General features: G+C 41.0%; 52 protein-coding genes and 1 tRNA gene (1 of these 53 cut by a window edge). 39 read left to right on the forward strand and 14 right to left on the reverse strand.

Annotated features, from left to right (window positions below; translation table 11 throughout):
* The 9 genes from QWY93_RS01180 to QWY93_RS01220 form a co-directional block, all read right to left on the reverse strand.
* Positions 1 to 104 carry the start of a transposase gene (locus QWY93_RS01180; protein ID WP_290246189.1) on the reverse strand. 1,249 nt of this gene lie to the left of the window's left edge, so only the first 104 of its 1,353 coding nucleotides appear in the window; its start codon is at positions 102 to 104; its stop codon lies beyond the left edge, outside the window.
* A gap of 196 nt (positions 105 to 300) precedes the next feature.
* Entirely contained in the window at positions 301 to 852 is a 552-nt protein-coding gene (locus tag QWY93_RS01185) for a porin family protein (protein WP_290246370.1), read from the reverse strand.
* Positions 853 to 912: 60 nt separating this feature from the next.
* The gene (locus tag QWY93_RS01190) at positions 913 to 1,524 is read right to left on the reverse strand and encodes a porin family protein (RefSeq protein WP_290246371.1); all 612 of its coding nucleotides are present in this window, start codon (positions 1,522 to 1,524) and stop codon (positions 913 to 915) included.
* A gap of 113 nt (positions 1,525 to 1,637) precedes the next feature.
* Complete coding sequence (locus QWY93_RS01195; protein ID WP_290246372.1) at positions 1,638 to 2,708, reverse strand: alanine racemase; 1,071 nt, start codon at positions 2,706 to 2,708, stop codon at positions 1,638 to 1,640.
* 1 nt (position 2,709) lies between these two features.
* On the reverse strand, positions 2,710 to 3,150 hold the full coding sequence (locus QWY93_RS01200; protein WP_290246373.1) for a GNAT family N-acetyltransferase: 441 nt from the start codon (positions 3,148 to 3,150) through the stop codon (positions 2,710 to 2,712).
* Positions 3,151 to 3,173: 23 nt separating this feature from the next.
* Positions 3,174 to 4,598: a sodium:solute symporter family protein gene (locus tag QWY93_RS01205; RefSeq protein WP_290246374.1), complete on the reverse strand. Its 1,425-nt coding sequence runs from the start codon at positions 4,596 to 4,598 to the stop codon at positions 3,174 to 3,176.
* A 439-nt stretch (positions 4,599 to 5,037) separates the two neighbouring features.
* A complete protein-coding gene (locus tag QWY93_RS01210; protein ID WP_290246375.1) occupies positions 5,038 to 5,787 on the reverse strand; it encodes a succinate dehydrogenase/fumarate reductase iron-sulfur subunit in 750 nt (249 codons plus the stop codon).
* A gap of 30 nt (positions 5,788 to 5,817) precedes the next feature.
* Positions 5,818 to 7,752, reverse strand: coding sequence for a fumarate reductase/succinate dehydrogenase flavoprotein subunit (locus QWY93_RS01215; RefSeq protein WP_290246376.1), 1,935 nt, complete (start codon positions 7,750 to 7,752; stop codon positions 5,818 to 5,820).
* 12 nt (positions 7,753 to 7,764) lie between these two features.
* Entirely contained in the window at positions 7,765 to 8,451 is a 687-nt protein-coding gene (locus tag QWY93_RS01220; protein WP_290246377.1) for a succinate dehydrogenase cytochrome b subunit, read from the reverse strand.
* Between the two features lie 371 nt (positions 8,452 to 8,822).
* Here QWY93_RS01220 and QWY93_RS01225 point away from each other — a divergent pair, with 371 nt between their 5' ends.
* From QWY93_RS01225 to QWY93_RS01325, 22 genes are all read left to right on the forward strand, one after another.
* Positions 8,823 to 11,606: a T9SS type B sorting domain-containing protein gene (locus QWY93_RS01225; protein ID WP_290246378.1), complete on the forward strand. Its 2,784-nt coding sequence runs from the start codon at positions 8,823 to 8,825 to the stop codon at positions 11,604 to 11,606.
* A complete protein-coding gene (locus QWY93_RS01230; RefSeq protein WP_290246379.1) occupies positions 11,606 to 12,028 on the forward strand; it encodes a thiol-disulfide oxidoreductase DCC family protein in 423 nt (140 codons plus the stop codon). The genes QWY93_RS01225 and QWY93_RS01230 overlap by 1 nt, the downstream gene beginning before the upstream one ends.
* A gap of 376 nt (positions 12,029 to 12,404) precedes the next feature.
* Positions 12,405 to 13,280, forward strand: a complete 876-nt coding sequence (fabD, locus tag QWY93_RS01235) for an ACP S-malonyltransferase (protein WP_290246380.1) — start codon at positions 12,405 to 12,407, stop codon at positions 13,278 to 13,280.
* Between the two features lie 684 nt (positions 13,281 to 13,964).
* The gene (gene bioA, locus QWY93_RS01240; protein ID WP_290246381.1) at positions 13,965 to 15,263 is read left to right on the forward strand and encodes an adenosylmethionine--8-amino-7-oxononanoate transaminase; all 1,299 of its coding nucleotides are present in this window, start codon (positions 13,965 to 13,967) and stop codon (positions 15,261 to 15,263) included.
* Positions 15,264 to 15,862: 599 nt separating this feature from the next.
* A complete protein-coding gene (locus QWY93_RS01245) occupies positions 15,863 to 16,198 on the forward strand; it encodes a HopJ type III effector protein (protein WP_290246382.1) in 336 nt (111 codons plus the stop codon).
* Between the two features lie 705 nt (positions 16,199 to 16,903).
* Positions 16,904 to 17,713, forward strand: a complete 810-nt coding sequence (locus tag QWY93_RS01250) for a tyrosine-type recombinase/integrase (RefSeq protein ID WP_290246383.1) — start codon at positions 16,904 to 16,906, stop codon at positions 17,711 to 17,713.
* On the forward strand, positions 17,713 to 18,885 hold the full coding sequence (locus QWY93_RS01255) for an IS91 family transposase (RefSeq protein WP_290248799.1): 1,173 nt from the start codon (positions 17,713 to 17,715) through the stop codon (positions 18,883 to 18,885). The genes QWY93_RS01250 and QWY93_RS01255 overlap by 1 nt, the downstream gene beginning before the upstream one ends.
* 1,144 nt (positions 18,886 to 20,029) lie before the next feature.
* A complete protein-coding gene (locus QWY93_RS01260; protein WP_290246384.1) occupies positions 20,030 to 20,839 on the forward strand; it encodes a tyrosine-type recombinase/integrase in 810 nt (269 codons plus the stop codon).
* Positions 20,839 to 22,011 (forward strand): IS91 family transposase, encoded by a 1,173-nt coding sequence (locus QWY93_RS01265; RefSeq protein ID WP_290248799.1) that lies wholly within the window; start codon positions 20,839 to 20,841, stop codon positions 22,009 to 22,011. Before QWY93_RS01260 ends, QWY93_RS01265 begins: the two co-directional genes overlap by 1 nt.
* 251 nt (positions 22,012 to 22,262) lie before the next feature.
* Entirely contained in the window at positions 22,263 to 23,801 is a 1,539-nt protein-coding gene (istA, locus tag QWY93_RS01270) for an IS21 family transposase (protein WP_290246278.1), read from the forward strand.
* A gap of 50 nt (positions 23,802 to 23,851) precedes the next feature.
* Positions 23,852 to 24,589, forward strand: coding sequence for an IS21-like element helper ATPase IstB (istB, locus tag QWY93_RS01275; protein WP_290246277.1), 738 nt, complete (start codon positions 23,852 to 23,854; stop codon positions 24,587 to 24,589).
* Between the two features lie 260 nt (positions 24,590 to 24,849).
* The gene (gene istA / locus QWY93_RS01280) at positions 24,850 to 26,376 is read left to right on the forward strand and encodes an IS21 family transposase (RefSeq protein WP_290248800.1); all 1,527 of its coding nucleotides are present in this window, start codon (positions 24,850 to 24,852) and stop codon (positions 26,374 to 26,376) included.
* Positions 26,377 to 26,387: 11 nt separating this feature from the next.
* Positions 26,388 to 27,125: an IS21-like element helper ATPase IstB gene (gene istB, locus QWY93_RS01285; RefSeq protein WP_290246385.1), complete on the forward strand. Its 738-nt coding sequence runs from the start codon at positions 26,388 to 26,390 to the stop codon at positions 27,123 to 27,125.
* A gap of 232 nt (positions 27,126 to 27,357) precedes the next feature.
* Positions 27,358 to 27,894, forward strand: coding sequence for a hypothetical protein (locus QWY93_RS01290; protein WP_290246386.1), 537 nt, complete (start codon positions 27,358 to 27,360; stop codon positions 27,892 to 27,894).
* Between the two features lie 166 nt (positions 27,895 to 28,060).
* Entirely contained in the window at positions 28,061 to 29,032 is a 972-nt protein-coding gene (locus tag QWY93_RS01295; protein ID WP_290246387.1) for a DUF8743 domain-containing protein, read from the forward strand.
* Positions 29,033 to 29,193: 161 nt separating this feature from the next.
* A complete protein-coding gene (locus QWY93_RS01300) occupies positions 29,194 to 29,580 on the forward strand; it encodes a VOC family protein (protein ID WP_290246388.1) in 387 nt (128 codons plus the stop codon).
* A 151-nt stretch (positions 29,581 to 29,731) separates the two neighbouring features.
* Positions 29,732 to 30,187, forward strand: coding sequence for a YybH family protein (locus tag QWY93_RS01305; protein WP_290246389.1), 456 nt, complete (start codon positions 29,732 to 29,734; stop codon positions 30,185 to 30,187).
* A gap of 1,361 nt (positions 30,188 to 31,548) precedes the next feature.
* A complete protein-coding gene (locus QWY93_RS01310; RefSeq protein WP_290246390.1) occupies positions 31,549 to 32,364 on the forward strand; it encodes an SDR family NAD(P)-dependent oxidoreductase in 816 nt (271 codons plus the stop codon).
* A 42-nt stretch (positions 32,365 to 32,406) separates the two neighbouring features.
* The gene (locus QWY93_RS01315; protein WP_290246391.1) at positions 32,407 to 33,306 is read left to right on the forward strand and encodes a helix-turn-helix domain-containing protein; all 900 of its coding nucleotides are present in this window, start codon (positions 32,407 to 32,409) and stop codon (positions 33,304 to 33,306) included.
* 4 nt (positions 33,307 to 33,310) lie between these two features.
* The gene (locus QWY93_RS01320; RefSeq protein WP_290246392.1) at positions 33,311 to 34,042 is read left to right on the forward strand and encodes an SDR family oxidoreductase; all 732 of its coding nucleotides are present in this window, start codon (positions 33,311 to 33,313) and stop codon (positions 34,040 to 34,042) included.
* Between the two features lie 147 nt (positions 34,043 to 34,189).
* On the forward strand, positions 34,190 to 34,321 hold the full coding sequence (locus QWY93_RS19635) for a TetR/AcrR family transcriptional regulator (RefSeq protein ID WP_353959606.1): 132 nt from the start codon (positions 34,190 to 34,192) through the stop codon (positions 34,319 to 34,321).
* Between the two features lie 136 nt (positions 34,322 to 34,457).
* A complete protein-coding gene (locus tag QWY93_RS01325) occupies positions 34,458 to 34,793 on the forward strand; it encodes a hypothetical protein (protein ID WP_290246393.1) in 336 nt (111 codons plus the stop codon).
* 29 nt (positions 34,794 to 34,822) lie between these two features.
* Here QWY93_RS01325 and QWY93_RS01330 read toward each other — a convergent pair whose 3' ends face one another.
* Entirely contained in the window at positions 34,823 to 35,656 is an 834-nt protein-coding gene (locus QWY93_RS01330; RefSeq protein WP_290246394.1) for a helix-turn-helix domain-containing protein, read from the reverse strand.
* A 60-nt stretch (positions 35,657 to 35,716) separates the two neighbouring features.
* On the opposite strand from QWY93_RS01330, the gene QWY93_RS01335 reads away from it, so the two are divergent.
* The 13 genes from QWY93_RS01335 (at position 35,717) to QWY93_RS01395 (ending at position 47,623) form a co-directional block, all read left to right on the forward strand.
* The gene (locus tag QWY93_RS01335) at positions 35,717 to 36,331 is read left to right on the forward strand and encodes a sugar O-acetyltransferase (RefSeq protein WP_353959607.1); all 615 of its coding nucleotides are present in this window, start codon (positions 35,717 to 35,719) and stop codon (positions 36,329 to 36,331) included.
* A gap of 10 nt (positions 36,332 to 36,341) precedes the next feature.
* Entirely contained in the window at positions 36,342 to 37,106 is a 765-nt protein-coding gene (locus QWY93_RS01340) for an alpha/beta hydrolase (RefSeq protein WP_290246395.1), read from the forward strand.
* A 1,948-nt stretch (positions 37,107 to 39,054) separates the two neighbouring features.
* Complete coding sequence (locus QWY93_RS01345) at positions 39,055 to 39,924, forward strand: AraC family transcriptional regulator (RefSeq protein ID WP_290246396.1); 870 nt, start codon at positions 39,055 to 39,057, stop codon at positions 39,922 to 39,924.
* A gap of 92 nt (positions 39,925 to 40,016) precedes the next feature.
* Positions 40,017 to 41,051 (forward strand): peroxiredoxin-like family protein, encoded by a 1,035-nt coding sequence (locus QWY93_RS01350; RefSeq protein WP_290246397.1) that lies wholly within the window; start codon positions 40,017 to 40,019, stop codon positions 41,049 to 41,051.
* Positions 41,052 to 41,807: 756 nt separating this feature from the next.
* Positions 41,808 to 42,209 carry a cupin domain-containing protein gene (locus QWY93_RS01355; protein WP_290246398.1) on the forward strand — a complete coding sequence of 134 codons (402 nt, stop codon included), beginning with the start codon at positions 41,808 to 41,810 and terminating at the stop codon, positions 42,207 to 42,209.
* Positions 42,210 to 42,367: 158 nt separating this feature from the next.
* On the forward strand, positions 42,368 to 42,829 hold the full coding sequence (locus QWY93_RS01360) for an SRPBCC family protein (RefSeq protein ID WP_290246399.1): 462 nt from the start codon (positions 42,368 to 42,370) through the stop codon (positions 42,827 to 42,829).
* A gap of 7 nt (positions 42,830 to 42,836) precedes the next feature.
* Positions 42,837 to 43,115 (forward strand): DUF3175 domain-containing protein, encoded by a 279-nt coding sequence (locus QWY93_RS01365; RefSeq protein ID WP_290246400.1) that lies wholly within the window; start codon positions 42,837 to 42,839, stop codon positions 43,113 to 43,115.
* Between the two features lie 299 nt (positions 43,116 to 43,414).
* Entirely contained in the window at positions 43,415 to 43,591 is a 177-nt protein-coding gene (locus tag QWY93_RS01370; protein ID WP_290246401.1) for a hypothetical protein, read from the forward strand.
* Positions 43,592 to 43,593: 2 nt separating this feature from the next.
* Positions 43,594 to 43,866: a cupin domain-containing protein gene (locus tag QWY93_RS01375; RefSeq protein ID WP_290246402.1), complete on the forward strand. Its 273-nt coding sequence runs from the start codon at positions 43,594 to 43,596 to the stop codon at positions 43,864 to 43,866.
* A gap of 130 nt (positions 43,867 to 43,996) precedes the next feature.
* Entirely contained in the window at positions 43,997 to 44,500 is a 504-nt protein-coding gene (locus QWY93_RS01380) for a cupin domain-containing protein (RefSeq protein WP_290246403.1), read from the forward strand.
* A gap of 82 nt (positions 44,501 to 44,582) precedes the next feature.
* Positions 44,583 to 45,017, forward strand: a complete 435-nt coding sequence (locus QWY93_RS01385; protein WP_290246404.1) for an RrF2 family transcriptional regulator — start codon at positions 44,583 to 44,585, stop codon at positions 45,015 to 45,017.
* 56 nt (positions 45,018 to 45,073) lie between these two features.
* The gene (gene hmpA / locus QWY93_RS01390; protein WP_290246405.1) at positions 45,074 to 46,285 is read left to right on the forward strand and encodes an NO-inducible flavohemoprotein; all 1,212 of its coding nucleotides are present in this window, start codon (positions 45,074 to 45,076) and stop codon (positions 46,283 to 46,285) included.
* Between the two features lie 234 nt (positions 46,286 to 46,519).
* Positions 46,520 to 47,623, forward strand: a complete 1,104-nt coding sequence (locus QWY93_RS01395) for a lipid II:glycine glycyltransferase FemX (protein ID WP_290246406.1) — start codon at positions 46,520 to 46,522, stop codon at positions 47,621 to 47,623.
* Between the two features lie 380 nt (positions 47,624 to 48,003).
* Here the strand turns inward: QWY93_RS01395 and QWY93_RS01400 are convergent.
* From QWY93_RS01400 to folK, 3 genes are all read right to left on the reverse strand, one after another.
* Positions 48,004 to 48,127, reverse strand: a tRNA-Asp gene (locus QWY93_RS01400).
* A 1,130-nt stretch (positions 48,128 to 49,257) separates the two neighbouring features.
* Positions 49,258 to 50,649, reverse strand: a complete 1,392-nt coding sequence (locus QWY93_RS01405; protein WP_290246407.1) for an MATE family efflux transporter — start codon at positions 50,647 to 50,649, stop codon at positions 49,258 to 49,260.
* Between the two features lie 91 nt (positions 50,650 to 50,740).
* Positions 50,741 to 51,235, reverse strand: a complete 495-nt coding sequence (gene folK / locus QWY93_RS01410; protein WP_290246408.1) for a 2-amino-4-hydroxy-6-hydroxymethyldihydropteridine diphosphokinase — start codon at positions 51,233 to 51,235, stop codon at positions 50,741 to 50,743.
* A gap of 80 nt (positions 51,236 to 51,315) precedes the next feature.
* Between folK and sppA the strand changes: the two genes are divergently transcribed.
* Positions 51,316 to 53,073 (forward strand): signal peptide peptidase SppA, encoded by a 1,758-nt coding sequence (gene sppA / locus QWY93_RS01415; RefSeq protein WP_290246409.1) that lies wholly within the window; start codon positions 51,316 to 51,318, stop codon positions 53,071 to 53,073.
* Positions 53,074 to 53,258: 185 nt separating this feature from the next.
* Here the strand turns inward: sppA and QWY93_RS01420 are convergent, their stop codons facing one another.
* Positions 53,259 to 53,462 carry a hypothetical protein gene (locus QWY93_RS01420; protein WP_290246410.1) on the reverse strand — a complete coding sequence of 68 codons (204 nt, stop codon included), beginning with the start codon at positions 53,460 to 53,462 and terminating at the stop codon, positions 53,259 to 53,261.
* Positions 53,463 to 53,746: 284 nt separating this feature from the next.
* On the opposite strand from QWY93_RS01420, the gene serA reads away from it, so the two are divergent.
* From serA to QWY93_RS01435, 3 genes are all read left to right on the forward strand, one after another.
* Positions 53,747 to 55,636: a phosphoglycerate dehydrogenase gene (gene serA / locus QWY93_RS01425; protein WP_290246411.1), complete on the forward strand. Its 1,890-nt coding sequence runs from the start codon at positions 53,747 to 53,749 to the stop codon at positions 55,634 to 55,636.
* 752 nt (positions 55,637 to 56,388) lie between these two features.
* Positions 56,389 to 56,694, forward strand: a complete 306-nt coding sequence (locus tag QWY93_RS01430; protein WP_290246413.1) for a hypothetical protein — start codon at positions 56,389 to 56,391, stop codon at positions 56,692 to 56,694.
* A gap of 40 nt (positions 56,695 to 56,734) precedes the next feature.
* The gene (locus tag QWY93_RS01435) at positions 56,735 to 57,658 is read left to right on the forward strand and encodes a universal stress protein (RefSeq protein ID WP_290246414.1); all 924 of its coding nucleotides are present in this window, start codon (positions 56,735 to 56,737) and stop codon (positions 57,656 to 57,658) included.
* The last annotated feature ends 13 nt before the right edge of the window (positions 57,659 to 57,671 follow it).

Consider the following 57,671-nt stretch of genomic DNA (forward strand, 5'->3'; position numbering starts at 1 on the left):
AGGCTGTCATGGATCTGGCCAAGCAAGGAATTCTTGAAAAAGTGATACTTTGGAGAGTATCCGTCAAAGTCTTTGAAAATAGGGAGCTGTATGGTATCTTTCATAGTATTTTTGTCTGCAAACAAAAAATACGAAAAAGAAAACCCCGGAAAAAGCCCTTTTGGACGATTTTCGGGGTTTTTGAGTTATTTTTTCGCAACCCTGTTTATTAAGAGTCAGTGATTTAGCTAATTAACAAGAAGCCCTCATTAGTTGTAAAATCACTCTACGGGTAGATATTTCCCTTTCAACTGAAATTTCCTAAAAGCTCTTACCAAGAGAAACTTTGATTACACTATTCTGGGTGGTCTTCCCATCATAGTTAATACTGGTCAATCCAAAATCATAGCTTCCCTGCACATTAAACCCTAATGGAAGGTTGACACCAATTCCGGCCACCCCTCCGAGTTCATAGTTCTTCATTTCTCCAATGGTGGAAAAATCAGTACTTCCTTCATACTTTCTTGCCACCAAAAAGGAAGCTTGGGGTCCGGCAAAAAGGTTAATCATTGGAAAAATTCCTACCCTTACCAATACAGGAAAATCTATATAATGGAGCCGGTCTTTAGGAGAAGATCCAATATTTTCCGGTTTGCAGCCTTTCTGGGAATATTGCACCCCAGGCTCAATTGCCACAATGCCCAACATATTCAGTTTCGAATAAACACCAGCATGAAAACCCATATTGGCCCCGGCTTCCACTCCCTGGACATCCGGATAATTCCATCCTGCCCTGATTCCTGTTTGTGCACTTGCATTTTGATAAGCCAAAGCAAGGACAAAGCATAATATAAATAGGATTCCTTTTTTCATAACAAATTAATTTGTAAAAGTAAAAGCCCTGTTTTACCAGGGCTTTCATTATGAAATGAATTAATTAGGGAAGCTGTATCCCAGGGATACTTTGAAACCTCTATTGTACACATTGGCATCAGAATCCTTAAAAACAGGAGTCAAACCAAGGTCATAACTTCCTTGGACATTCAAACCAATGGGTAGGTTATAACCTATACCAAAGACCAATCCTGCGTCAAGGTCATTGATATCATCCCTTTCCCATTCAAAGGTGGAACCGAAAGCTTCCCCTTCCATTTTAGATTCCAGCAAAATAGATCCTTGAGGACCTGCAAAGAGGTTTAACCCATCTGTTGCATAAAAACGAAGCAATATGGGAACATCCACATAATTGAGAATAGTTCTGGATTCGGTAAAATTGTCAGCTGCGGTTCCTTTTACTGAATAATAGGCACCCGGCTCGATGGCAAATCCATCAGTAACAAACATATTACCATAAATCCCGGCATGGAAACCGGCCCTGTTTGTATAGTCATTATTGGATCCATCATCCCCTCCCCAGTTGAAGAAGTTGGCACCACCTCGGATACCAAAAGTACTAACTTGCTCACTTGCAGGAGTCCTCATCTGAGCATTTGCGTTGACAGCAAATAATGTTAATGCGGTAAATGCAAAAATTAACTTTTTCATAGTAATATGATAGTTGGTTCGCCTATGTATAAACGAATTCCATGCCAAAATCCAAAAAAAAAAAGGAGGTTCGCAATCGAACCTCCTTTTTTTAGGTAAAATTCTAATAATGATTATACCACCCGCTTTTCAATATAATTGGAATTAAGGATAGCCAAGCCACCCATATACTTGAGTTTGAACCTGATCAAGTCACCTACTTTGTAGTTTTTCGGGTTTTTTCCAAGGTCAAGGACTATCATATCCGAACTGGCTCCTATGATTTCAAACTCTCCATTTTTTGGAATCAGGTATTTGGGATCCACATCCAACAGGCCAATGTCCAATAGGGCCCTAAAAGATGACTGACCATAAAGGCTTTCATCAATTTCCACCATTTCCCCTTGGACATTTGTTGCCAAATTCCCCATAGGCAAAACTGGTTTTTCCTGCATTTCAATAATTTCCGTGCAAAGCTCAAGCACATTTTGACGCATCCCCTCTATAGGCTTGTCCTCAAAGAGATTATTGCCAAAATATAACGTTTCCCCTACCCGGAAATGGTTGACGCCTTTGGGCAGTTGTTTGTTTAACATCAACGGAATGGTCACAGAAGTACCCGCAGAAACCAAAGGTATTTTCTTATTGAACTTCAATTCGATAATTTGCTTGTAAAGGCAAAGTTGGATCAGTTTATCAGTGGATGGCATCACCCCATTTAAACAGTTGAGATTGGTTCCCAAACCAATTACTTCCACATGGGGAAGCCTAAAAACGCTGGCATAGAAATCCACGAGGTGATCTCCCATTACCCCTTCTCTTAGGTCACCTGTTTCCACCATAATAATGATTTTGTGGACCTTATCCTGCTTGGTAGCCTCCTCACTGATCCATTTAATGGTGTTAAATTCACTATTGAGGCTGACATCTGCGTATTTGACTACATCTGCCAAATTCCGTTTGGAAGGTGGTTTGATATAAACCGTTTTGATTTCAGGCTTGATTTTTTTGACCTTAGCCAAATTACTGATCCTGGAATCATGGATTTCATCCACCCCCATGTTAATCAACTCCCTTAAGTAAATTTCATTCCCACAAAGCACTTTGGAAACCACGCCCCATCCTACTTTGTTTTCCTTGAATTTGCCTTTTAGAAATTCATAATTATATCTAAGGTTGTTTCGATTTAGGTTCAAAAAAGCCATCTTATTTTTTAAGTCTCATTTCCAGGTATTTATTGGTAAACCCTAGTTTTTCGTATAGAAATCTTGCCGGGTTGTCGGGCTCTACGTGAAGCGCCACATCGCCCTCTGCCATATCTATGGCCTTATTCATTAACTTACGGCCAACACCCTTTCCGCGTTGGCTTCCATCTACGGCGATATAAACTAATATATTTTCAGGAATATACCCAGACATTCCGGTCTTATTTATGATGACTGCCCCTACAATTACACCATCCTCTCGGCCTGCAACGGTGAATCCTCCCTTTTCTTCGGATTTCCCCAGGGCATAATCAAGGCAGTTCATGATATGTTCATGTGGATCACCATATTGATCCAAATGTTCATATAAGAAATCTGCAATCTCTTTTTTTTGTTCCAAGCTAGGATTATCAGAGGGTATTAAAGTTTCTATTTGTAACATAAGCTAGATTTATTGATTAATAATTAATTGCTTTTTGTCAATTTCATAACTTTATAGATCAACACAAATACCAGTAAGGAGGCAAATACACCAAAAAAATTAGGGTCCAACTTAAGGGGCAAAGTGACTCCCCAAATGGATAGACCGGCAGTCACCCCTCCTCCTACGATCATGGAAGCCATAGCTGCCATAGGGTTTCTAATGTCCCAAAATAATCCGGCCAATATAGGAACCAGTAGTCCCGATACCATAAAGGCATAAGAGTACAGCATCAGTTCTAAAACATTGGTCATTTGTATGGCAATGATCAGTGCCCCAGTCCCGATGAGCAGGGTAAACAGCTGACCTATCCTCATGCTGACCCAATCTTTTTTCTTATTAAGCCATCTCCCGCACAAGTCTGTGGTGATATTTCCAGAAGCCGCCATTAAGCAGGAATCAGCGGTAGATAATACAGCCGAAAAATAGGCAGACATCATCAATCCCATAATTCCAGGAGGCAAAACCGTCCTTAATAAAATAGGAAGCCCCATTTCCGGATCCAAATTTTCCTTGGCCACTGCAATCATATCCTGCTCAAATGCCACCCTGGCCAATACCCCTAGGGAAACGCCCATAAAAGCCATGATGGGCCACTCAAAAACTCCAGCAATATACCAGGCTTTTTGGGCAGACTTGACATCTCTGCTGGCAAAAATCCTTTGGTATAAAGTCATCCCCACAAACCAAATAGGCAAAATGGTAATCCCCCAGTTGGCCAGATCCTGCCAGGTCAAATTGGCCAGGGAAAAATATTTATCAGGCAGCGTTTCACTGATCTCTTTCCAGCCTCCCACATAAAAATAGGACACGGGAAGACCAATAAAAATAAATCCCATTAGTAAAATAATCCATTGTACGGTGTCAGTATAGATTACTGCTTTCAAACCACCCAGTACGGTATAAACCACAGCAATAACACCCATAATCAGAAGGGCCAGGTTGATATCCAGTCCTCTAAAAGTTCCCGCAGCTAATTTTGCTCCCGCCAAAAGCTGAGAAGAAGTAAAGCCTAAATAACCGACAAAAGATATGATGGCTGCTACAATGGCCACATTCCTGTTAAACAAATATTTGAATATCTGGGGGAAAGTATAAAACTTGGCAAAAGCTGGATTTTGTTTTACTTTTGGAATCAGAAAAACACCTGCCAGCCAAGCACCCAAAAGTCCCGTAAATAACATCCAACTTCCAGAAAGCCCCATTGCAAAACCAAGGCCTCCCAGTCCAATAGAAAAGCCACCACCCACATCGGTAGCCACCACTGACAAGCCTATATGCCAACTCCCCATGCTCCTCCCCCCTACAAAATAGTCATCTTGCCCTTTATTGCTCCGCATAAAATAAAATCCTACGCCAAGCATAAGGATCATGTATACCACAAAAATAATCAGATCTATTGTCTCCATGGAGTCTGCATTTCTGTTCAACTTCAGGCTTTGGGGCCGTCAAAAAAGGAAAAAAGGAATAGAAAATAAAGTCATTGCCCCTATTCAAAATGGAAACAGGGCAAAAGGGAATTTGTTATTTGAACTTACTTTTTTTCCTTTCTTCTTTTCCTAATTTCATGAATTAGACTAGAAAAACCTTAATAATTATTCAAAAAATCAAAATAAAAACTGATTTGACGCAATTCTGCTGTATATATTAATTGGAACCCCGTTTATACGCCAATCAATTTTTAGGCTTTCCTGAAATGCAATCTATAAAACCGTTATTTTCTTGATAATTGAAGGAATCAAGTCAAAGTTGAGGACAATGGATTAATCACCCCTGCTCTTGGAGAAAGGCCAAAAAAAAAGCCGGATGTCCGGCTTTTTTGAATATACTATTTAAATAGATTATTCATTATACATTCTCACTGGTGGCAATTGCGGAGAAGTATTCCCGGTTCATACGGGCAATATTGGTCAAACTGATACCTTTTGGACATTCGATGGAGCAAGCCCCAGTGTTGGTACAAGCACCAAATCCTTCTTCGTCCATTTGGGCAATCATTTTTTCTGCTCTTTCTTTTCTCTCTACTTTTCCTTGAGGCAACATGGCCAATTGAGAAATTTTTGCGGAGGTAAATAGCATTGCAGAAGCATTTTTACATGCCGCTACACAGGCACCACAACCAATACAAGTTGCCGCATCAAAAGCCTCATCGGCAATTTTCTTTGGAATTGGAATCTCATTGGCATCAGGGACACCTCCAGTGTTGACAGATACATATCCACCAGCCTGAATGATTCTATCAAAAGAACCGCGGTCAACCACCAAGTCTTTCACTACAGGGAAAGCCTTGGCTCTCCAAGGTTCGATGACAATGGTATCCCCATCATTGAAAGATCTCATATGCAACTGACAGGTAGTGGTCTGTTCAGGACCATGAGCCTTGCCATTGATATAAAGTGAACACATACCGCAGATTCCTTCTCTACAGTCATGGTCAAAGTGAACTGGATCCTCTCCTTTTTCGGAAAGCTCCTCATTCAGTACATCCAACATTTCCAAAAAGGACATGTCAGATGAAATATTGGATAGATTATATGTTGCAAAACCGCCCTTGTCTGAGCTGTTTTTTTGTCTCCAAACTTTTAAAGTTAAGTTCATAATAATTATGAATTTTTGGTTGTCAAATGATTACTTGTAGCTTCGTTGGGTCAACTTCACGTTTTCAAACTCGAGTGGTTCCTTGTTAAGCTCTTGTTCTACGTCTTCTCCCTGGTATTTCCAGGCACCCACATAAGCAAAATTCTCATCATCCCGAAGGGCTTCCCCTTCTTCGGTTTGGTATTCTTCACGGAAGTGACCACCACAGGATTCGTTCCTGTGCAGGGCATCTCTTACCATTAACTCACCCAACTCAAGGAAATCAGCCACCCGGTGTGCTTTTTCCAGGGAAAGGTTAAGTTCGTCTCCCGTACCCAATACTTTGACATCTTCCCAAAACTCTTTTCTAAGCTCCTGGATTTTGCCAATTGCTTCTTCCAATCCTTCTTTGGTCCTAGCCATGCCGCAATTGTTCCACATGATCTTACCCAATCTTTTATGGAAATCATCTACGGTTTTCTTACCATTGATGCTAAGCAGCTTTTGGATTTTATCCTTAACTTCTTTTTCTGCTTTCTTAAATTCTTCGTGATCTTCAGGGATTTTTTCATTAGGCATGCCGGCAAGGTAATCACCGATGGTGTAAGGGATTACAAAGTAACCATCTGCCAAGCCTTGCATCAATGCAGAAGCTCCCAATCTGTTAGCACCATGGTCAGAGAAGTTGGCCTCACCCAAGGCATAAAGACCCGGAACGGTAGTCATCAAATGATAATCCACCCAAAGGCCTCCCATAGTATAGTGAACAGCAGGATAAATCTTCATCGGTGTTTTGTAAGGGTTTTCACCGGTGATCTGATGGTACATGTCAAACAAGTTGCCGTATTTACTTTCAACAACATCTTCGCCATCCCTGATGATGGCATCTCTAAAGTCAAGGAATACCGCTTCACCGGTTTCATTAACTCCCCTGCCCTCATCACATACATATTTGGCATTTCTGGAAGCCACGTCACGAGGCACGAGATTACCAAATGAAGGATACCTTCTTTCCAGGTAATAATCCCGGTCTTCATCTTTGATATCCTGGGGGGTGATTTGCTTTTTACGAAGCTTTTCAGCCAACTCCTTGGTTTTTGGCACCCATACACGACCATCGTTCCTGAGAGATTCAGACATCAAGGTCAATTTGGACTGATGATCTCCGGAAACTGGGATACAGGTTGGGTGGATCTGAGTATAACAAGGGTTGGCAAAGTATGCGCCTTTTTTATGTGCTCTCCAAGCTGCGGTAACATTAGATCCCATGGCATTGGTAGATAGGAAAAATACGTTACCATATCCTCCGGTACATAGCAATACTGCGTGGGCACTGTGGGATTCAATAGCACCGGTAATCAGGTTTCTGGTAACAATTCCTCTTGCCTTGCCATCGATGTTTACTACATCCATCATTTCAGTTCTTGGGTAAAGTTTCACTTTACCATTGGCTACCTGACGGCTAAGGGCTGAATAAGCTCCCAACAACAACTGCTGTCCTGTTTGGCCTCTTGCATAGAAAGTCCTGGATACCTGGGCACCACCAAAGGAACGGTTGGCCAACAAGCCTCCGTATTCACGGGCAAATGGAACCCCCTGGGCTACACATTGGTCAATGATATTAACAGATACCTCTGCCAATCGGTGAACATTGGCTTCCCTGGACCGGTAATCACCACCTTTGATGGTATCATAAAACAAACGGTAGATAGAGTCACCGTCGTTTTGATAATTTTTGGCGGCATTGATACCACCCTGTGCTGCAATGGAGTGGGCTCTTCTCGGGCTGTCCTGAAAGCAAAATGCCTTGACATTGTATCCCAATTCTGCCAGGGAAGCAGCTGCAGAAGCACCTGCCAATCCGGTCCCCACCACAATCACATCATATTTTCTCTTGTTGGCCGGGTTGACCAACTTCATATTAAATTTATGTTTTGTCCACTTATCCGCTAATGAACCTGCTGGTATTTTAGAATCAAGTATCATATCGACTTTTTATTAATTCAAGGATGAGATATATAGGAAAATAGGCATAAGAGCAAACAAAGCAGGAACCACAATCGCAAATGCACTTCCTATAAACTTGATTGCAGGTGTATATTTCTTATGGTTAAGTCCCAAAGTCTGGAATGCACTTGCAAAACCATGGTACAAGTGAAAACCCAGGAAAATCATGGAGATTACGTACAATCCTACAATCCATAACTCAGAAAAAGAAACGGTAACAACCGTGAACAAATCCTTATGCACTCCGCTTTCATAATTCACCATTGGGATGTCTCCCCAATGCATCTCATACCAGAAGTTCTGAAGGTGAATCACCAAGAATATCAAAATAATGGTGCCCAATACCCCCATATTCCGGGAAGACCAGGTACTGTTTGAACTGCTCTTGTTGGTGTTGTAATTGACGGGTCTTGCGCTTTTGTTTTTGGAAGAAAGGATGATGGCATAAATTACGTGACCGATTACGGATAGGTACGTAATATAACTTAGAATTTTCACACCGGTATTGGTGGTCATAAACTTGGCATACTCATTAAAAGCTTGCCCTCCGTCACTTTTTAATAGTAACATGTTCCCTGAAACGTGACCGATCAGGAAGAGGATCAAAAACAGCCCTGTGAGAGACATCAGCAACTTTTGACCCAAAGTGCTGTTGAAGGTTTTGGTTACCCAACTCATAAATTTTTTGCTTTATTTTAGTGTATATGGTTTTTATTTTGTTAAAATTTCGATGCCAAATTTACATTTGGAAAGTTTAGTAAGCAATTGATCAAGAAGGAAACCCCTTATTTTAAAAGGTTCTAAATAATAACCACTTACCAAGTTGGGTTATTTTTTTGGACAATTTCTACCCAAAAAGTGTATTTTTTTGGTTGGATTTCTATAATTATATCTACTTCCTTAACTTTAATTCGTTTATATTATAATGTTAAGCAACATTACATCTTTAATACGTAAAACAAATTCAGTAAAAATACTGTGGTAATTTTTAAGATAGATTTCGGTAATTACGTAATCCGGGAGATGATCTTTAAAAACATTTGGGACTTATGAGATACAAATCTTTTCTATTCTTTACCTGTTGTCTTTTCCTTTTAGCCTTACAAGAGGTCCTGGCCACCCACATTAGGGCTGGTGAGATTATCGCAGAAAGGATATCGGTACAAACCCTCACCTACCGGATTACCGTGGTGGGATATACAGATACCCGATCATCGGTTGTGTTTGGACCTGGAGAAATCAATTTTGGAGATGGAAGGATAGAGCAACTGAATACAGAAAGTGATTTTTCCACAGTGGAATCACTGGGCAATCAAATTGAAAAAAACACTTTTGTCATCACCCACACCTATCAAGGCCCCGGACAATACACCATCCGGTTTCAGGAATTTAACCGAAATGATCTTACCCTGAACATGGATAATTCGGTGGACACTCCTTTTTACATTGAGACCATGATTACCATTGACCCATTTTATGGGGTCAATAATTCCCCGGTGCTGACCATCCCTCCTGTGGACAATGGGCAGATCAATACTCGATATATCCATAACCCAGGAGCTTATGATCCTGATGGGGATAGTTTAGCCTATAAATTTCAAGGAGTAGTTCCCTTGCAAGCATTCCAAAGACCGGTAAACAATTATCGAAGCCCCGCTTCCAGCGAATTTAGCTTTAACCAAGAGGATGGGTCTCCTGACCCCTTTATTTCTATGGATCCTGTTACAGGTGATTTGATTTGGGATTCCCCCGGCATTGCAGGGCAATACAATATTGCCTTTCATATCGAAGAATGGCGAAAAATCAATGGGGAGTACCAGCTTATTGGTTATGTGGTCAGGGATATGCAAATCATCATCGAAAACTCTGACAACAGAAGACCTGTGCTGATCATGCCTCCGGATATCTGTGTGGAAGCCGGAACAAAAATAGAAGAAATCATCCAGGGGCAGGATCCCGATGGAGATGATATCAAAATAGAAGTCTTCGGAGACCCCATCGAAATATCTTCTTCCCCAGCCACCTATACTCCTGAAGCAGAATTTCAGTCTACCCCGGGAATAATTAATTTCAATTGGCAGACGGTCTGCGGACACGTCAGGGCAAGGGAATATCAGGTGAGGCTCAGGATAACCGATGATCCGGATTCAGGACCTGCCCTGGTGGATATCCAAACCTGGAACATCAAAGTTATTGGCCCACCTCCCCTGGTCGAAAATGTGGAACAAATGCCTGGACGGACAGCTCAAATCTCTTGGGCCCCTTATTCTTGCGGAAATAGTGCCGAAACCATGCAGATATGGCGCAGTGTCAATAGCAACGCCTATGAACCCGATTCCTGTGAAACAGGCATCAGGAGTGGCTACGAATTGATCGGCACCACCGATATGGATACTTTTGAATTCCTTGATGACAATGGTGGGGAGGGACTGGCTCCTGGCAACACTTATTGTTACCGCTTAGTGGCTGGATTCCCCCAGCCCAGATCGGGAGAAAGTGTGGTTTCCGAAGAGTTCTGTGTGACCATCGATGTAGATGTGCCTATCATTACCAATGTATCGGTAGAAGAAACCAGCACGGAAAATGGGGAGATTTTGGTCAAATGGACTCCTCCTTATGATATCGACTCCCAACAATTCCCCGGCCCCTATGAATACCAGTTGATCAGGGCGGAAGGATTTACAGGGGATCAAAACCTAACTACAGTGACCACCACTGCAGACACCATCTTTACAGATACCGGCATTAATACGGATGACCTGGTTTATAATTATCGGGTGGTTTTACTTGATGGAGGAGATAGGATTGACACCTCCAGTGTAGCCTCATCTGTTTGGTTGCAACCCACCATTATCAATGAGGCCATAGAGCTGAATTGGGAATATGATGTTCCCTGGAACAATACCATCAGTGAATTCACCCATGAAGTTTACCGTAACCGAACTGATCCGGATGCCAACGATGCCGATGTATTTGAACTGATTGCGGAAGTGGATGTCACCCAGGATGGTTTTACTTTCTTTGATGATGGCAGCCATAATGGTGTTCCCTTAAATAGGGATACTGAATATTGCTATTATGTAGTCACCAAAGGGGCTTATAATGTGGATTTATTGACCTATCCATTGGAAAATAAATCTCAAATCATCTGCGCCAGACCAGATGACAACCGACTCCCGTGTCCTCCTGTATTGATTTATGAGGGTCCAGTTTGTGAAGAATTATTGATGGATGAACCCTGTAATTTTGAGGGTTTCTACCATGATCTAAGTTGGGAACCTGATTTTACCGGAGATTGTGATGATGAGCTGGGAGGTTACCGTCTGTATTTCTCCAATACAGGGACCGAAGGCTCCTTTGAGTTGGTTTCTACTATCAATTCCCTCAATACCTCTACCACTATTGAAGGGCTGACTGAGCTGAAAGGTTGTTATTATATCACTGCTGTGGACCGCTCCGGAAATGAAAGTGAACCCAGCAATATTGTCTGCGTTGACAATTGCCCCAATTTCGAACTTCCCAATGCTTTTACCCCTAATGGAGACGGCATCAATGATACCTTCCAAGCATTTGACAATCCATTTGCCCGTTGTCCAAGGTTTGTGGAAGCGGTAGAAATAAAAATATACAACCGGTGGGGTGTTTTGGTGCATGAATACAACAGCAACACTTCCAATGAAAACGACATTTATATCCGTTGGGATGGCCATGATGAAAATGGCAATGAGCTCCCTTCAGGCACTTATTTCTACTCTGGAACCGTAATGTTCAATACCCTGGAGGAAAATATCCGAGAAGAAAAACTGAAAGGCCATATACAGATTATCCGTTAATGCCAATCCAGGAAAAATACGATATCGTCCTATTTGACGGGGTCTGCAACCTCTGCAACACAGCAGTAGATTTCATTATCCAAAGGGATCCCCAAAACCAATTTAAGCTGGCCTCATTACAGGATGAGGCCAGCAAAAAATTGCTCAAAGATTATTCGGTGGAAGAAGATTATTTGGATTCCATCATATTGATCCGTGGGGAAAACGTTTATTATAAAAGCCGGGCAGCATTAGAAATTGCTAAAAAATTAAAGGGGCTATGGCCTCTTTTCTATGGCTTTGTAATTATTCCCACTTTTTTAAGGGATCCCATATATGACTGGATTGCCCGCAACCGATACAAATGGTTCGGCAAAAGAGAAACTTGCCGCATGCCGAGTGAGGAGGATAAATTGAAGTTTTTGACTGCAGAGGAAGTATGAAATTTTAAATCTGAGACTGCCAGCTCGCACCCCTCGGTTCCCTTAAGGGAAGACCTGCTCGCGTCGGTTTGGGAATTAGATAACGCTGAATAGTACAGGTCTTGTCCCCGGAGCTGGCCGTAGTCTCCAGACTACGACCTATTTTGCTTGGAGTCTCCTGACTCCTTCCTCATTTCACATAATATCTTGTATCCGGTCCCCCCACTTTCAAAAACCACTTAATTTCCCTTATCCACTATTATTTTTGAGAAAGCTGCTTGTTCTTTGGTATATTTGAACCCAGAATTTTGAAATCATAAACCTCCATTCCTCGGTTTGAGGGACTTTTTGGCCTATGGGGCTGAGAAGTAATTGGAAACCATAAAAACAACGACATATGAAAGCTTATGTTTTCCCCGGTCAGGGGGCTCAATTCCCAGGCATGGGTAAAGAATTGTATGAGACCAACGAAGAAGCCAAAAAACTTTTTGATCAGGCTGATGAAATTTTAGGCTTCAAAATTACCGACATTATTTTCAATGGTACAGCTGAGGAACTCAAGCAGACCAAGGTCACCCAACCGGCGGTATTTTTACATTCCGTCATTTTGGCTAAGACCACCCCGGATTTCAAACCAGAAATGGTTGCCGGCCATTCTTTGGGCGAACTTTCTGCTTTGGTGGCTGTAGGTGCACTTTCTTTTGAAGATGGGCTGAAATTGGTTTATCAAAGGGCCCTGGCCATGCAGGAAGCCTGCGAAATCAACCCCTCCACCATGGCCGCCATTATCGGTTTGGAAGATGAAAAGGTAGAAGCCATCTGCGCTGATATCAAAGAAGAGGTGGTGGTTGCCGCCAATTACAACTGCCCGGGCCAATTGGTAATCTCCGGTTCCAACAAAGGAATTGAAATCGCTTGCGAAAAAATGAAAGAAGCCGGTGCCAAAAGAGCCCTTCCACTACCCGTGGGTGGTGCTTTCCACAGCCCATTGATGGAGCCGGCCAGGGAAAAATTGCAAAAAGCCATCGAGGCCACTGATTTTTCAGCCCCGCTTTGCCCCGTGTACCAAAATGTCAGCACTAAAGGCGAAACCGATGTGGAAACCATCAAAAACAATTTGATTTCCCAGTTGACCGCACCGGTAAAATGGACCCAATCTGTGCAAAATATGGTAGCCGATGGCGCCACCGATTTTGTAGAATGCGGCCCGGGTAAGGTGCTTCAAGGATTAGTGAAGAAAATTCACCGTGAAGCAGAAGTAGCAGGTTTGTAATACAGATTTGAATTTTATTTAAATTGACCCAACCATGGTCGCTACGTCTTTGCGATTCCCCATGAGCTGGGAAGAAGCCTGCCTGCGGTAGGCAGGCAATCTCCTCTAAAAATTATTTTCAATTATTTAAAAAGCCTGGTTTCTTAATTTGAAGCCAGGTTATTTTTCATTTTGATTGAAAGAGTTTTCCTATTTTTTGATTACCCTGTAGAAAAGTATGGGGTTGAAATTTATTTAAAACCATAATTAGAATATAATTCGTCATCAGTAAATTTCAATCTGGAATGAGGAAAGGAGATAGTGATAATCTTTCATTAAAAGGAGATTGCCACGTCCTTTTCCCGTCCTTGTCCAAGCACAAAAGGACCAGGCAATCACCTTAACTATAATACTTTCGTCCTATTAAGTCGCACTCAGGTTAAAATAATTTGTATTTATTAGTAAAACTCATCGGCTGGAGCGGATTCGTGGACCACTTTTGGGATTTTGAGATTACTGGCATATGTGGATATTCATAATTTAAAAAAATACGTATCACTTTTTCCCTAATAAACTACCATTACAAACCCATCTCCCCCCTTTTTACTCCTTTGCTTTGTTCAAACCATCCCCTTTCGCTACTTTAGCCCGCCAAAAGGCTTGGCCCTTTTTCGAGGAATTAATCGCATTAGACTTTCCTTCAATATGAATATCCAAGAAATACTCGATATAGATCATCAACATATCTGGCATCCTTATACTTCAGCTTCCAGGCCAACGGATAACCTTGTGGTGAAAAGTGCTGAAGGGGTTTTTCTGGAGCTTGAAGATGGCACCAAATTGATTGACGGCATGTCCAGCTGGTGGTCCACCATCCATGGTTATAATGTCCCTGAACTCAATGAGGCCATCCAAAACCAGTTGGAAAATATGTCCCATGTAATGTTTGGAGGGATCACCCATAGGCCTGCCGCTGAGCTGACCAAAGCCTTATTGGAAGTCCTTCCTGAGGGATTAGAACATGTATTTTACAGTGATTCCGGATCAGTAGCTGTGGAAGTGGCCTTGAAAATGGCCCTGCAGTATTGGTATTCCAAGAATAAAGGACACAAAAATCGCTTTATCACTGTCCGGAATGGCTACCATGGAGATACCTGGCATGATATGTCAGTTTGTGATCCAGTAACGGGCATGCACCGCATATTTAACAACCGCCTTTCCCAGCAAATATTCCTGCCCGCTCCCCAAGCCAAATTCCACGGTGAATTTATCACTGGAGAAATCGAGGAGATAGAAAAGGTATTGGCAGCACAGCATAATGAAATCGCTGCCTTTATCCTGGAACCGATCGTTCAGGGAGCCGGGGGAATGAGGTTTTATCATCCCCAATATTTAAAAGAAGTCAAAGCTCTTTGCGATAAATACGAGATACTTTTGATCGCCGATGAAATCGCCACCGGTTTTGGCAGGACAGGAAAGCTCTTTGCCTGTGAATTTGCAGAAATCACTCCGGACATTATGTGTGTTGGGAAAGCCTTGACAGGAGGCTATTTGTCTTTTGCGGCTACCTTTTGTACTGCAGAGGTGGCCCAGACGATCTCTGAAGGCTCCCCGGGCGTCTTTATGCATGGCCCCACTTTTATGGGAAACCCAATGGCCTGTGCCGTAGCATTAGCCAACCTTCGACTGCTGCTATCCAAAAACTGGCAAAATGATATCCAAAGGATAGAAAATCATTTTAAGCAAACCTTGCCCCAACTGGAGGAACTGGACAGTGTGGAAGAAGTAAGGGTATTAGGTGCTATCGGTGTAGTGGAAATGAAAGATCCTGTGGATATGGTTAAGATTCAAAAAGAATTTACCGACCGGGGCATCTGGTTAAGGCCTTTTGGAAAGCTGGTTTATACCATGCCACCCTTCATCATTTCCGATGAGGAACTGACCCAGCTCACCACCTCCATGACAGAAAGCATCCATCAGTATTCCAAAGAATTGGCAATTTGATGGAATTCCTGGTTCAATTTGAAAAAAAAATTAATATCATTTCCGTCATTGCGAACGAAGAGCAACGGAGTGAAGCAATCTCGTTTAAAAGGATAAGATTGTCGTGCCGCCCTCCAACTAATAAGTGGAAACATCACTGCGAATCCGAGGAACCTGGATGTGGCAGTCTTTTTTTTAAAGACGAGATTCTGTTTCGGCTTTCCCACGCTACCCCCTCCTCCCTAAGGGGAACTCCTACGCGCAGGCTACATCCTGTCAATGATAGTTTACCAAATTTCCTTAAAAACGAAAAATTTACAAATGCGATAAACCGGAGGTTATTGCAAAATAAAACTCAATCCAAAGGACCCGGGGCGGCGGATCCAATAAAAATAACCCCTGGTAGCTGCTTTTTAGCCGCCACCAGGGGAATAGAACAAAAATCCACTTCCAGCATTAGCTGCCAGCAATCTCAATAGGGCAAACAATTTTTCGCTAATGCCCATGCATGCTCAGTTATGTCTTTCAAATATTTGGGATGAACTAAAACCCAGAAATTCCCTTCCCTTCCTAAGCCATTCAAATTTTAAACTTTTATTTTTGCCAAAAATTAAACGACCATGACATTATTAGAAAAGATCAAAGGTGCACCCGCCACTATCACCTTTCAGGAAGTGATGGAATATATCGATGAAAACTATGACTTCACCCCTACCGGCTTTACCAATGGAAAAACCATAAATGAACCCGGCCAAAATAACGGGTCCTGTAAGATTTTCAGTTTTGCCCAACTCCATAACCTTTCCAAAGAAGAAGCCTTAAACCTTTTTGGAGAAATCTATCGTGTGGATGTATTGGAAGACCCCAATGGTACCGGTCATCAAAATATCCGCAATTTTATGGAAACCGGATGGGAAGGGATCGAATTCCATGGAAATGCCTTAAAGATTAAGTAAACTGATTTCGGTTTAAAAGAAGGGTAATAAGATCGCTAACGTCATTGCGAACCCTTTTGCGCTGGGCTTAGCGCGGGAAATGGGTGTGGCAATCTCATTTTCAGGGGATTCCATCTGCTTCCTCCCTGCAATCCAAGGCCAAAACACAGAATGCCGTTTTTTTACCTCTTACGGAGGTAAGTAGAATTTTTTAAATTTCATTTCAACCTGGATGATGCATTTTCCAGGAGCCATTCTTGAAAATGCATTATCCGGGATCTTTAAAGGCCACCAACTTTTGGAAGACCAATTCCTAATTCAACATTTTTCATTCTAAATTCCGAATCCCACTTGCATGGTTCTCGAAAAGTTTCTACTTTAATTGAGTATTTTCCACTTAACAGAAAATATTGTTTCGAATAAAACTGGAAAGGTTTTCTGTATATATGAGTTTTTTCGAATGGATCCTAGAGGTGGAATACAAATAATTGAACGCGAATTTATTAGGTAAAATAATATTGACCAAAAGTATACCAAGCCAACGAGAGGTTGTTGGATTTATATACCATTGGTTTACATATATACAAGTTGAACAAAACCTCCTACGTCGGTAGCTATTTGATTTTGAACAGTTAACCAATTTATTTTCAGTGATTTACCCTAAATTCACTCCATGTTTTACCATTAAATAAATAACATCATGGAAAAAAAAGTCTTCGTCAACGGATGTATGAGGAAATGTTGGTCAGGAACTATTCCCCCAGGACCATCAGTACCTACATCAGCCTTGTATCGGCAGTTTCCAAACATTTTGGAAAGATCCCCGAACAGATCAGTATTGGTAAGTTAAAGGAATACCTTTTCCATAAGGTCGAAGTCAACAAAATGTCCCCTTCAGGGGTGAATCAGACCATCAGTGCGTTCAAAATACTTTTCAAAGATGTCCTGGGCAGGAGCTGGGATCCGGTAAGAATCAAGCGGCCCAGACGGCCCCAACTCCTCCCTTCTGTTTTTTCGAAAGAGGAGATATCCCTTATACTGAACTCCATAAGGAACAGAAAGCATTATTGCCTGCTGGCCCTCACCTACGCCTCCGGTCTGAGGCTGAACGAGGTGATCAGCCTGAAGCCCTGTGATATCGACAGTGACAGGATGCAGCTGAAAGTAAGGGGAGGAAAGGGATATAAGGACAGGTATACCCTGCTGCCAAAAGGGCTGTTGGAAAGGCTCCGGGAATACTACAGGTACTACCGGCCCAAAACCTATCTTTTCGAAGGCCGGACACCTGGCAAACCCTACAGTGAAAAGAGTGCACAGTGCGTTTTAAAAAAAGCCATGGAATGCGCAGGGGTAACAAAGCATGCTTCTTTCCATACCCTTCGCCACTCCTTTGCCACGCACCTTCTTGAGCAGGGAACCAATGTCAGGTTAATCCAGGAGCTGTTGGGCCACAAATCCCTCAGGACCACTACGGTTTACCTGCATGTGACCAACTTGAATCCGGCACAGATCAAAAGTCCCCTGGACGAGCTGTGATGGATATCCTTAACAAGAGGAACAGCGGGGTAGAACTTTCCGATATCCTTCTGGGGCAGAAAGAATCCTTTCTTTCAGGAAACAGCCCGTGTACCGCCCAGTACAAGGCCTATCTGGACATCATTTCCTGCAGGACATCTGAAATGGGTTCCCATACCCTGGCATGTGACAGCTGTGGCCATACCAAAACGAGCTATAACAGCTGCCGGAACCGCCATTGTCCCAAGTGCCAGTATATCAAACAGCAGGTATGGGTAGAAAAGCTCAGGAGCAGGTTGCTGCCGGTGAGGTACTTTCACGTAGTGTTCACCGTCCCGGACTTTCTCAGGCCGCTTTTTTATACCAACCAGCGGTATGGTTACAAGCTCCTGTTTGAAGCCTCTTCGGCCGCAGTGAAAAAGGCTGCCCTGAACCCCGCTTTTCTGGGGGTTGAAAGCGGCTGTATGGCGGTGCTGCATACATGGGGACAGTCCCTGTCCTACCATCCACATATCCACATGCTTGTTCCTGCCGGGGGACTGGACAGCGATGGGCAGGAGTGGATCGTCGCACATAAAAAGTTCTTTGTTCCGGTGAAGGCACTGTCAGCTATTTACAGGGGCGTATTTATGGAAAAACTTATCAGGGCGTTGGAAGGAAACCTTCTCAGGATACCGGAAAAGCAGGCAAAACTGTTTGCCGACCCAAGGCTTCTCAGGCGGGAAGCCTATGCAAAGTTTTGGCATGTCTACATCAAAAAGACCTTCAGGGGGGCAAACCAGGTGGTCAGCTATCTGGGAAGGTATACCCACCGCGTGGCCATCAGCAACAGCAGGATCCAATGGACTGATGGGAAAGCGGTCAGTTTCAGGTGGAAGGACTACAGGGACAACAGGAACAGGACCATGAGCCTCAGCTGCCACGAGTTTGTAAGGAGGTTTATGCAGCACATCCTCCCTTCTGGATTTTACAAGATCAGGTACTACGGGATCATGGCCTCGGCAAACAGCAGGACCAAAATGGAAACCTGCTTCAGCTTGCTGAAAAAGACAGGGTACATCTCCTTCTACCAGGGACTGACCACTTACGAGATACTTGAAGAGGTACTGGGCCCGGACTTCTTCCTTTGCCCCTGCTGTAAACGGGGAAAAATGGTGTTCGGGATTGCTTCACCAAAAGAAAAAGGCCCCTGAAACTTTATAAACGGGACGTTCATTGACATCATGAAGAACAGATTGGAGGGAAAAGGTTTCCCAGGGAAAAATATGCCTTTTTCCAGCAAAACCATCAATCAAACTAGAAGCTTTAAACAGCGAAACCAAAGAACCTCCTGAAAACTCCCGCCAAGAAAAGATCCATGAAAGACAAATGCCCATAGCAGTTCACCGGCTCCGTCCAACTATGTTTTAAACGCAATCTTGGTAGTCTTAAGAAAATAGTTTATTTTTTTACCTAGATTGCGTCTAAAACACTTTACGTTAGAGTGCATTAAAAGGACTTCCACGATTTATGGAAGTAGTTGTCTTTTGGGATGATTTGATTAACTTAAAAATCAGTTTAAAAAGGCATAGCAAAATTCAACGGGTTTTAGCTTTGTTCATAAAAAAGTGGAAGGGTTGCCGGAAAATTCCGGGAAGCATTTAGAAGCAACGGAAGGGGTTTTTGAATTGAGAGAGAAATTCCCATCCAACATTTAAGGATTTTTCTGCTGCTTTTTTGAGGAAACATTGGCCGAGTTTTTTACCAGTTTTCAAAATAGAATGCAAAAGATGACCGGGTGAGATATCAAAAAAACCAGGAAGAATTGCTTCCAATCAAAACGATAAAGCCCTGAAGGTTTTTAGCAAAAGCAAAAGTTTTAAGAGGTGATTGAATTGGTACATCGGAAAGTCGAAATTAATGTGGTAAACCGGACCTGGGAATAGTTGCCAGAAAAAGCAGCAACCAAGAAGGTTTGTTTTTTTAACCCTTAAAATGGAAAACAGAAAATTCAATTATCAAAAAAGAAATATTTGAAGAAGGTCTATCTAATCGAAATTGATTGAACTTCTAATGAAAATATAAATACGCACTCTAAAACATTGCATATAGCTTATGGCGGGCTCAGTCTTAAGATCAAGATATTCGACTTTTAATCAAGTTCGTCCTGAGAGGAAGGGAAGGAGCTTCGAAAACCGCCACACGCCATATGCTTAACCGTTGAACAAAACCTCCTACGTCGGTAGCTATTTGATTTTGAACAGTTAACCAATTTATTTTCAGTGATTTACCCTAAATTCACTCCATGTTTTACCATTAAATAAATAACATCATGGAAAAAAAAGTCTTCGTCAACGGATGTATGAGGAAATGTTGGTCAGGAACTATTCCCCCAGGACTATCAGTACCTACATCAGCCTTGTATCGGCAGTTTCCAAACATTTTGGAAAGATCCCCGAACAGATCAGTATTTGTAAGTTAAAGGAATACCTTTTCCATAAGGTCGAAGTCAACAAAATGTCCCCTTCAGGGGTGAATCAGACCATCAGTGCGTTCAAAATACTTTTCAAAGATGTCCTGGGCAGGAGCTGGGATCCGGTAAGAATCAAGCGGCCCAGACGGCCCCAACTCCTCCCTTCTGTTTTTTCGAAAGAGGAGATATCCCTTATACTGAACTCCATAAGGAACAGAAAGCATTATTGCCTGCTGGCCCTCACCTACGCCTCCGGTCTGAGGCTGAACGAGGTGATCAGCCTGAAGCCCTGTGATATCGACAGTGACAGGATGCAGCTGAAAGTAAGGGGAGGAAAGGGATATAAGGACAGGTATACCCTGCTGCCAAAAGGGCTGTTGGAAAGGCTCCGGGAATACTACAGGTACTACCGGCCCAAAACCTATCTTTTCGAAGGCCGGACACCTGGCAAACCCTACAGTGAAAAGAGTGCACAGTGCGTTTTAAAAAAAGCCATGGAATGCGCAGGGGTAACAAAGCATGCTTCTTTCCATACCCTTCGCCACTCCTTTGCCACGCACCTTCTTGAGCAGGGAACCAATGTCAGGTTAATCCAGGAGCTGTTGGGCCACAAATCCCTCAGGACCACTACGGTTTACCTGCATGTGACCAACTTGAATCCGGCACAGATCAAAAGTCCCCTGGACGAGCTGTGATGGATATCCTTAACAAGAGGAACAGCGGGGTAGAACTTTCCGATATCCTTCTGGGGCAGAAAGAATCCTTTCTTTCAGGAAACAGCCCGTGTACCGCCCAGTACAAGGCCTATCTGGACATCATTTCCTGCAGGACATCTGAAATGGGTTCCCATACCCTGGCATGTGACAGCTGTGGCCATACCAAAACGAGCTATAACAGCTGCCGGAACCGCCATTGTCCCAAGTGCCAGTATATCAAACAGCAGGTATGGGTAGAAAAGCTCAGGAGCAGGTTGCTGCCGGTGAGGTACTTTCACGTAGTGTTCACCGTCCCGGACTTTCTCAGGCCGCTTTTTTATACCAACCAGCGGTATGGTTACAAGCTCCTGTTTGAAGCCTCTTCGGCCGCAGTGAAAAAGGCTGCCCTGAACCCCGCTTTTCTGGGGGTTGAAAGCGGCTGTATGGCGGTGCTGCATACATGGGGACAGTCCCTGTCCTACCATCCACATATCCACATGCTTGTTCCTGCCGGGGGACTGGACAGCGATGGGCAGGAGTGGATCGTCGCCCATAAAAAGTTCTTTGTTCCGGTGAAGGCACTGTCAGCTATTTACAGGGGCGTATTTATGGAAAAACTTATCAGGGCGTTGGAAGGAAACCTTCTCAGGATACCGGAAAAGCAGGCAAAACTGTTTGCCGACCCAAGGCTTCTCAGGCGGGAAGCCTATGCAAAGTTTTGGCATGTCTACATCAAAAAGACCTTCAGGGGGGCAAACCAGGTGGTCAGCTATCTGGGAAGGTATACCCACCGCGTGGCCATCAGCAACAGCAGGATCCAATGGACTGATGGGAAAGCGGTCAGTTTCAGGTGGAAGGACTACAGGGACAACAGGAACAGGACCATGAGCCTCAGCTGCCACGAGTTTGTAAGGAGGTTTATGCAGCACATCCTCCCTTCTGGATTTTACAAGATCAGGTACTACGGGATCATGGCCTCGGCAAACAGCAGGACCAAAATGGAAACCTGCTTCAGCTTGCTGAAAAAGACAGGGTACATCTCCTTCTACCAGGGACTGACCACTTACGAGATACTGGAAGAGGTACTGGGCCCGGACTTCTTCCTTTGCCCCTGCTGTAAACGGGGAAAAATGGTGTTCGGGATTGCTTCACCAAAAGAAAAAGGCCCCTGAAACTTTATAAACGGGACGTTCATTGACATCATGAAGAACAGATTGGAGGGAATGTCTAAAACGGAGGTCACTGGGCCACGGTTTACGGTGATAGCGGGCCAGCCATTCCGGGAATCACTGGGCCAAAAATAGAGTCGGTTTTCCGGAGGTCACTGGGCCATTTTAGGATTCCCGAGCTGTTTGGTACCGGAGGTCATTGGGCCACTTTCCATGATAAGTTATTAGCCTTGTAGTCGAATAACAGCAACTACATGGCAGGACAAAGAATAGACATCATGGATTTAAGAAGTTTGATCACCTTCAAGCAGAAGGGGCTTAGCAACCGAAAAGTGGCAGACCTATTGGGCGTCAACCGAAAGACCGTTGACAGTTATGTCAGGCGTTTCAGGGATCTTTCCCTTGGGTACGGGGAACTGCTCTCCCTTGACGGCAAAGATCTACAGGAACTTTTCACCGAGACAGGGCAGACCGAAAAGGAACGTTATGAGCATCTCTCGGGGTGTTTTCCCCACATCGACGGGGAGATGAAAAAGCCCGGCTGTACCCTGCAGGTACTGTGGAAGGAATATATCTCCCAAAATCCGGAAGGCTATAAATACAGCCAGTTCACCTGGCACTACCGGCAATGGAAGAAGCGCAACAACGCCAGTGGCAAGCTGTCCCACCGTGCCGGGGAAAAGCTTTTCGTGGACTTTTGCGGAAAGAAGCTGCACTACGTTGACCGCCGGACTGGGGAGCAGATAGCCGTAGAGGTTTTTGTTGGTGTCCTGCCCTGCAGCCAGTACACTTACATAAGGGCGGTGCCCAGCCAAAAACGGGAGGATTTTATCAGCTGTCTGGTCTATTGTCTGGGCTGGATGGGCGGGGTACCCTATGCCGTCGTCCCTGACAATCTCAAATCAGCAGTGGACAAGGCCTCAAAATATGCCCCGGTCCTCAACAAGACCTTTTCGGATTTTGGCCTCCATTACGGCTGCGCCCTTGATCCTGCCCGGCCCTATAGCCCGCAGGACAAATCACTCGTGGAGCGTTCGGTCACCCTGGTCTACCAACGGATCTATTACCCCTTGGGCAACCATACCTTCTTCAGCCTGGAGGAGCTCAATGCGGCCATTGCAGAAAAACTGGAGGAGTACAATGACTACCTGCTCAGCCATGGACAGGGCAGCAGGCGAAGCCAGTTTTTGGACATCGAAAAGGAGTTCCTGCAGCCCCTTCCCAAAAGCATCTACAGCATCCGTTATTATAAAAAGGCCACCGTCCAGAAATCCTCCCATGTTTACCTGGGAGAGGACAAAAACTATTATAGCTGTCCCTATCGCTATATGGGCAAGAGCGTGGAGTTACAGTACAACCGGAACACCGTGGAGATATTTTACCGTCAGGAGCGGATCGCATCCCACAAAAGGGCTTCCCGGCAAGGCCAGTACATCACCATCGGGGAACATATGCCCAGCAACCACCAATACTACAATGACTGGAGCCCGGAATACTTTGACCGGAGGGCACAAAAAGTTGGTCCGAACACCCAGGAGTATATCGGAACGTTGATCGGCCAGTACACCTATCCCGAAATCGGCTACAAACAGGCACAGGGGATTCTTTCCTTCTTGAAAAGCTATGGACAGGAGCGTCTGGAAAGGGCCTGTAAACGGGCACTGGGCTTCGAAAAAGCCTCCTACCATACCCTTGAAAGGATACTTAAAAACAAAATGGACCTCGAGGAACTGCCTCCTGCCAAGGATCATTTAACCCCGGGTCACAAGAACATCAGGGGCTCCTACAGCTGACAGGCCGCCCTCTTGATGAAACGAATTATAATATCCCAACCAAATGAATTATGAACGAACACAACACCATTGAAAAAATGAAACAGATGCGCATGGGTACCATGGCGGAACTTTACCACAAGAATCTGACAGAACATCTCTATCAGGACATGTCGGCCGACGAACTGTTGGCCTTTCTAGTGGACAGCGAATGGGAGTACAGGCAGAACAAAAGCATAGACAACCTCATACGTCAGGCAGGGTTTAAACAGGCCGCTGCGGCAACTGACATTGATTACCATAACTCCCGTAACCTGGACAGGGGGCTGTTTGAGAGATTGCTCGGACTGGCCTTCATCAAAAACCGGACGAACATCATCCTTACCGGGGCCACCGGATCCGGGAAAAGTTACCTGGCCCAGTGTCTTGGGGTCAGGGCCTGCCAGCACAGGTTCAGGACGCTTTATTACAATACGGCCAGGTTTTTTGATGCGGTAAGATTGGCCAAGCTGGAAGGTACCTACCATAAACTGCTCAAAAAGCTCGAAAAAACCAATGTGCTCATCTTGGACGACTTTGGTCTGGCCCCGATGGATGGGCAGGCCAGGATTGCCCTTATGGACATCATGGAAGACCGCTATGAGAAAAGTTCAACGATCATTGCATCACAGATACCGGTCAGCCAATGGCATGGAACCATTGGTGATGACAGCATTGCAGATGCCGTGCTCGACAGGCTCGTATACTCCTCACATAGGATAGAACTGGAAGGAGAATCCATGAGAAGCAAAAAGAAGTTGGACAATTAAATTTTAACCCTATTATTGCACTTGGAAAGTGGCCCAATGATTCCCGGAATCCGTGGCCCAGTATACGCCGGAAACACTGGCCCAGCATCGCCGGAATAGACAGTGCCACCCTTTTCGGCCAAACTGTGCCAGTCCTTTCGGTTTAAACCGTGCCAATTCCAGGGCAGATTTCGGTTCGAACCGTGCCACTTTTGAAAGATCAAGTTTAACCTGCTATATCGCCTGTAAAAAAGAGCGATATGGCCAACATACTTGATCCTATGGATATAAAGCAGATTTTCAGTTTACACAGGGACGGGCTCAGCAACCGGAAAATAGGTGCCGTACTGGGGATTTCCCGCAACACGGTCAACCAGTACATCTCCTGGCTTGCAGCCTCGGACTACGAAGTTGATGAGGTTCTGTCCCTTACCAGCGTTAAATTAAGGGAGCTGTTCCCTTCCCGCACAACCATAAAGAATGACAGGTTTGATGCCCTGATGCGTTATTTTGACCAAGGGAAAGCCGCCAGAAACCACCCGGGATTTACTTTTCTGCACCATTACGAGGAGTACAGGCAGCTTGTGGATTCTCCTTACAGCTATACGCAGTTCATGGAGCATTACCATAGAAAATATCCCAGGGAAGAGGGATCCATGAAGCTTGAACACCTTCCAGGCCATGAGGTGTTCATCGATTTTGCGGGCACAAAGATAGAAGTCGTGGACCGTGATACCGGGGAAGTCAAAAAGGCGGAAGTCTTTGTGTCAGTGCTTCCCTTCAGCCTGTTCACCTATGTAGAGGCATGTTGGAGCCAGAAACGTGAGGACCTTGTCCATTGCATGAACAACATGATGTGGTTTTTTGGGGGTGTCCCCAGGGCCGTGGTATCGGACAACCTAAAATCGGCGGTCAGCAGGGCCAGTAAATATGAACCGGAGATCAACCGTTCCCTTAAGGATTTTGCAAGGCACTATGATTGTGTCATCAATCCCACCAGGGCATACAGCCCCCAGGACAAAGCACTGGTCGAGAATGCGGTACAGCTGAGTTACCAGCGCATATACTATCCCCTTCGGGAGATGACCTTTTTTTCGATCCATGATCTGAACCGGGAGATAAGAAGGCTGTTGGAAAACTACAACAACATGCTTTTCCAGAGAAAGGAGGCCAGTAGAAGGGAGCTTTTCCAGTCCATGGAAAGGGAATGCCTGAAACCGCTTCCCACAGGCATATACCAGCTCAAGGACTATACCAGGGCAAAGGTCCAGAAGATAGGGTACGTCTACTTCTCCCCGGACAAAAGCTATTACAGTGTCCCGTATAGGTATATCGGAAAGTCCACCCAGATCCATTATACCAGGGACACCGTGGAAGTCTACCATTACCATGAAAGGATCGCCCTGCACAAAAGGAACGGGGCAAAGGGTTGCTACAACACCAACAGGGAACACCTCAGCAGTACACACAAAAAATACCTCGACTGGAGCCCGGACTACTTCAAGAAGCAGGCAGCTCCCTTGGGCTCCAATGTGGCCACATGTATCAGTGAACTTTTTATCGAATCAGATTACCCGGAAACGGCCTACAAAAGGGCACAGGGTATCATAAAGCTTGCAAAGCTTTATGGCAGGGAAAGACTGGACTCCGCATGTGGCAGGGCCATATATGCCAAGGCAATATCCTACCGCAGGATCAGGAACATACTTGAAAACAACCTGGACAAGGTCACCCCGGAAGAGCTGGACAAAAAAGAATCCCATATTCCCGACCACGAAAACATCAGGGGTGCATCCACTTACCAATAAACAAAACAATTATGAACAGTAACCAGACAGTAGAAAAACTCAGGCAGATGAGGCTCAGTGCCATGGCAGAGCTCCATCATCAACACATTGGCAGCAACAGGTTCGCCGACTTTACCGCCGATGAATACATCGCCCTACTGGCAGACCACGAATGGGAAGACCGGCAGAACAAGAAAATGGCCCGGTTGATCAAAAAGGCCGCTTTCAAACAGAAAGCATCCGTTGCCGACATCGATTACAGCCATAGCAGGAACCTTGACAAGAATATGTTCACCAGGCTTGCAGGGCTTGGCTTCGTGGACAAAAAAGAAAACATTATCATTACCGGACCTTCGGGGGTAGGGAAAAGCTATCTGGTACAGGCCCTGGGAAACCAGGCATGCCTGATGGGGTACAGGACAGTATACAGCAGCACCTCAAGGCTGCTGTCAAAACTCAAGCTCTCCAAAGCCGACGGAACCTACCTCAGGGAACTGAGGAAACTCCAGAACACCGACCTGCTCATACTCGACGACTTTGGGCTGCAGGCTTTTGATGCAACGGCAAGGGAAATAGTATTGGACATCATTGATGACAGGTTTACCGAAAAATCAACCCTTGTATCCTCCCAATTGCCAGTATCCACCTGGTACGATATCATTGGGGAAGGAACCATCGCAGATGCCATACTGGACAGACTGGTAAACTCTTCCCATAGAATAGACCTCAAAGGGGAATCTTTGAGAAAGGGAATCTTGAAAAATGAATAAAAATTAACCTACTTTAAATGATCTTTCTTAGTGGCACGGTTTGACCGAAATCACTGGCATGGTCAGACCGAAATAACCAATTCATTTTGAACGACTGCATGCACTTGACTCAAATAATATTGAAATTAATGAAGGTTTATTCTATTCTACATCCATTTTCGAAAATGAACTTAAACTTGACGTTCTAAGCAAACTCCTAGGAGATTCTGAGGAGGTTTTTTATAAATATGGCATGACAGCTACAGTGCTTTTAGAATATTATTCTACTCCTAAAACGGAAAGAAAAGAGCCCTTCGATTTTAGTCTAGAAGAATTTAAAGCTTATCACACAGACGGATATCTTAAAGCTAAACACGCTGAAGGACAATTTAAAAATCAGAAAAAGGTGGGATTATGGAAATACAATAATCTAGGAGGTGCATTATATAAAACCATTGATTATTCTGATTCTTCCAATATTCATCTAGTTACATTTTTTAATCAAGACAGGAAAATCAAAGAAGAACTAACTAAGATAGAGGAGAGAAATGGCAGCACTTCCTATTATGTTCTCAAGAGGGTGGTTTACTATCAGGAACTTCCAGATAAAATTGGCGAATACTTATTTGTTTCGAAAGATGGTTTCTGCGTTCTTGACAAAGGGAAGACTGTTAACCTAGATGAAAATACCCCCGATAATATAATTGAAGAAGAAGTTTCATTAGAGGGAATTAAGTACTATATATGGAAAGACGGTAAACGAGTTCTATACTTAGAAAAGAAATATTAAAGAAACTATCTACAACACTGCATATAGCTTATGGCGGGCTCAGTCTTAAAATCAAGTTTTCCGTCTCTTAATCAAGTCCGACTTGGGAGGAAGGGAAGGAGCTTCGAAAACCGCCACAGGCCATATGCTTAACCGTTGTGGCTAATAGAAACTGACAACCTACACGATGCTTTGGAATAAAGAAAACAAATATATTGAATTACCTTATGAAAGGGAATCCGAACTTGAGGATGCGGTAAATGAGGTAAAAGATGCTTTATTTGGTCCAACAAGAATTTATCTTGATGACAAGAAAAAAATAGGAAAGAAAGGAGGAACAAATAATTTGCCTGATGGATATTTAATTGATTTAACCAATAGTCAGGATCCAAATATTTTTGTCGTTGAAAATGACTTGTCAAGTCACCAGCATTTAAAACATATTGCAGTTCAAATTCTTGAGTTTTCGCTTTCCTTCGAGACAAGCAAAGTAAAAGTGAAAAACATCATTAAAGAGATGCTTCATAAGAGAAAACCCGAATGGTCTAAATGCGAGGAATTTGCGAAAAAGAATGGTTATGAAAATGTGGATTACCTTCTTGAGTCCATTATTCACAAAAAGGATTCTTTCAATGCTCTTCTAATCATTGACGAACTTGGGGAAGAATTAGAAACTGTTTTAATAAGTAAATTTAAATTTCCAGTTGAAGTTACAACTTTAAAAAGGTTTAAAAACCAAAATGGAGAGATCCTGTATGATTTTCAACCATTCTTGAATGAAGTTACCGAGGATACGGAAAAAGTTGACATTTCTGAAATTGACACAATTGTGGTTCCGGCTAGAGAAGACGGATTTAAAGAGGTTTTTTTAAATGAAAATTGTTGGTTTGCAATCCGATTGAATTCTTCGATGATTCCCAAAATAAAATACATTGCTGCCTATCAAGTTGCACCAATTTCAGCCATTACACACATTGCAGAAGTAAAAACTATTGAACAATGGAAAGACACCAATAAATATATTCTTCATTTTACTGAACCGGCTGAAAAGATAAAAAAAGTACCATTGGGAAATTCTAAAGGAAAAGCACCCCAAAGCCCAAGATATTCATCAAGAGAAAGAATAATAAACGCAAATACATTAGATAGTGTGTTTTAAATAAATAATAGCCACAACATTGCATATAGCTTATGGCTGGTTCAGTCTAAAGACCAAGATTTTGGACTTTAAATCAGGTTCGTCCTGAGAGGAAGGGAAGGAGCTTCGAAAACCGCCACAGGCCATATGCTTAACCGTATGTCATTTAAAAACTACATCGAATGCGAATTGAACATATAGCTATTTGGACCTTGGATTTAGAAAGAATGAAGAGTTTTTATCTTAATTTTTTTGAACTTAAATCAAATGAAAAATATTATAATCCAAAGAAAAAATTTAGCTCATACTTTTTAGCATTTGAAAGTGGGGCTCGAATAGAATTAATGCATAAACCAGAAATTTCTAAATTTATTGAGAATTCGGATTCTAAATTGGGATTAACTCATTTTGCAATTTCTGTAGGATCAAAAGAAAAAGTGGATTCCCTTACTGGATTAGTTCGGAAAAGGGTATTCAATATAATTGGAGAGCCTCTAACAACTGGGGATGGATATTATGAAAGTGTAATCTCTGACCCAGAAGGGAATTTGATAGGAATTACTGAATAAAAAACGGCTTACAATCGAGTAGACGGCCGTGAGCTTATAGCTCATCACACCACCGTACGTACGGGTTTCGTATGGGGCGATTCACTGGATTGTAGGTTGTGTCTGTCTGCCAACAAGTATGAGCTAAAAGCCTGCTATAATCTTTCAAAACATGAAAAACTTTGTAATAATCACCGTTATTCCATTCGTTCTTTGCCTGCATGCATGTGGCCTTACTGATACCACCTCTGCTGACATTGAATCCATCAAATCAATGAGCAAAGCAAGGGCGAAGGCATTCAATGAAGGTGATGCTAAAAAAATAACCAGTTATTTTACTGAAGATGCCGTTTTGATGGCTCCGGGCACCCCACCCATGACAGGTCCTGAGGCTGTAGAGGCCTATTATCAAGCCATCTTTGATCAGTATGAAACCCGACTTAACAGTTATTATAATGAAGTAAAAGTTTCCGGTGACCTTGCTTATGGACGAGGAACTGCGGAGGTAATATTAATCCCTAAAAATGGCGATACTATCATGACTTCGACATCAAAATACCTCAATATCCTGCAAAAACAACCTAACGGTGAGTGGAGAACTACGCATGATATCTGGAATGAAAATTAGAGAATTATTAATAATTTCAATTCCTATTTCATTAATACTTAGTACTGTCACATAGCTACTTTTTTCTTCCCCTGGTAATTACCCGACTAGGTGTAATCTGTGACTACGCCTTCCTATGCTTGGAATTTGCAATTCCAGTAACGACACACTGCTTTCTACATAGATTAATAATAGGGTACATTGGTATGGCTCAAGATGGAGGTGGCAATACGATCCCTGTTGATTTCCTATCTGGAAAACAGTTCGGTGACCTTTGTTCCGCGCCCCCTGCCGGTAGGCTTTGAAGAGGTTCTTACGGTTAAGTACTTTTCCTATCATGATTTAGTTTGTTAACCCTTCCCTACATTCTAGCCCCTCACTAAAAATGTCCACTGGACATTTTCTTAACGCTCGGTCCATCTTAAAAAAAGGCTGCCACAAAAGTTGCTCCTTATGGAATTTGGACGTAATTCAATAGCCTGCCCCGAACTTGATTCGGGGTTCCGTCCTTCGCTGTACCGTGAGATCATCAGGAGAATGGTTTTACAGACCCTGCTCGTTTCTCCAGCTACTATTACCTAGGCTAACTTCTCGTCCTGTAACAGGACAGGTCGATATCTCCCCAGGTAAGGGCATATTCCTTCCCCTAATATCCACTAGATCTACCTGACAGGTACTTGATGATTTCCACTTTGGGACATCAGTATGATGGTTCCCCTCCTTCTGGCCCTTCGCTAAAAATTTCCACTGGAAATATTATTCACTCTCAGTCCTCTCATCCGACCTGTCAGGCCTCAGTATCCTGTTCCTGTTCGTTGGAACCAGGGTTGGCAGTCTCGCTTCCTTTGGCATAGCCATTCCTTTTGGGCACTCCATTCTTCACAGCAAACGAGCTTGCGACTAGCTAATGCTTCGGAACACTAATTCCCGCACATAAGGGATACCGATAGTCATCGGCATAGGCTTTTCACCCTCTGGAATATTTTGGTATCTTCGATACCGGATGCCCATGCTGGGCACACACATCGGCTAAGAAAAATGCGGGCTGACTGATTAAATATGAAGATATTACAACTAAACAACATTCGGTCTGGCGGACAATTAATCGCCTTGAATTCCGCTACTGCTCTTATACTTGACCGTTGTACGCAAGCTAAAAACCAGCCGCACAAGAGCAAAGAGTACTAAAGCACACATGGCATTTTTGTCCCTGCCGATTTTGATTTTCACTTGACTAAAACCAATTCACATATTGAGAATAAAGACTCGACTACTAAACTTTATTTAATAGATTCAGAGATTTGTATACGATCATCCGAAATAGATATACGTCCGAAAAAGCTATCCTTTAGACTTTTGTATAAACAAAAATTAATAAAAAGATGGCAAAAACAATTTTCATTACAGGAGCATCCAAAGGATTTGGACGCATATGGGCAGAAGCAGCTTTGAAACGTGGTGATAAAGTTGCGGGTACGGCAAGAAACCTTGATGATATTAAGGACTTGACTGAGCAATACAAAGATACATTCTTAGGTCTTAAATTGGACGTAAACAATCGTCAGCAGTGTTTTGATACGGTAAATCAGGCCAACGAACATTTTGGAGGTATTGATGTACTTATTTCGAATGCTGGCTACGGTCACTTTGGTTTTACAGAAGAAATAAGTGAGGAAGAGGCAAGAAATCAAATTGAAACAAACGTGTTTGGTTCACTTTGGGTTATTCAGGCGGTACTTCCAATCATGCGCAAGCAGCAATCCGGACACATTCTACAAGTGTCCAGTGTAGGCGGTGTGGCTGCATTCCCGTTGATTAGTATCTATCATGCTTCTAAATGGGCTGTTGAAGGCCTTTGCGAATCGTTAAGTCAGGAGGTTAAAGGTTTTGGAATTAATGTAACTTTAATAGAACCAAGTGGTTTTTCAACTGAATGGGGAACTGCCTCTTCTGTACATAGTTCACCTATGGAAGAATATGAAGAATTGCGTAAGGCTGTATATGAATCATTCGCTGACACAGAAGCTGGTGATCCAAAAGCGACAGGTGATGCAATACTAAAAGTAATCGATGCTGAGAACCCACCTTTGCGTGTATTATTTGGGAAAGGACTGGTTGAATTTATGGAGTCAACCTACCAAGGAAGAATAAATACCTGGAAAGAATGGCGTGCTGTTACTGAGGAAGCTCAAGGTTAAGAGAGTAATTAAAGGGGGTGCTAAAGTTAAAATCTTATAATTATGTCAGTTATAAAAAAAATTAAATCGATAAGTGAATTACATGCAATGTTGGGCTATGAAAAACCAAAGCACCCCCTTATTACCTTTGTGGACCTTACCAAGGTAAATGCAGAAGCTCAAACAGAAGAGGTTTTCTTATCTATGGACTTCTATGCCATTGTATGTAAGAGTTTTGAAGGCACATTTAGATATGGTCGAAGCATTTACGATTTTCAAGAAGGCTCTTTAATTTTTACAGCACCCGGCCAGGTCATGTCATCAAGTCCTGATCTGAAAATAACAGAAGGCTGGGCACTGTATTTTCACCCAGACTTAATGTATGGAACCGATTTGGCTAAAAGAATTAAGGAGTATTCTTTTTTTCATTATGAAGCCAATGAGGCCTTGCATATTTCTGATGAGGAAAAGACAATACTTGAAACCTGTGTTCACAATATAGAAAGAGAGTATCATCAGAATACGGACCACCACACACAAGAATTGATTGTTGATTCTATTCAACTAATGTTGAACTACAGCAAGCGTTTTTATCAAAGACAGTTTATTACCAGAAAAAAGGTCAACTCAGGTATAATTGAACGATTTGAAAGTCTTCTCAGAGAATACATCAACGAAAATAGCCTAATTGAAAGTGGTTTGCCGAGTGTCACTTACTTTGCGGATCAACTCAACCTTTCACCCACCTACCTTACGGATGTACTAAAAAGCCAGACCGGGAAAAACTCGCAAGAACACATCCATTTAGCTCTTGTTGATAAAGCTAAAACAATGCTTTTGGGCACAACTAAGTCTGTGAGCGAAGTGGCCTATGATTTGGGGTTTGACTATCCATCACACTTTTCAAAATTGTTTAAAAGCAAAACAGGAAAATCTCCCAGTCAATACAGGATGTTGAATTAAAATCATGGAAAATATTAAAAATAAAGTAATCATAATCACTGGGGCAAGTAGCGGTATAGGTGCGGCAGCTGCAAAAAAACTAGCGAGCCTTGGTGCTAAGGCAGTACTTTCTGCACGTAGGGAAGAAAAACTAAAAGAGTTAACCCAAGATTTAGGCGACAATGCCATGTATGTTGTAGCAGACGTTTCCAAAAGAGCCGACCTTGATAATTTGATAGCAAAAACTATTGAAAAATTTGGTCAGGTAGATGTACTTTGGAACAATGCAGGTATTATGCCCATATCCTTTTTGGAAGAAGGACGGGTTGAAGAATGGGATGCAACTATCGATATTAATATCAAAGGCGTATTATACGGAATCAACGCAGTGCTTCCCCACATGCTCAAACGTAAATACGGTCATATCATAACCACGGCTTCAACTGGTGCACTACAAACTGTTCCTGGAGCTAGTGTCTATTGCGGAACTAAATATGCCGTAAAAGCTATCATGGACTCTTTGAGAAAAGAAGTAGTAAAAGACATTCGGGTAACAACCATTTATCCAGGAAGAACTGACTCAGAATTATTCGAAACCATTCAAAGTGAAAAAATTAAAGAAGCGTTCAAAGACAATTTCGACAATACGCCAGCTTTAGAAGGAGAAGCAATTGCCGATGCGGTAATATATGCCATTGGCCAGCCAGCCACGGTGAACGTCAACGATATTGTAGTGCGACCGCTTGGTGAAGGCTAATTAGGTGTAGGATTGGCGCGGTATGATGTAAGCCTTATAAACAAAAGTACCTATGGCTCTCCAAATTGGTGGTAAACTTTTGCTGACTAGCTGCCTGAATTTTCGGAATTAAAAATATAGTGTTTAAATAACAACTAGTTTAATAATGTGAAATTTACTATTCTAAACAGGTCAATTGAGCTTATAAAAAAATATGGACACAGGAGCGTTAGCATGGATGAAGTTGCTCTTAAGCTCGGTATCAGCAAAAAAACATTGTACCAACACTTTCCATCGTAAGAAGCATTACTATCGGTAGCGTTGAACTCCTTATCGATAATTTCATGATACCAGTGAAAAATATTAATACACAATATGATCATCCTATTTTAAAACTGTTAAGAATATATTTTAGGCTAATGGAAGATTTTTTTCAATGAATCTGGTATATATATACAGCATCAATAAGTATTATATAAAGGTAGTAGAGGTTATAAGCTTATTCAGAGATGAATTTATTTCAGAATATATAAAACCACTTCTTTTAGATGCATATGAAAAGGGATGTCTGAGGAAGGAACTACTTATTGATTTTTTCATAGAGATTAGATTCAGAAATATTGATCAACACTATCTGGAGCTTAGCAAAGTTTCACCAAATACCACTTTAAAAGAATGCTTTGTTCACTTGGTTGCTTTTCAGATATCCGGGGTTTGCAAAGTGGGATTTCAACAAAAATACGATGAGTTAATGAGTGAAGTAGTTGGTTAAAAATACCGGATAAACTGGATTCTTGGATATTATTCCAACCGAGTACGATATTCACTCGGAGTTACTCCCAATATTTTTTTTACATAGCGGGTAAAAAATGATCGACTGGAAAATCCCATTTCATCGGCAATTTCAGCTATGTTAAAATTTTTGTTTTCTAAGAGTAATACGATACGTTCTTTGGTATAACGTTGTATCCATTCTGAAGCGGTAATATCAGAATTTTGTTTGCTGACATAATTCAAATATTTGGCGGTTATATGAAGTTGATCGGCATAGAACTGAACTTCACGCTCTTTCATACAGTGTTCTTGCACCAAATGCATAAACTGCTCATAAATGGTTCCGGTTTGTAAACTACGTTTTCTACGTTCAAATTCTGAAGTGAATGTGTGCCACATTTCTAGAATAAAAAGTCTCATTTGTAGTTTCAATGCTTCTTCATAAAAACGATGTTCTTTGTCCTGAAATTTGTAGTACAATAATTGAAAATTTGACAAAACCCTTTGTTTATCGTTTTGGTCGTTCAGTTGTAATACAGGATATTGGCGTGAATGCAGAATTGCATCAATACTCAAATTTTGGTCAGGTACATTATCATTCAAAAATTGCTTTTCCACAAGCAAGGTCGTGGCTTTAAAACCCTTTGAAAATTCTAACTCTGATAATTTACTGTTAGCAAACCAAAATACAAATTCGCCACTTTTACATTTCATTTTTGTATCGTTGAATAAAAATGTAAAGCTGCCACGATGACAAAGTAAATGGGTGTGGTAGTTGTCTTGAAAATCATCAGGAAAACCCTTTTCGCGTGACAATTTCGACAAAACAATGCGTGGAGATCTTTCTTCTTTAGAATTCATTTAAGCACATCTCTTTTTGATAAGTGATATTTGACATTTTAAACGAAAATAGTGTTACAAATGTACTTTATTCTTTCCGTATTTTTATACTTCAAAGCAAAAGCAACGGATAAAATGGAAGCGAACACGATATTTCAGCGATTATTGAAGGGAGAAGCCATTTCGCCCAATGACCCAGAGGCCTACAAATTGCGTGAGGCATCTTACAGCACCAAAAATCTGCTGTTACAGATGAATAGTACTTCAAATCCTTCTGAAATAAGGGCTTTGCTAAGTCAAATCACAGCTTCAGAAATAGATGAAAGTGTAGCCGTATTTACGCCTCTTCACATCAACTATGGGAAGCATACCAAAATCGGTAAAAATGTATTCATCAATTTTGATTGTGTATTTCTTGATTTAGGAGGCATTACCATCGAAGATGGTGTATTAATAGCCCCCAAAGTCAGCTTACTTTCTGAAGGGCATCCGATTTCAGTTGAGGAAAGGCATTCACTTATACCGAAACCAATCCACATTAAAAGAAACGCCTGGATTGGTGCAAGTGCCACCATTTTACAAGGAGTAACCATCGGTGAAAATTCAGTAGTAGCTGCAGGTTCGATCGTTTCACAAGATGTTCCCGACAATACAATCGTAGGCGGAGCACCAGCAAAAATTATTAAGAAAATTTAAAATCAAAAAAATGAAGAAAATAACATTCGCAGTTTTAGTCCTAACGTTTGTAGGGCAAGCTTGCATACAAAAAACAAACGCTCAAAAAAAATCTGAAAAAATGGATAATACAAAAGAACACTACACTTTTCAATTAAGTGATAAAGTAACAAGAGAAAAAGTAACGTTCAAAAACCGTTACGGAATTGAACTAACAGGCGATTTATATATTCCTAAAAATGGAGGAAACAAATTACCAGCAATAGCCATCAGCGGACCTTTTGGTGCAGTTAAGGAACAATCATCAGGATTATATGCAAATCAAATGGCAGAACGTGGATTTGTTGCTTTAGCATTTGACCCGTCTTACACAGGTGAGAGCGGTGGCGAACCACGCAATGTAGCATCGCCCGACATCAATACCGAAGATTTTAGTGCTGCCATAGATTTTCTTGGCTTAAACGAAAAAGTTGACCAAAATAAACTCGGAATTATCGGAATTTGTGGTTTTGGCGGATTTGCTTTAAATGCTACGGCAGTTGATAAACGAGTGAAGGCAGTTGCAACTACGAGTATGTATGATATGTCAAGAGTGAATGCCGAAGGATATTTTGGCTCAATGACACCAGAGCAACGTTCCAAAATATTAGAAGAAATGAGCTTACAGCGTTGGGAAGATGCAAAGAACGGAACACCGAAATATCCCGAAAATGGATTGGGAAAGACAAATGAACAATCACCCCAATTTGTAAAAGAATATTATGATTATTACAAAACCGAAAGAGGTTTTCACTAGCGTTCATTAAATTCAAATGCGGCTTGGACATCTACAAACAGTTTGTCTTTTATGAATATGCCTTTATTGACGTACATTAAAGAAATATCACCCAGACCGATGCTTATAATAGCAGGAGAAAATGCACATTCAAAATATTTTAGCGAAGACGCATACAAATCAGCATCCGAACCCAAAGAATTGATGATAATTCCAAATGGCGTTCATACCGATTTATACGACCAAATGGATAAAATCCCATTCGATAAATTGGAATCGTTTTTTAATGAAAATTTGAAATAAGATGCCACAGCACATTGCAATCCTCTTTCCTGCGGTTGCAAAGAGCTGTTCACAAAGGATTACTGAAAGACTACAAGGAATAAAAGCCAGCAGGTAATCGAGTAGACGGCCGTGAGCCATAGGTCCACAGCCTGTCCCGCCATAGCGGGAGTGCCCCTACGCCCCGGTGCACACGGTCTCACATTTATCCGCCGCGGCGGACCATCCCGGTAAACCGGGATTCTCTTCCCCCCCGAATCCCGGCTCCTCACTAAAACCTTCCCCCGGAAGGTTTTTTACGCTCGGCACCCAGTTCATTGGATTGTAGGTTGTGATTTGAGGTAATAGGAAAGCATGGTTTAATAACCTTTTCTTCTCAGGCGAGACAAACATTCAGACTTGCTAATGCTTATTGAACCTTCATCCGCACATAAGGGATACCGGTAACCATCGGCCTAGGCTTTGCACCCTCTGAAATATTTTGGTATCTTCGATTCCTGATGCCCATGCTGGGCACACAACTTGTAAAAGCATTATGCGGTCTGAATCGCTAAAATTCAGTTTTTTTTCCATCTATCAACGTTTGGTACAGGCGAACAGTCAATTACCCTGAAATCTCCCACTCTGATTATACTTTACCGTTGTCAACCATAAAAATGAAAAATATGAAAGTTACTCTTTTTAACTACTTTAAAAACATAAAGGGTCAAATGTTGATATTGTGGTGTTATTTAATTTGGTATATGACAATAATAACCATATACTTCGAATCTTCATTCAAATTATGGGCCAGTTCAGTGGGTATCTCATTGATAATTGGATTTGCTCTAATCTTGTCCACAAGTCAACAAGGCAAAAAGCAAAATATATGGATTAAAGTCAGACTCTTTTTATTTCCTTTTTGTGTCTCCAGTTATTCTGCCACTATTAAAGATTATGATTTTATTTTATTATTTCCAGTAAATTTATTCCATTTATTGATTTCAGTTCTTAATTGCTTACTGTTTTTAATACCGGTATGGTGTATTAAAAAATTCTATACCCCTGCTTATATAATGGATTAAAAAAATAACTAAATGCGAAATAAACAGATAATGCAGAACATGGTGTAATAACGGTTGGCAATCGTGTAGAAAACCGTGGGCCTATGGCCCTCGGTGCACGCAGTCTCACATTATCTGCCCCAGGCATGACCATCCCGGTCAACCGGGATTCTCGTCTCCCCACCCATCCCGGCTCCTCACTAAAACCTTCCAACGAAAGTTTTCTTTACACTTGGCCCCAGATCATTGGATTGGAGTTTGCGCCCGCCTGCCGGCAGGGCAGGTTTTTAGATAATAAGAAAGTACCGATTCCTACCCTTTTCTTTTCAGGAGTGATGAAGTGAAATTTGAAATCAAAATCTGGCATTGGAGGGAAAGGCACTGCCATTTGCTAATGCTTCGGGAAAAACTCCCGCGAATAAGGGATACCGGTAATCATCGGCCCAAGCTTTTCACCCGCTGGAATATTTTGGTATCTTCGATACCTGATGCCCAATCTGGGCACACATAAACACTATCATCCATAAGCTAACGGACCTATTTACAAAGGCTAGTGCTATCCGATATTTTAAATAAAATTTGAATTTTCCAGCTTACGGATGGAAGTTGGTTGTTCTAGCCCAATAAAAAACCAGAAATAATTCATGCAAAATGAAATAGAAAATATTCTTTTTTCTCGTTTTGTTAAACAAACTATTCCTTTTGAATTTCTTCCTATTCAGGAACTGTATAAGCGTGTTTCGAAAAAAAACTATGATTTATCAATTCCACATCGAATTGAATTCCATGCTTTAATTATTGTCTTAGAGGGAGAAAGTTACCATACTGTAGATTTTAAAAAAGAAGCTTTATCACCTGGGGTGATTCTTACTATAAACAAAGGCCAAGTTCATTCATTTCACAAAGAACTTACCATAAAAGGCTATGTAATTGGTCTTGAAGAAAATTTTATTACTCAAAACACTAGCGATAAAAACTTATTCCAATTTCTTCAAATTTTTCATACCCCAAAGATTCAAATTGTCAAAGAAAATTTGAGTACTTTAAAACCTATTTTTCAATTAATTGAGAACTTCCTTAATGATGAAAAGGCAATTTTAAAGTCAGAAATTATCCATTCTACTTTTATGACTTTGCTCTTTCAAATTAAAAGATTGGCTTGTAACCAACATAAAACTTTTGATAGCCAAAGGTTTAAAAATTTCTATCTATTTAAAGAATTAATTAGCAAGCACTATAATGAGACCCATAACGCAAAAGATTACGCCAAAAAATTAAATATGTCTTATAACTATCTTAATGAAATTTGCAAAGAAATTGTAAATAAAACAGCAAAGGAATTTATAGATAGTTGGTTGTTATTGGAAATAAAACGAAATATTTCAGAAAAAAAACACACCTCACAAGAAATTGCGTTTAAAATGGGATTTAACGAACCTTCAAACTTCATTCGCTTTTTTAAAAAACATACTAAAATAACACCCATTCAATTTCAAGAAGAATTAAAAAACTGACCCGATTTGAGATTGACTATCTAAAAAAACAGATTGATAATTCAAGAAAACTACCCCTTCTGATATTTGTGTCACATTAAAACAAGATACAAATGACTTTACAAGAACAAGTAAAAAAAATTCGGGATGGTGTAAGGGAAAGCATGCCCAAAGCGACAATGCAAGTGTTTACCGAAAGTATTTCAAGAATTAAAGCTGATAAACTAAAAGAAACAGCTTTACAAGTAGGAGACAAAATTCAAGATTATCCTCTTACAGATATTGAAGGTAATAAGGTTGAATTAAGCAAATTTATTCATTCTGACTATTTAATACTTAATTTTTACCGTGGAGGTTGGTGTCCATATTGTAACTTGGAATTAAGAGAATATGAAAGGTTACAAAATAATTTCAAAGAACAAGGAATAAATATTATAGCTATAAGTCCTGAAACACCAGAATCCGCCTACCAAACCATAGACAAGAACACATTATCGTATCCTGTATTGACAGATACAGATGCTCAATTCATGAAAAAGATTGGAATAGTGTTCCAACTTGACATAGATTCGAAAAGAGAGTTTGTGAATTTTGGTATAGACTTTACAAATATTAATGGTAATGAAAATTTTGAGCTTCCTGTTCCAGCTGTTTATGTAATTAATAGAGACATGGAAGTCGTTTTTGTTCATTTTGAAGAAGACTACATGACACGCCTTGAGCCTACAGAATTATTAGAAAAATTGAAAAATAAAAAAATGATAGCACAATCTAAAAAAACATTAAAACAAGCAATTGAAAATGTAATTCAGGCGGGCACAACTTTTGAAATAGAACAACTAGAACAAGTTTATCATGAAAACCTTAAAGTCATAATGGTGGATCAAAATGGATTGAATGGAATATTGGACAAACAAAGTGTTAAAAATATGTTTCAAGCTAAAAGAGACAATGGAGATAGTCCATTAAATGATTGGGCTGAATTTAACCATATTCAGGCAAATGGTGATTTAGGTCATGTAATTGTAACACGTAAGGTTAATTTAACCGGAGTTGAGCAAAGGTTTGTTTTTAATATTGATTTAGTAAGGAATGGTGAGGGTTGGCTTGTAACCAGAGAGGTTGTTGTTGCTCAATCAGAAGGATAGTCATTAATAAAATAGCTTATTTCAGATTATCTCAACTGTAACCTAAAAAGCAGAAACAATCGAGTAGACGGCCGTGAGCTATGAACTCACAGCCTTTCCCGCCATAGCGGGAGTGCACCTAACCTACGGAGAACGCAATCTCACATTTTTCTACTGCAGGCATGACCATCCCGGTCAAACAGGATTCCCATACCTGCCTTGTCGGAAGACCGCTACGGCGGTTCACCAAATCAGGTATTCACTTTTTGATAGTAGTCCAGCATACTTTGATCACCTCTTTTCCTTAGGCGGGATTCAGTTATCGTGGTAAGGAAGATGGGGCTTTGGTAAGGGGTATTTATTTCTAATTGGTATTCACGAATGCGTTGCATTTGAGCTGCGCCACAGCCTCCCATCCGGATTCGAATCCACACACATAGGCAGTCCCCTTTTCATTCCCAGGAGAAGAAGCTTCTTATCGAAAAAAGACAGGCATTCCATTAAATTATTTAATTAATCCTGAAAGAACCATCATTACCAAAAACATAAAAGCAGTAGAATTGGTGGAAAAGTTGAATACCTAACTGAAATAACAACGTCTTTTGTCCTTTTTCAAAATACGTTCTTTAAAAACCGTTTAAACCACTTAATTTCAACCAATTAACACTTGTATTTCTCCCTGATTTATTATAACTTATTCAAGCAATTTTGGCTCAGAAAAACATTACCCTGAAAAAATTTATGGAATCAACTTTAGCCCCCTAAACCCAAATCATTATGAAAACACGTATTACCTTTCTCGCAATTTTCATATTGCTATTCTTATTTGCTATGCCATCCTTTGCTCAGGATTGGAAAAAATTAAATCCTGATGGCGCGGAAATCCTGGTGGATACCACCCTAGTAAGGTCTGTGAAAATAACCATCGCTCCAGGAGAAACCGTGGGCCCGATTACCCACCCAGCCCATTTTGCTTATGCATTAAGTGATGGACAACTCAAGGTTTATTATGAAGGGAAAGAACCCCAAACTATGGAATTAAAAAAAGGCTTTTCCCTCTTTTCAAATCCAGCTCCTCCCCACAAAACTGAAAACATAGGTAATGAACCCTTTACCTTTATAATAGTTGAGTTAAAAGAACATCCCTATAAAGAGATGTCATCGGCATCTCATTATTAAATATTGTATATAGGAAACCATTAAACATCTCCCGGATTAATATTTATTGTACTAAATCAACACCTGAAGTTTTTCTTGGGCCCAATCATTTCACTAACTTATCGATGGGCATAGGCAACTGCCTATGCCTATTTATTGGTTCGAGAAACCAAAAAGTGATGCCCCAAACCACTGAAAACTCAAGGATGATCAAAGCTACTGCTGAGACCATTTATAATGCTTTCACAGAGCCCAAAGCGCTGGAAACCTGGCTTGCTCCAGGGAAAATGAAAGGGAAGGTGCATGATTTTGATTTTAAGGTAGGTGGTGGATATAAAATATCTCTTTTTTATCCCTCATCCGAAAAAGAAAGTAAGGGAAAAACAAAGGATAATGAAGACCGGTTTGAGGTAAAGTTTATAGAAATTATTCCCAACTTGAAAATTGTCCAAGCGGTAAATTTTGATTCATCTGACCCTGATTATTTAGGTGAAATGACAATGGAGGTCACCTTCACTCCCATCAATGGTAGCACCAAGGTCACTTTCTTATTCAAGAATATTCCCCATGGAATAAAACCAGAAGACAATGAAGCTGGTACCCTTTCTTCCCTGGAAAAGTTAGCCAAGTATGTAGAATAGCATTGCCATGAATAAAAAGGGTGAAAAATGGTCTGTGGAAGTCACCCAAAAAAGCCATGCCTTGGATTTGGAAGAGGGCGTTTTCACCTGGAAAGATCCGCGGAAAATTTCCCGATCACTAAAAAAATCGGCCATTGAAAGTCAGAACAGAAAAACTTCCCCATTCCAGTCTGCCATGTCCATGCTTAATTTTTATATCAACCGAGCTGGTAAAAATTTGGATCAAGATCAAAAGGAGGTGCTTGAAGAGGCTAAGAAAGAATTGAGAAAGCTATTTGACAAATAAGCGTATTGGTTATTAGTTAGCTGATTCCCTAATGACACATCGGTTCCCCATTTTTGAAATAATTGACATGGGTACCATTTGAAAAATTAAAATCTTCAAGATCGTTTTTGTCTGTAATTCGACTAAACAGTAAACATAAAAAACAGTTACCAACAAGCTGAACCCCCTTCTAAAAAACCTCATTTTTCACCTAACTTTTACTGATTTACAACCATTTACACAAAATAAAATCTTGAAAAACCTTAAATTGTAAAGGTTAAACCCCCAGCCAATTCTGTTAACCTTTAACTCTTACTCCCATGAAAATTGTTCAACTCATTTGGCTGCCCATGGCTTTTTGGATAGCTGCCTGTTCCCAATCTACTGACAACAAAGCAACTTCAGGTTCAGAAATATTGGAAACCAATAAACCTGAACCAGAGGAGGTGAAAATCGAAAATTTACTCAGAGATACCCTTGAAATTACCGAGGTGTAGAGGTGATCATTAGCTATGTGGAAATACCCAAAAACACCACCCTGCCCTACCATTACCATCCTGGGGAAGAATTTGCTTATTTACTCCATGGGTCAGGGGATTTGTACTTGAAGGGCAATGAGCAAAAAAACATTAAAGCAGGGCAAGCGGAAAAGGTCCCCCTGAAGGCCATCCACTCTTTTACCTCCGGAAATGAAGGAGCAAAAATGGTGGTTTTCCGGGTCCATCAACAAGGTCAACCTGACCGAATAATGGTTGGGGAAGATAAAGAGTAAATAACCCAAAACTTATTACAAAAATGAAAAACATTTTATTCAGTTTTGGACTGGGAAATTGATTGATTCTCCTTTTTTTGGTTTCAATAGTAACTCCTAATTTTACCCTTCACTTTTAAACCCATTCACCATGCCAACTGCTGAAGAAATCATTCAAAGTCTGGACCTGCAAGCTCATCCTGAAGGAGGATATTTTAAAGAGACCTACAGAAGTCAAGGAGAAATTGGAGAAAATTGCCTGGAGGGGTATTTTGAGGGTAAAAGAAACTATTCCACCTGCATTTATTTCCTTTTGACCTCTAAGGGTTTCTCTGCTTTTCACCGGATCAAACAGGATGAAATCTGGCATTTTTATGAAGGCTCCCCAATTCTGCTACATACCATTTCACCAGAAGGAAAGCATGAAAAATTCACAATTGGCCGGAATATCCCTAATGGAGAGTTTCCACAATTAGTGGTTCCGGCAGGGCATTGGTTTGCAGCAAAGGTGATTTCTGAAAACTCCTTTTCCCTAGTGGGCTGCACTGTTTCCCCTGGTTTTGATTTTAAGGATTTTGAACTGCCTAAAAGAGAAAAGCTGATTAAACTGTTTCCAAAACACAAGGAGCTGATAAGGGAATTCACCCATTCTTAGTTCATCTACCCAAGGTATATTTTGGACAATTTTGTCTTTAATTATTTTTCCCGTATCTTTGCAGGCGAATCATCCAAAAGCTATGTTCTCAAAAGCTTGTGAATACGCCATCAGGGCTGTTTTATATATTGCAAAGGAATCAAAAAGGGGCAATAGAACCTCTTTAAAAAATATTTCCCGGGAAGCCGGCTCTCCCGAAGCCTTTACTGCCAAAATCCTTCAACCCTTGGCAAAAAACAATATTATTAAATCAATAAAAGGTCCCAACGGAGGATTTGAAATACCAACCGAAAACCTAACCCAAATTAAACTTGCTGATATTGTTAGAATTATTGATGGAGATCAGTTATTTACAGGATGTGCACTTGGACTCTCCCAATGTAATGAGGAAAAGCCCTGTCCCTTACATGATAATTTCCTAAAAATCAGAACAGAAATCAGCGAATTACTGGAAACTACCAACCTGAATGATATTACAGAAGGTTTAAATTCAGGATTAACCTTTTTAAGGCGATAAAAAAATTTAATCCTATTAAGATAAAAAGATCCTTTAATCAACTTAATTGAATAATTATGGCTAGTGAGAAAACTATTGAAATTGTAAAATCTACCGCCCCGGTACTAAAGGAGCATGGGGAAACCATTACAAAAGTGTTTTATAAGAGGTTATTTGAAAATCACCCTGAGTTGAAAAACATTTTCAATATGACCCATCAGAAAAAAGGGACTCAGCCTAAAGTATTAGCATCCACCATATTGCAATATGCTACCTATATCGACCAACTGGATAAATTGGGGGATGCAGTGGGTACCATCGCTCAAAAGCATAGTTCTCTGGCCATCAAACCAGAAATGTATCCCATTGTCGGGAAAAATTTGTTGGCAGCAATTAAAGAAGTTTTAGGAGAGGCCGCCACCCCAGAAATTATAGATGCCTGGGCGGAAGCCTATGGGGATCTTTCCAAAATTTTCATAAATGTTGAGGACCAAATTTATCAGCAAAACGAAAGCAGTGAGGGTGGGTTTAGAGGCAAAAAGCCCTTTAAGGTTGCTCGAAAAATAATGGAAAGTAAAACCATCACTTCCATTTACTTAACCCCTGTAGACGGGAGTCCTATTCCCAATTATTTGCCTGGTCAATACATCGCCATTACATTGGACATAGCAGGTCATGCCCATAAACACACAAGAAATTATAGCTTATCAGATTACGGAAACACCAAGGCATTAAGAATAAGTGTCAAAAAAGAATTAGGTGACCCTGATGGAGTTGTTTCCAATTATCTCCATGAGAAGGTTCAGGAAGGAGATATATTAGAAATCGGAATGCCCTCTGGAGATTTCACCCTAAAAGAAAGTTCAAAACCTGTGGTCTTGATCGCAGGAGGAGTTGGTATTACTCCCTTGATAAGTATGTACAAATCCTTAAAAGGAAAAGGCAGAAAAACCAATCTGATCCAGTGCACGCCCAATTCAGCAACAAGGCCTTTTGGAAATGAAATCCAACTTCAGGATGATCCCAATTTATCTACTATTGTAGGTTTCAGTGATCCTTTAGCAAGTGATAAAAAAGGAGAAAATTATGATTTTGAGGGTCTTTTAACCGAGGAGATCCTTAAAAGCCAATTGCCTGAGGAACCGGCTGAGGTTTACTTTTGCGGCCCTACTCCTTTTATGAGGCTGGTTTTAAAATTATTGAATAACCTGGGTGTAAAAGAAGAAAATATCTTTTACGAATTCTTCGGCCCTGCTGAGGAATTATTGGAAGAAGAAGCAACAATGTAAATGCTACCCAAACAAGAAAAAGGTTCTCATTTCGAGGACCTTTTTTTAAAAAAAAAGCCAAAAACCTTCGTGCCTTTGCTAGATAATATCTAGCACACTTAGCACACCTCTTTGCGAACATTGCGGTTAAACCACTCTTTTCATCACCAAAAGTACCCGACTGATAGACAAAAGTCCCCAAATATTTTTTGGGCTCTAAAGGATTTTATAGTTTCGCGGCCAAAATAAAATGGGATGATCTGTAGCGCTGAAACCAAGGAAGTTAACCAAATAAGTACAACCAATATTTTACCCCAAACCTCTTTTTGGGCGAGGGTAAAAGATAAGCAGGGTTTTATCCCCACTGGCTTTCAATTAACCGTTTCCAGGGACATATTGAGGGAAGTTAGCCAGGTGGATCAAAATGGACAAGAAGATCTTTTGATATTGATCAAATACTTGAGTGCTGACCGTTGCTTTGCCTATGTCCCCTATGGCCCCAAATTGGAACCCAAATTTGAAAACCAGGGCATTTTTTTGGAATCACTTTCAGAAATATTGAAGCCCCACCTTCCTTCCAATTGTGTATTTATCCGATATGATCTTGCCTGGGAAAACCAATGGGCGGTTGAGGACGAATACTATGATGAAGATGGCCACTGGATGGGCCCTCCAGCTACCCAGACCCAGGAATTCCGGCTTAACTTCAGCACTAAAAACTGGAACTTAAAAAAGAGTCCAAACGATAGCTTACCCAAAAACACTTTCTTTCTTCCCTTGCCAAAGGAGGAAAAAGATTTACTTTACGCCATGCGCTACAATACCCGTTACAATATACGGCAAGCAATCAAAAAAGGTGTTGAAGTGAAAGAATACGGAGTTGAAATGTTGGATATATGGTATGAGTTGTTCAGCGAAACAGCTGCCCGGAACGATATGAGCATCTTGGGAAAGGATTATTTCCGCAACCTCTTGACACATCAGGATAATGAAAAGGACGGGGTCAGAGTCAGTTTATTGATGGCAGAATATAAGGGTGAGTTTTTGGCGGCTATGTTTCTGATACTTTCCCACAAAAGGGGCACCTATTTATTTGGAGCCTCTTCCTCTGACAAAAAACACCTAAGGGCAAGTTATGCCCTCCAATGGGAAGCTTTAAAAATGGCCAAAGACTATGGTTGCCAGGAATACGATATGTTTGGCTGCGCCCCTAACCTGGACCAATCCCATCCCCTGCACGGGGTACATTTGTACAAAAAAGGCTTTGGTGGACAATTGTTCCATCGAATGGGGTGTTGGGATTACCCTTTTATCCAAGAAGATTACGAGTTGTACAAGGCGAAGGAGATGAATGGCTAGTTGGTTTTTCTAAAATAATCTAATCTTAAACCTTGACTTTTCACACCGAAGGGTGACTGGTATATTGTATTGGGAGAATTTGGCATTAGGGAACCCGACATTCCTTCCATTCAATGAAACCCTGGATTAATAGTTTTATTGATTGGCATTATGGAGAATTGCCGAAAGTATTTAGCTGGTCTAAAGGATTGAAAACCATTTAAAAAACCTTCCACTGGAAATTCGACATTGCAAATGTCGAATAGGAAGAATCCCGAATAGCTCCGGAAAAAACTTCCTATGTGCCCTATATCCCTATATGGTCTTGATTTTAGACACAAAAAAAGCTATGAATAGAACCCATAGCTTTAGTCAATTAACAATAAACCCAAAATAACCTGCTGTAGGGGAAGGATTCGAACCTCCACGGGGCAGTTAGGCAAAACACGAGCTCGATATTTGCTTTTTCCTGGGCTCCCCACCTCTGAGACAGAGAGGCATGTCTGCCAGTTTCAACACCCTACAGTATGTAAAGCTATTAAAAGCGCTTTTCGCTTTGCTTTATATTACAAATGTAATACAGTGCTCCTTACTTTGCAAATATTACAACAAATAAAAGTAATTATTATATTATTTTTAACATTAACCCTATTACGAAATCAAATCAATAATACCCGTTTAAAAATACCAGACTGGATTTCATTTTTGACAATCCTATACCCCACTACTATTCAGGATGAAAAGCATTTTAATCTTGAAAGGTTGGTTCAGGTATTTGTTGCTGTCTTGAAATTGGCGCGTCAAGTTGCCAAATAATGAATGCAGCTGGGCATGACAAACATTTTAAGGACGGGGTTCAACCCGCTCAATAGAATTCATCCATAAACCAAAAATGCTTTAGGTATGATCGATATTATTTTTGGTATTTTCTATGGTATACCAGAAGCCCAGAGACTGAAAATAATATCCCCCATACCGATGGCATTTTGAGAGAAATGCAGGATTTTAAAATCATGATTTTTGAAGATTAACCTCCTAAGTCACCTGTAAGAGCTCAAACAAAAACATTTCCTTCAATATCATCTCACTCCGGAGTACTAAAACCTACTTTAGGGCATATGTTTCTATTTGGTCCAAAAATTAAGGCACAAAAAAAGCTATGAACAGAACCCATAGCTTTAGTCAATTAACAATAAACCCAAAATAACCTGCTGTAGGGGAAGGATTCGAACCTCCACGGGGCAGTTAGGCAAAACACGAGCTCGATATTTGCTTTGTCCTGGATTCCCCACCTCTGAGACAGAGAGGCATGTCTGCCAGTTTCAACACCCTACAGTATGTAAGCTTTTAAGCGCTTTCCGCTTCGCTTTATATTACAAATGTAATACAGGTTTACCTATGTTGCAAATTCAGCAATAAATTAATTAAATTTTTACATTATATACATTAACGAGCTGATATAATTAAACAAACCGTAATACCGAAAGCAAAATATGGCTTCCGTTTACATTTTTGACAATCAAAGAAACAATTGGATTTCAAATATGAAATAAAGGTAGTTGATTCATATCTTTTCCCTCCTTCATTTTTCTTTTCTCTTCAAACGTTTTTAGAAAATAGGATTTTCCTGATGGAAGAAAATCCCATAAGCCCCCTTACACTTCTACCAGCTGCCATTTGCCCCGCTTAAAAATCAGGCTACTTACCAGGGCGTGAACAGAATGGCTAATAGCTATGGCAATAAAGACTCCATTGGCCCCTAAATCCATAAAATGAGATAGTCCATAAGCTAATGGTAATTGGAGGAGCCAAAGTACACAGACATTGATAATGGTAGGAGTTTGGGTATCCCCTGCCCCATTCAAGGATTGGCTCATCACCATCCCATAGGCAAAAAAGACATACCCTAAACAAATAATCCTTAACCCATTACTACCTACAGAAACAACATCCTCTTCCTGGCTAAACCAACTGATCATTTCCTTTCCTCCGAGTAAAAACACCAAACTGCAAATCCCCAGAAAAATAGCGGTATAATGAGCCGCTTTCCAAGCAGCTTTTTCAGCCCGGAAGGGACGTTTAGCTCCCAAATTTTGGCCTACCAAGGTAGCTGAGGCATTTGAAAAGCCCATTGCAGGCAACAAGGCAAAGATGATCAAGCGGATGGCAATGGTAAAACCTGCCAAAGCTGCACTTCCTGATTCTGCCACAATCCGCATCAATACAATCCAGCTGGCTGATTCGATTAAAAATTGTCCCATTCCACCCAAGGAAAGACGAAAAATGGTTTTAATGGTAAACCACTTTATTCGGATCACCTCCCAATGGAACCGAATCATAGCCCTTCCTTTCATTAAAACAAAAAACTGATAAAACACCCCAATGCTCCTACTGATGGTAGTGGCCCAGGCAGCCCCTACCAAGCCCATTTCAGGAAAAAAGCCGATGCCAAAAATCAATAAGGGGTCCAAAATAATATTGATACCATTGGATAACCATAATGCCCTCATGGCGATAACAGCATTTCCTGCTCCCCGGAAAACCCCATTGATCAGGAAAAGCAACATCACACTGATATTTCCTGCAAAAATCACCCGGGTATATGGAAAACCACTTTCCACCAGGCCAGGCTCCCCTCCCAACAATGACAACAAATCCTTGGCATACCAAAAGCCCAAAAAACCCACAATCAGTGCCAATCCTGCCCCAATGCAAATGGCCTGAAAAGCAGCCTCGGAAGCAGCTTCTCGTTTCTTTTCCCCCATCCTTCTGGCCACTACGGCAGTAGCTGCCATACTGAGCCCAATGGCCACAGAATAAACTATGGTGAGCACCGATTCAGTAAGCCCAACGGTGGCAACAGCATCCACCCCCAATTTGCCCACAAAAAAGATATCCACTACGGCAAAAAGCGATTCCATCAGCATTTCCAGGATCATAGGAATGGAAAGGTATAAAATGGCTTTTTGGATACTTCCGGTTGTAAAATCCTCCTCCGTACCACTAATGGCTCTCCTAATATGTCTGATGATTTCTAATATTGTCATAAACCAGAAAATAAAAGGCCTTTTACCAGCAAATAAGGAATCCCAAGCAATTAACCGCGATCAATTCTTTTTGGGATGACAAGCCATTATATTAATCAGAGCCCTTTCCCATATACCGTTTTGGCTCCGTTTTATCAGGGCATGTTTCCAACAATTCTTTTGAAGTTTGGCCCAGTACGGGATGCAAAAAATTAGGCAAAACTTCCACCAATGGTTCCAAAACAAATTTTCTTTCCGTCATCAAAGGATGGGGAACCTTCAGCTTAGGTGTATCGATTACCCTTTGGCCAATATAAATGATATCAATATCCATGGTCCTGTCTCCCCATTTTTCCTTTCTTTCCCTCCCCAGTATATTTTCGACATTTTGTGCAGCCAAAAGAATTTCCATTGGATCTAGTGAGGATTCCACAACCAAGGCCCTATTGAGGTAATCATTATTAGATTCCTTCCCCCAGGCAGGAGTTTCATAAACTGAAGACCTCCCTGTGATTTTAAATGTCTTGGACAGCTGCTTTTCGGCTTCCAATATTAATTTTATCCGGTCATCCAGATTTCCTCCTATTAAAAATACTACCTGTTCCATTTACCTGTTAATTTACAAGTCAAAACTAACAGAAATTAGAAAAAAGAATTATTTTCGAAGCTGACAAAAGAGTGATTATTATGAGATTTTTGAGCAATGTATTGGCAGTAATAGTGGGATTACTGGTGTTTTCGGTAATTGGCTTTTTTTTATTGGCCAGCCTGATCACCTATACTACTATGGAGGAAAAAATCCAGGTGGAACAAAATTCCATTTTAAATTTGAACCTGGAAAATCGGCTTTTAGTGGAAAGGACATCCGAGCAGCCTTTGGATTTAGGTTCATTTGGCCCCATCCCTTCTGCCTTCAAAGCAGGATTGATCAACATTATAGGAGCTTTAGAGGCTGCTAAGAAAAATGATGAAATTAAAGGTATTTACCTTCAATCCGGAACCGTTATGGGCAATCCGGCCATTTTAACCGAATTGAGAGAGGCACTAGAAGATTTTAAAACTTCGGGAAAATTTATTGTTGCTTATTCTGAAATGTACTCTGAAGGCGGCTATTACCTATCATCCGTTGCTGATGAAGTTTACATGAACCCTATGGGGGGATTAGAATTCAACGGTTTATCTTCTGAAATGCTGTTTTTCAAGGGTTTATTCGAAAAACTGGAAATAGAGCCCATTATTTTCCGGGTAGGCGAATATAAAAGTGCCGTTGAGCCTTTTATCCTGGACCATATGAGTGATGCCAACCGCCACCAGACGGAAGCTTTTTTGAAGGACCTTAACAATTTTGCTGTTGAAGCAATAGCCAATAGCAGGGATATTCCTACTGCCAGACTTCAAGAAATCAACAATCAAATGTTGGTTCGAAAAAATCAGGATGCTGTCGAAATGAATTTGCTTGATGGCCTTTGGTACCAGGACCAGGTGACCGGTTTGCTAAAGGAAAAATTGGGGATTTCAGAAGATGAAAGCATCCCAACCATCAATGTCACTAACCTTAACAAAACTACCAAAACAAAAAACCTGACAGCCGGAGATCGTATTGCGGTTATTGTAGCTGAAGGGGAAATAGTCAGTGAGCCTATGGATGGCACCATCAGCTCCAAAGTTTTTGCGGAAGAAATCAAAAAGGCAAGAAAGGATGACGACATCAAAGCCATAGTCCTAAGAGTCAACTCCCCAGGCGGATCCGTTTTGGCATCCGAAGTAATCTGGAGGGAAGTAAAAGAAGCCCAAAAAGTCAAACCCGTCATTGCCTCCATGTCTGAATTGGCAGCCTCTGGAGGGTATTATATTTCCGTCCCAGCGGATACCATCGTTGCCCAACCCAACACCATTACCGGTTCAATCGGAATATTTGGGCTTTGGTTCAATGCTCAAGGGCTGCTCAACAACAAATTGGGCATTACTGTAGATGTGGCCAAAACTGGTGAATTATCCGACTTTATGAACCCAACCCGGGAATTGTCCGAATTGGAAAGAAATGTAATCCAAAACCAGATAGAAGATGGTTATGATACTTTTATTCAACGGGTGGCAGACGGCAGAAAAATGAGCCGGGAATCCGTTCTAGAGGTAGCTTCAGGCAGGGTTTGGAGTGGTATGCAGGCCAAGAAAAATGGTTTGGTAGATATCCTGGGAGGCTTGAATAAGGCCATTGAAATTGCAGCCCAAAAAGCTCAACTGGAAGATGATTACCGGGTTATTTATTATCCCAAACCAAAAAACATCTTTGAACAATTGATGAGTGAATTTTCAAATGGTATAGAAGCAAAATTAACCGAGTTCAAACTGGGAGAAACTTATCCTCTTTTCCAACAAATGGAACGGGTTAAAAAACTTCAAGGCCCCAAGGCTCGCATGCCATTTGATATGATGATCAAATAAAAACAGGGGCACAAAAAAATGTCCGGGTCATTTGGCCCGGACATTTTTTTGTACGTTAACTGGTCATCGTCCCCTGACAAGGGCACTTTATCTTTCAAGTTTTCAGATTTTAAATAAGCACAATAATAAAATTGGATAATCACCTTGTAAAGAAACTTATATTCTAAAAACTCAAGAGCAACTTACTACCTTAACTCATCCAAATCATAATCCTTTCCAATACCCCATTGTAGCAGTTCAGTCATCTCATAAATTTCCAGGGTATCCAGATCTTTAACTTTAAAGTTTTCTTTACCCAACCGGGCCAAAACTTCAAGGTTTCTGCTTTCTCCATAATTGGTAAGGTGATAAACCCTTCCCACCCTAAGATTATCCAATGCCAATGCCATAAGCTTTATTTTTTTATTTCATGGATCCAGAACCCAATACTCATTTAGAAACCCAAGTTTCCATCCCATTATTTCCTCCAGGGAGAGGCCAGGGAACCCATTTTCACTAATTAGGGTTTGGTTTTGCAAACATCAATTGATATCCCTAAAAAACCAAGAACAAAAATAAATAAACATTATTTCAAAATCCTTAAAAAAAATTAAAAGTATTTTTGGGATAAACCTGAAAAACTTTTAATAAAATCCTAAATTTGCGTCCAAATCACAAAATGTTCACCAGCAAAATGACGAAGAAGAAGTTTATCATCGATTTTGACAGTACTTTTACTCAAGTAGAAGCTTTGGATATTCTCGGTGAAATCAGCCTGAGAAATGATCCCAAAAGAGATGAAAAATTAAAGGCGATCAAAGATATTACAGACTTAGGCATGGAGGGCAAGGTAACTTTCAGGGAAAGTCTGGAAAAAAGGATCGAAATCCTAAATGCTACCAAATCCCAAATCAGTGAACTGGTAGATGCCCTTAAAAAGCTTGTCTCGAAGTCTTTTCAGAGAAACAAAGAGTTCTTTGAAGAGAATGCAGATAATATCTACATTATTTCCAATGGATTCAAGGATTTCATTACTCCAGTGGTGGAAACCTATGGACTGAAGGAGGAAAATGTATTTGCCAATGAATTTGTTTATGATGAGGACGGCAACATTGTTGATTTCAACAGGGAAAACCTTTTGTCAAAAAACAACGGAAAACCGGAAACCATCAAAAAGCTCAACCTGGAAGGTGACATCTATGTAGTGGGGGACGGTTATACTGACTATGAAATCAAGGCTTCTGGACTGGCCAATAAGTTTTATGCTTTTGTAGAGAATGTCAATCGTCCCAAAGTAACTTCTCAGGCAGACCATATTGCCCCTAGTCTGGATGAAATTTTGTATGTTAATAAGATGAACAAAAAGTTTTCTTACCCCAAAAGCAGAATCAATGTATTGCTTCTGGAAAATGTGCATCCTATCGGGGTGGAACTGATGAAGCAGGAAGGCTACAATGTTGAAGTGGTAGGCTCTGCCATGTCTGAAGAAGAACTTTGTGAAAAAATAAAGAACGTATCCATCATTGGTATCCGTTCCAAAACGCAAATCACCAGAAAGGTATTAGATAATGCCAATCGTTTGATGGCAGTGGGCGCTTTCTGTATCGGCACCAACCAGATCGACCTGGAAGCCTGTCAGGAAAAAGGTATTGCTGTATTCAATGCTCCATTTAGCAACACCCGTTCTGTGGTAGAGCTTGCCATCGCGGAAATCATCTTCTTGATGAGAAACCTTCACGACAAAGCCACCAAAATGCACCAGGGCATTTGGGACAAATCTGCCAGCGGAAGCTTTGAGATCCGTGGCAAAAAACTGGGTATCATTGGTTATGGAAATATAGGTGCTCAATTGTCTGTTTTGGCAGAAAACATGGGGATGGATGTATATTACTACGATATCGTCGAAAGATTGGCCTTAGGAAACGTAACTAAAATTGATTCCCTGGACGAGCTTCTGGAAACTTGTGATGTTATCACATTACATGTGGATGGTAGAAAAGAAAATAAAAATATCATCAATAAGGAGCGCATCTCCAAAATGAAAAAGGGTGCCATCCTGATCAATCTAAGCCGTGGTCATGTGGTGGATGTACCCGCACTAAAAGAAGCATTGGAGAGTGGCCACATCTCCGGATCTGCTGTCGATGTATTCCCTTCAGAGCCCAAAAACAATGATGAGCCATTCGAATCAGAATTGAAAGGTTGTCCCAACACCATCCTTACTCCGCATATTGGAGGTAGTACCTTGGAGGCTCAGCAAAACATTGCGCAATTTGTACCTGGAAAGATAATAGAATACATCAATACAGGAAATACCTATAACAGCGTCAATTTCCCAAATATCCAGTTGCCATTCTTAAAAGATGCACATAGGTTGATCCACATTCACTTGAATGAACCAGGTGTATTAGCCAAAATCAACCAAGTGCTGGCCAATTATAAAATCAATATCTGCGGCCAATACCTGAAAACCAATGAGAAAATTGGTTATGTGATCACAGATATCGACAAGGCCTATTCCAGGAATGTCATCGATGCACTGAAAGAAATTGAAGGTACTATCAGATTTAGAGTCCTTTATTAAAAATATTACCTTAATCATTTTAAAAAAAAGGAAGGCGAAATGCCTTCCTTTTTTTTGAAAGCATCTAATGAAGGGAAAAAAGTTATGGATTGAAAGTCCATGCCAATCTTTGAAGTCAACCGACCACTGGCCACCGACTTCCCCATTTTTGTCCACACACCTCAAACAAATACTGAAAGTTTTTTCTATTTTAATTGATCTCCCAATAAAACTTGATTTTTGAATACAGCATTTTTTCACTTCGACGGGCTGCCGAAAGTTGTCTGTGGATACTTGGAACCAGAATTATTAAAAGGAAAAGTAATTGGAATTTTTAGAATAAAAGAAAAAAAATAGTTCGGGTCTAAGAGTGTTACAAACCTCCTTAAAGACAAGATTTGAGCTGCCCGAATTTCGCAACCGTCCACTGTTATCCTGCTTCAAAGAAACGAGGTCCCGATAGCTATGCTAACGGGATGAGGCCTGGTTTTGAAAAAAGGCTTCACTCGGTATAGTTTTAAATTGTGAAGTTTGAACATGTCAGCGACCCGAACCTTCTGCAAATATACAAATAAGATTGTGGAATGGTAAAGGAAAGCAAGAAGATATCAAATCTTCCCCTCTACCCTTTTTTATCTTGTTTATTTTCTTATGAAAACTTTGTTCCACATAAAAAAATCAGGTCTAAACAAGGCTGGTAAAGAGGGCAGAAAAACCATTTCAAATTTTCAGGCAAGAAAAGCCTGCACCAGAAATAAACAAAAAAATATTTTATGAAAAATAAAAAAACTTCAGAAATACTCGTAATTTTGCATTCAAATTGGGTTGTTTTAGAATTATTACCGAATGACGAATGGGTAGAGATTCTCAATTTGAAAAAAATTCAACGATTAAATACCTTGAGTAAAAACACCAATAGTCTAATGCAAGCATGGAAATACTGGCAGGGGACAAAATGGATTTTCCCCATTCAAAATCTTTTAAAACAATTTTTTTACTTTATATTGACCTTCCATTTGCTTTTCAAAAACAGAGTTTTTTCACCAATGAAAGGAAGGTTACAGTCAACCAATAACTAGCGCAAATTCAATTAAATTATAAAAATAGGTCAATTAGGAAATGTATCAGATCAAGAAACTCATCGTTTGCCTGGATCACTCTGAAATGGATGAAACCCTGGTAAAGTTTGCTTCTTTTATCGCTAAGATCAATCAGACAAAAAAGATTTATTTTACTAACGTCATAAGAAACCTCCAGATTCCAAAGGATATTCTGAAGGAATTCCCCAACCTGGTGGACAATATGATTGATGAAAGAAAGGGGCAAATGAAAGAAGTTGTGGATGCCCATTTTGACAAAAAACTTGATATAAACCTGACCTATGTAGTAAAGGAAGGGCAGCTTTCTAAAAAAATCCTCAAATTGGCTCATGAGAAATCTGCTGATATGATTTTGGTGGGAAGAAAAACCTCACTTCCTGGAAGCGGAGTGGTCTCACAAAGGTTGGCCAGAAGAGCAAGTTGTTCCCTTTTGATTGTTCCGGAGAATTGTACTCCAAAAATTGACAAACTACTGGTTCCTAGTGATTTTTCAGATTATTCCAAAGATGCCATGGAAGAAGCCATTATGATTGCAGACAGAAATGGTAGTCATGTGGACATTATATGCCAAAATGTATTTTCTGTGCCTTCAGGTTACCATTTGACTGGAAAAAGTTTTGAGGAATTTGGTGCTATCATGAAGGTCAACGCGGAGGTGAACTATAAAAAATTCATCAGGAAAATTGATACCAAAAATGTTAAAATCCAGCCGGTTTACACCATGGATAATAATGATGATCCGGTAGAAGATATCATCAAAAAAGCACATGAATTAAAAGTGGATGGAATCATTATTGGTGCAAAAGGAAGAACAGCTGCTACCGCCTTATTTATTGGAAGCATGGCAGAAAGGCTCATCCAATTAATTGACCATTTTCCGCTATTGGTTACCCGGCCAAAAGGGAAAAATGCAGGAATTCTGGATTATATCCTGGAAATCTAACAGGTAGTAGCAT

The organism is Echinicola jeungdonensis (genome assembly GCF_030409905.1).
Lineage (GTDB): Bacteria > Bacteroidota > Bacteroidia > Cytophagales > Cyclobacteriaceae > Echinicola > Echinicola jeungdonensis.

Bases quoted from the DNA above. Each gene is read 5' to 3' on its own strand.
- QWY93_RS01185 (WP_290246370.1), bottom strand. From the start codon at position 852: ATGAAAAAAGGAATCCTATTTATATTATGCTTTGTCCTTGCTTTGGCT.
- QWY93_RS01190 (WP_290246371.1), bottom strand. From the start codon at position 1,524: ATGAAAAAGTTAATTTTTGCATTTACCGCATTAACATTATTTGCTGTC.
- QWY93_RS01195 (WP_290246372.1), bottom strand. From the start codon at position 2,708: ATGGCTTTTTTGAACCTAAATCGAAACAACCTTAGATATAATTATGAA.
- QWY93_RS01200 (WP_290246373.1), bottom strand. From the start codon at position 3,150: ATGTTACAAATAGAAACTTTAATACCCTCTGATAATCCTAGCTTGGAA.
- QWY93_RS01205 (WP_290246374.1), bottom strand. From the start codon at position 4,598: ATGGAGACAATAGATCTGATTATTTTTGTGGTATACATGATCCTTATG.
- QWY93_RS01210 (WP_290246375.1), bottom strand. From the start codon at position 5,787: ATGAACTTAACTTTAAAAGTTTGGAGACAAAAAAACAGCTCAGACAAG.
- QWY93_RS01215 (WP_290246376.1), bottom strand. From the start codon at position 7,752: ATGATACTTGATTCTAAAATACCAGCAGGTTCATTAGCGGATAAGTGG.
- QWY93_RS01220 (WP_290246377.1), bottom strand. From the start codon at position 8,451: ATGAGTTGGGTAACCAAAACCTTCAACAGCACTTTGGGTCAAAAGTTG.
- QWY93_RS01225 (WP_290246378.1), top strand. From the start codon at position 8,823: ATGAGATACAAATCTTTTCTATTCTTTACCTGTTGTCTTTTCCTTTTA.
- QWY93_RS01230 (WP_290246379.1), top strand. From the start codon at position 11,606: ATGCCAATCCAGGAAAAATACGATATCGTCCTATTTGACGGGGTCTGC.
- fabD (WP_290246380.1), top strand. From the start codon at position 12,405: ATGAAAGCTTATGTTTTCCCCGGTCAGGGGGCTCAATTCCCAGGCATG.
- bioA (WP_290246381.1), top strand. From the start codon at position 13,965: ATGAATATCCAAGAAATACTCGATATAGATCATCAACATATCTGGCAT.
- QWY93_RS01245 (WP_290246382.1), top strand. From the start codon at position 15,863: ATGACATTATTAGAAAAGATCAAAGGTGCACCCGCCACTATCACCTTT.
- QWY93_RS01250 (WP_290246383.1), top strand. From the start codon at position 16,904: ATGTATGAGGAAATGTTGGTCAGGAACTATTCCCCCAGGACCATCAGT.
- QWY93_RS01255 (WP_290248799.1), top strand. From the start codon at position 17,713: ATGGATATCCTTAACAAGAGGAACAGCGGGGTAGAACTTTCCGATATC.
- QWY93_RS01260 (WP_290246384.1), top strand. From the start codon at position 20,030: ATGTATGAGGAAATGTTGGTCAGGAACTATTCCCCCAGGACTATCAGT.
- QWY93_RS01265 (WP_290248799.1), top strand. From the start codon at position 20,839: ATGGATATCCTTAACAAGAGGAACAGCGGGGTAGAACTTTCCGATATC.
- istA (WP_290246278.1), top strand. From the start codon at position 22,263: ATGGCAGGACAAAGAATAGACATCATGGATTTAAGAAGTTTGATCACC.
- istB (WP_290246277.1), top strand. From the start codon at position 23,852: ATGAACGAACACAACACCATTGAAAAAATGAAACAGATGCGCATGGGT.
- istA (WP_290248800.1), top strand. From the start codon at position 24,850: ATGGATATAAAGCAGATTTTCAGTTTACACAGGGACGGGCTCAGCAAC.
- istB (WP_290246385.1), top strand. From the start codon at position 26,388: ATGAACAGTAACCAGACAGTAGAAAAACTCAGGCAGATGAGGCTCAGT.
- QWY93_RS01290 (WP_290246386.1), top strand. From the start codon at position 27,358: ATGACAGCTACAGTGCTTTTAGAATATTATTCTACTCCTAAAACGGAA.
- QWY93_RS01295 (WP_290246387.1), top strand. From the start codon at position 28,061: ATGCTTTGGAATAAAGAAAACAAATATATTGAATTACCTTATGAAAGG.
- QWY93_RS01300 (WP_290246388.1), top strand. From the start codon at position 29,194: ATGCGAATTGAACATATAGCTATTTGGACCTTGGATTTAGAAAGAATG.
- QWY93_RS01305 (WP_290246389.1), top strand. From the start codon at position 29,732: ATGAAAAACTTTGTAATAATCACCGTTATTCCATTCGTTCTTTGCCTG.
- QWY93_RS01310 (WP_290246390.1), top strand. From the start codon at position 31,549: ATGGCAAAAACAATTTTCATTACAGGAGCATCCAAAGGATTTGGACGC.
- QWY93_RS01315 (WP_290246391.1), top strand. From the start codon at position 32,407: ATGTCAGTTATAAAAAAAATTAAATCGATAAGTGAATTACATGCAATG.
- QWY93_RS01320 (WP_290246392.1), top strand. From the start codon at position 33,311: ATGGAAAATATTAAAAATAAAGTAATCATAATCACTGGGGCAAGTAGC.
- QWY93_RS01325 (WP_290246393.1), top strand. From the start codon at position 34,458: ATGAATCTGGTATATATATACAGCATCAATAAGTATTATATAAAGGTA.
- QWY93_RS01330 (WP_290246394.1), bottom strand. From the start codon at position 35,656: ATGAATTCTAAAGAAGAAAGATCTCCACGCATTGTTTTGTCGAAATTG.
- QWY93_RS01335 (WP_353959607.1), top strand. From the start codon at position 35,717: ATGTACTTTATTCTTTCCGTATTTTTATACTTCAAAGCAAAAGCAACG.
- QWY93_RS01340 (WP_290246395.1), top strand. From the start codon at position 36,342: ATGAAGAAAATAACATTCGCAGTTTTAGTCCTAACGTTTGTAGGGCAA.
- QWY93_RS01345 (WP_290246396.1), top strand. From the start codon at position 39,055: ATGCAAAATGAAATAGAAAATATTCTTTTTTCTCGTTTTGTTAAACAA.
- QWY93_RS01350 (WP_290246397.1), top strand. From the start codon at position 40,017: ATGACTTTACAAGAACAAGTAAAAAAAATTCGGGATGGTGTAAGGGAA.
- QWY93_RS01355 (WP_290246398.1), top strand. From the start codon at position 41,808: ATGAAAACACGTATTACCTTTCTCGCAATTTTCATATTGCTATTCTTA.
- QWY93_RS01360 (WP_290246399.1), top strand. From the start codon at position 42,368: ATGCCCCAAACCACTGAAAACTCAAGGATGATCAAAGCTACTGCTGAG.
- QWY93_RS01365 (WP_290246400.1), top strand. From the start codon at position 42,837: ATGAATAAAAAGGGTGAAAAATGGTCTGTGGAAGTCACCCAAAAAAGC.
- QWY93_RS01370 (WP_290246401.1), top strand. From the start codon at position 43,415: ATGAAAATTGTTCAACTCATTTGGCTGCCCATGGCTTTTTGGATAGCT.
- QWY93_RS01380 (WP_290246403.1), top strand. From the start codon at position 43,997: ATGCCAACTGCTGAAGAAATCATTCAAAGTCTGGACCTGCAAGCTCAT.
- QWY93_RS01385 (WP_290246404.1), top strand. From the start codon at position 44,583: ATGTTCTCAAAAGCTTGTGAATACGCCATCAGGGCTGTTTTATATATT.
- hmpA (WP_290246405.1), top strand. From the start codon at position 45,074: ATGGCTAGTGAGAAAACTATTGAAATTGTAAAATCTACCGCCCCGGTA.
- QWY93_RS01395 (WP_290246406.1), top strand. From the start codon at position 46,520: ATGATCTGTAGCGCTGAAACCAAGGAAGTTAACCAAATAAGTACAACC.
- QWY93_RS01405 (WP_290246407.1), bottom strand. From the start codon at position 50,649: ATGACAATATTAGAAATCATCAGACATATTAGGAGAGCCATTAGTGGT.
- folK (WP_290246408.1), bottom strand. From the start codon at position 51,235: ATGGAACAGGTAGTATTTTTAATAGGAGGAAATCTGGATGACCGGATA.
- sppA (WP_290246409.1), top strand. From the start codon at position 51,316: ATGAGATTTTTGAGCAATGTATTGGCAGTAATAGTGGGATTACTGGTG.
- QWY93_RS01420 (WP_290246410.1), bottom strand. From the start codon at position 53,462: ATGGCATTGGCATTGGATAATCTTAGGGTGGGAAGGGTTTATCACCTT.
- serA (WP_290246411.1), top strand. From the start codon at position 53,747: ATGACGAAGAAGAAGTTTATCATCGATTTTGACAGTACTTTTACTCAA.
- QWY93_RS01430 (WP_290246413.1), top strand. From the start codon at position 56,389: ATGAAAAATAAAAAAACTTCAGAAATACTCGTAATTTTGCATTCAAAT.
- QWY93_RS01435 (WP_290246414.1), top strand. From the start codon at position 56,735: ATGTATCAGATCAAGAAACTCATCGTTTGCCTGGATCACTCTGAAATG.